Genomic DNA, 41,718 nt, shown 5'->3' with positions numbered 1-41,718 from the left:
TCAAAGACAGATTGATCATAGTCCTGATGTATAGAAACTTCAAGAACATCATATAGGGACTTTGGCTTAAGCACTGACTTTGAGAAGGATTGAAGACTAAAAAATAGATTGGATTATGGAATACACCTCTATTAATTGGAGGTGTATTTTTGTTATTAAAAGATTTATTAGAAGAATTTGTTTTGGAATTAGAAATACAAAATTATAGTTCTAAAACTATTCAGACTTACAGAAGTAAAAACTTAAACTTTATAAAATATGCAAAAGATAAATTTGACGTGATTGAAGTAAAAGATGTTAATACAATTCATGTGAAAAATTATATTGTAGGATTAAGAAAGGCTAAAAGAAAACCAAGTTATATTAACTCTGTTATTAAAACATTACAAGCATTTTATAAATATTCTAAAGAACAAGGATTTATTAAAGTTAGTCCAATTACAGATGTAAAATTACTTAAAGAGAATAAACCAATAATTAATGTTTTCACAGAAGATGAAATAAAAAGAATGTTAGATACATGCAAAGGTAATAGATTTTTAGCAATTAGAGATAAAGCAATATTGTGTACATTAATAGATTGTGGTGTGAGATGTACAGAATTATTAAATTTACAATTAAATGATATGAATGAAAATTATATAACTATAAGAGAGCCGAAAAATAGAAAAGACAGAATAGTATCTATTAGTCCTTACACAAAAAAAGCGATTATAAGGTATTTAAGATGCAGAGAAAGTTATTTTATAAATAAAAATTTGGATAAAAACGATTATATATTCTTATCTTATAGAGGGAGACAATTAACTGTTGAAGCGATAGAAAGAATTGTAAAAACTGCTGGTAAAAAAGCAAATGTAAATGAGCAAGTACGCTGTAGTCCACACACACTACGTCATTTCTATGCGGTTTACTCTTTAAAACATGATTTAGATTTATATTCTTTATCTATAAATTTAGGACACTCCAATGTATCTATAACATCAAAATATCTGAGAGGATTAAAAGATAAAGAAATAGTTCAGATGAGTGCAGATAAAAGCCCTCTAAAAAATATATATGGTAGATATTAAAAATACCTACAAAAACTCAAAAATTAGGCTCAATTTAAAGACTTACAGCTAAAGACGATACATTTATTGTTAGAAAATATAAAGGCTTAAATAGCCTGTAAAGACGATTTAAACACATAAAAAATAGGTATCAACTTCTTGATACCATCACAACAATTAAATATTGTTTTATTAACTTAATCACTTTCACAAATAGATGAAAGCACATTCTTAAATCTCGACAACTTAAGAATAACACGCTTTTCAAAATTTGTAAAGTGGTTAGGCTTAATAAAGTCATGCTTTTTTAGCTACCGAGTCAATTTCGGTCACTATAGTATGATTCACTTGCTATGCACTGGGACAAGTATAAAATATCCAAGTCGTTTGGTTAGCGGATGCATAAAATAACCATGTCATATAAAGCTAGTATTAATTATCTTTGTTATAAATGCTAGGAAGGTGTTTATATGACTTGGGTGCGTGTCAACCTATACCCTAAAATAATAGGCATGGTGGTTACTTGGTGTCCTAAAGGACAGGTAAAGAGTAGTAATTCAACATATTGGACAAGTATGATATGGTAAAGCTACTTATACAAAAATGTAATTAATAACAAAGATTTAAAGTGATTCCTATTCAACTCAAAACATTAGCTTTAGAGTTAATTTACTTATGAGCTATCAAGAATTAATTTTTTTTGTAGCTTATAGGTAAATTAATTTTTTCGCTCAAACCTTTCAATCTAAAACATTTTTTCATTGGGATTGTTTAAAGTCAAGCTTTACCTTAAAATTATTTAGTAAAATCCAGCTTGCCAAATAAAAAAGAATGGTTTATCCCTAATAATCCATTCTCTTAAAAAATATTTTTATGAATTGTAAATACCCCTTACTAACATAAAAAAGAGTGGCAAGCTTTGAAGAGAGTAAGTCACTCTTTCTAGTAGACAGTCGTATTATTAACTATCCACTATATAAAATAATAAATCATAATTGTTATGAGAATATAAATAAAGCATAAACTTAATATAAACTGTATATTAAATAAAAGTAAAATAAAAAGGATAACCATTTAAAAGTTATCCTAAATACTGTTTGAGATATTTATTTAAGGGGTAAATAAATAATGAAAATTAAATTATTATCATGGTTTTATTATATAGGGTTATTGTTACAGTATTATGTCAAATATATAAACTTAATATAAATAATTATAAAGTAAAAAGGATAGTCTGCTAATAAGTACAGATTATCCTTTTTGTTGTGTTATAAATTAAAGGAAAAATAGCGATAAGAAAACTAAATTATTATCATATTTTTATTATACGCTACAATTGTTATGGTATTATAAGAAGTTCGTTAATTTGATATAAACTTTATATTAAATGAAAGTAAACTCAAACAGTGGATCATAGTTAATTATATTTTATTTATAAAATTAATAACATACGAACTACTAAAACACAATAATGCGACTTTACGGCATATTAAAATCAATAAAGATATAAATAAAATATAATCAATTATAAAAAAATGAATTATTACTTTCAAATAGGCATAAATACTGGTGCTATAAGATGCTTTTAATATTGTATAATTCTATAAATCAAAATGATTTTGAGATTTGTAATTTAAAGAATGGCTAAAATAGGGCATTCATAAAAATTAAATAAATTATAAACAATTACAAAATTGATATATATATGAAAAAAAGTAAAAAAATAAGAATAATTGTCGAAAAAATGAAGAAAATAATCCTATAAAATAATTTTTACAGGAGGAATAAATATATGGAGCATTTTGATGATGATTATAAATTTGAATGCGATTGTTTGGAAAAATGGAATGAAAGATGTAAACATCGAGTAACAGATTGGTTAATACAAGAAGAAGAATTGGAGATGTATCCTGCTCAGCATCGTAGATTTTATGAGGAATATAGAAATAAAGGTATAATTTCTGATACTAAAAATGATAAAGTATTATATGAATATTTAAAAAATAATAATCTGTTAGGAAAAAGGCTTTGCTATTTAGAAATATCTCATAAATTAGTGCTAGAAGATTATAAAAATGAAAGATGTTGTTTAGATTTAAATGTTGATAGTATGATGGATTATTTATATTGGTCTTATGGAAATCCAGATGATATGGATAATTTGCTAAGAAAACACTTTGTTAAAAAGGCACTGGCAGATTATAAATGCAATTGTAAAGAAAAATGGAAAAACTCTTGTATAAATTATGCTAGAGCATTAAGGTATGCAGGTGATATATGGGATAATATGCCGGCATTATACATTCCTTATATTGAAGAATATACAGATAAAATAATTATTTCACAGCAGAAAAATGATAAAGTTTTATATGACTATATATGTAAAAACGATCTGTTTCTTTTGGAAGAAGAAATATGTTATTATACTCTTGCGTGTAAATTATGTATAAAAGAAAACGATAATTTATTTTTTGATCACCAAAGTAATTTTATATTTTTAATTGATTATCTTGTGTGGTCATATGGATTACCATATGATGAGAATAACATATTAAGAAAGATTTTGAAAAAAAAAAATAATAATAATAATATTGATACAACAAACTATAAATATAAACCTAAAGATAAAAAAGAGTCTAATAATACTAATGTTAAGAGTGGATATGTTAGAGATGCTAGGGTTAGAGAACTAGCATTACAATTAGCAGATTTTCAATGTGAAATAAATAAGGAACACAATACATTTATTTCAAAAGCAACTTTGAAAAATTATGTTGAAAATCATCATCTTATTCCTATGAAGTACTATGATGAATTTAAGTATAGTATAGATAATGAAGCTGATATAGTTGCTTTATGTCCTAATTGTCATAGGCTTTTGCATTTAGGTAGATTTGAAGATAAAAAAGTATTGTTAGAAAAATTGTATTATAAACATATTGAAAGTTTAAAAAAAGCAGGAATAAAAATTACAATAAAAAGGTTATTAGAAATGTATGAGGATTAAAATTATTAAAATATTTTGATGTAAATAGCAGGAAAATATACCTTATTGTAGAATCTAAATATATAACGAGTGATAAATTGTCACTGGTTAATATATTGTGAGAGGGAATGATGTATTAATGGATATTAATATGAGTATAATGGAAGATTGTTTCAGAGAAAGTAATCAAGTGATTTTTGTTTCAAAAAAGAGTTTTCATAGTATTGAAGCTACTGAAGAAGAGCGAAAAGAATTACTAACTGTAAATAAATATATAGAATATAGTTCTAACACTTATGACCATGAGTTTAAAGCATATACAATTTATACAATTAAAGATAGAGCGGTAGACCAAAATAATAATTTGATACTGTTCTCTGAAATGGAGTATATAAATGAATGATAAAATTAAAGTGATTCTTTGTTATGATGATGAAAAAGAAGATAAAGAATTATTATTAAATCAAATGGAGTTAACGGCATTACTAAGTTGTGAAATAATAGGTTCAGAACATATGTATTATGATATAAAGAATAAGATATTTGAAGATTATGATGGTGGGTATTTACTTTATATTAAATTACAAAAATCGAAAATTATATAAAAGATATTTAGAGGACAACTCATTAGAGAAGTCCTTTTTATATGCAAAAAAATAAGAAGTACAACTCAGCACTCCTATTTTCCTTCTTTTTTAATCCACTTTATATCATAACCTATTATTTCAGCTATCTGTAAAACTTCAGAATATTTTAAGCTACCTTTTCTAATTTTATTACTTAAATTTTGAACAGAAGAATCAGTACCATTTATTTTATTTAATTCTGTATTCAAATCGGTGATACTCCACCCACTGCTTACAATATAAGCTTTAATTTCTTCTTTAAGTCCCATTTGTTTCACCTCTAAATAAATTATACTATTAGATTAAAAATTAATCAAATGAATTTATAATTAAAGCAATAAGTTTAAAAATAAATATTGACTTTTTAAATCTATAGATTTAAAATTAAATCATAAGGTAAAACAAACCAACAAAACCGTATAAAAATAATTAAAATTTTAGGAGGATGGTATTATGAAAAATGTACTAGTAAATGAAATGAATGGTATGGAAGTTGCAATGAGCTTAAGAAAGAAAATGACTTTGGAGGACAAATGGTTAGAATTTACTTGCTTTATAGTAAATACTATAGAAGAATTAGAATTTGGTTATACATTAGCTTATTCAAAATGGGAAGAGTACAAGAGCGGTGATTGTTTTGAAAAAGAAACCACATTGTACTCTGATGACGAGGATTCTTGCTGGAATAACTTGTGGAAAATTACAGGAGTAGCATTAGAAGATGATGAGTATGAGACACTACATAAAAGATTTAAAACCATTCATTATTGCGAGAATTATAATACTTTGGTGTTTGAACTAACTGATAATAGTAAATTTGTAGTATTTAGAATGTAAAGGGTGTTTTAGTTGTTTGTATATCAATTTTTGGACATCTAAATGGTGTCCAAGCGTAGGTACATAACCTATAACATTAAAAAAGGTGGACTATGTCTGCCTTATATTTGTCCACATAAAATCCTAATAAATCATAAATTTTATGTGGACAGGAATCTGTATAATGAGTAGTTCAAATGTGCCACTATAATATATAGTAGTGGCGATGTTGTATAACTAATGGTTCTACTTAATTAGGTGTTATGATTTTAACAAGGTTATGATATGACGGTGAGAAATATTTTCACAATATATCGTAAATTGATTATTAGCAATAGCAAAGAAATTTATTATAGGCATTAGGGGTTACCACCCCTAAGCCATGATATTATGGAATATCACAATGAAGAAAGGATGATTATTTATGAGACAAAGACAATTTATAATTAAAGATTATGGAGTAAAAAAAGAAGCAAAGGAAATTATGTTAACAGACAGTTTTGGAATGGAATTGTACTTACAATTCAAAGAAATAAAAGTAAAAAATAAGAAAACAAACATAGGGAATATTATTAAAATAATGTTACCAGCAGATGAAGAAAAAGCACTTGAAATATTACAAAATGGGTATATAGACGAGAGTGGAAAAAAATACATAGCACTTGCAACTACAACTGGATTTATGAAAAAAGAGGAACTAAGTGAAGGTCGTATGGCTAGAAAAGAAGGAACTTGCGAATATCTTTTTATAGATGAAGAAGACAAAGAATTTGTTGATTTATTTCATAAGGTTGTTAGCTGTGGCAAAATTCAAGAAAAGTTAAATACAACTGAAATGCAAATAAATAAAGATATTATTAGTAGAATCAGTTTAGCATTTAGCACTACTAATAAGATACCTTATTACTGGAAAGATAAAATAGCTATATTACCAGAAACAAGTTATAAATATGCTAGGGAATATGTAACCTTAGATAAAGAAGCTTTAAAAGATGGTCAAATAGAATTAAATGAACCTAAAGTTGAAAGTGTAAAACATACTGCATTTGATGGATTTGGATTAGCTTCGCCAGAATTTTGTGAAATGTTATCTGAAAAATATGGATATAAAATAGATTATTTTGGTCTAAGAATGTATCCAACAGCAACTAAGGGATTATGCGTTAGATTTCCATTTGTTCAGTATTTTGAAGATAATTTTAAGGAAAATAATGATGTATTTTGGAAAGATGAAAATGGAGATTTCATTACATTAGACAGATGGGGAAAAGAAGTTAATGTTTCTAAATGTAGTCTTATTCTTAATGAAACTCAATGTAAATGGGCTAAATGGTATTCAAGTATTGATGAAATATATAAAGCAATTGAAAAAGAAGAATACAAGACTTACAAAGATTTATTCTATAGTGTTTACATAGCTAGAGTAAATAAAGAAGAATTAGAGCAATATGCACGCATGAATTACCAGTTGCTTAACGTTACTAATATTACACCTTTAGAGATAGCTAATTTAACTGCATATGATGAACAAATGTATGCTTCTATGATTGCTGATAATAGTAAAGATAGGAATATAGATAGAATTAAAATCTTTATGGGAGATATGGCAAAAAATGATGATGAAGGATTAAGAGCATCAACAAAAGTTCAATATCTTATGCAACAAAATGACAGGTTTTATAAAACTAAATTTACTAAAGAAACTATTGCTAGAAATCTAGAAAAATATATTAATGAACTTGCAGGTGGTAAATTCTATGTCAAAGGTAATTATAAAACTTTAGCTTGTTGTCCTATTACATATTGTGAATGGATTATGACGGGAAATACTACAACAGATATAAAAGAAGGCTTACAAGAAAGACAATTCTATGTGTCAAATGAAAATGGGAAAAGAGTATTAGCTAGAAATCCACTTGCATCATTCCATGAACCACAAAAAATAGAATTAATTGAACATAGCAGCTTAAAAAAATATTTAGGTGAAAATTATAGTGGTGAAATTATATTTTTTAATATGCAAGATGATACAGCAAAAATGCTAAGTGGAGCTGATATGGATTTAGATGAAGGATTTTGTATAGAGAATGAGACTATTTATAATTCGATAATTCCTACAGTACCTTTTTTAAATGTAGATGATGGAGAACAAGGAGAAGAAAAGTTATTCACTTGGAACAATATGTATGAATCTATAATATTAAGTTCTGGAAATACTATAGGAAAAATAGCTTCATTAACTGCAAAGATCAATACTTATAATCAAGATTTAGGATTTATAAGAACTAAAGATAATAAAGTATTAACTGGTAGAGAATTATATAACAAAATGATGTATAAAAAAGAAAATCATTATGAAGAATTATTTAAAGAAGATTTTGAAAAAATAAGTAGAAATAAAGAAACTATAAAAAAGTATGGTGAAGAATTAAAGAATCCTGAGATATCCAAGGAAAGAATATCAATTTGTTATACGATGATAAAAGCTAGTAATAATACAATATCAGAGATTTATGACGATATGAATGATATTAAAATGAATGACTTTTTAGATAGACTTGATAAGTATATTGAAGATGGAAAGTTGATTGATGTTAGAAAATTATCAGAATTAGAAATAAAGGAATATTTAAATAAAAGATTTAATGAGAATTCTAAATACATTTATTATGCTTTATATCTTAACCAAAAAGCTATAGATTCAGTCAAAACATTAAATCCAGTTACTAAAGATGAAATTGAATTGTTAAAAGAATATTTTATTGAATATAAAAAAGATAAAGATGGAAATATTGTTATGATTGAGCAAAAGGACAAGGATGGCAATGTTAAAGTTGATAAAGATGGACAAGCCAAAATGAGAAAAGCTATATTGGTTAATAATCTTAAAAATTATCCATACTTTTTACAATTTACAAAGGATTATGTTAATGGATGGAAAGTTGAAAAATTAAATAGAAGTGCTTTAACAATTAATTCTAAAAATATAGAAGGTAGTTTACTTAAAAGAATACGTTACATTCAAGAAAAACTAGGTGATAATAATGAAGCAGTAATAGAAACGTTGAAGCCAAGCAAAGAAAAAGCAGATATAACTCTTAAAGCTAGAATAAGTAATATTTATAGGAGATACTGTTATGATGGTAAAGTCTCAAATAATACCAAAGATCAAAATAAATTGAATGATAGATGGAATGATTTTAATGAATATGCAGTGGAAGAACTTAAAGAATTTGAAAGTTCGAATTTTATTGAGGATAAGGCGTTGGTTTTAAAAGAATTGAATGTAAGTAGTAAATTTGCTATTAGACTATTTTTTGATGTATTAAAACATTATTTAGATTTGGAAAATAATAATGTATATTCTTTTAAGCAAGTAAATGAAAAAACTGATATTGAATTCATGCATAGATATTTTATTAAGAAACAGGATAAATGCAAAGATAATACTTTACATGAAGATTTTATACATGAAGTTAAAAATGAATTTAAAGTTAGAGTTGGATCATATACTGGTGTAACTATCACAGATGAAATGTATGTAAATAATAAGCATTTATATAGGTCTGTAGATAATACTGAAGTAGGATTCATTTTTAATGATTGCTATGAAAAGTTAAATTTAGCAGATGGACAAGTTTTAAAAGTAATTGAAAGTAATGTTGCTAAGAATGGAAAAAGTCTTACATTAATTGTTGCATAGATAGATAGGTATGGGGTCACTACCGTGCCCCTAACCTTGATATGATGGAAATACAATTATGAAAGGATGATAAATTATGGAAGAAAAATATTACAACATAGAAAAGAAATCACTTGCAACAGCTTTAAATTGGATGGGATTTAAATTTTATATATGGACAAGTAGAGAAGGCAAAACACTATATGGATTTGAGGATACAAACAAATTACATAGGGCATTAGAAGGATTGTTGGAATTAAGAAAACAAGTTAAGATTTTGTAAAATGAAAATTATCAATTTAGAAAGGATGGCAATAATAGATGGAAGAAAATGATGGTAGACTATGGCTTAATGAAGCTATGAAAGAATTTAACAAGAAATTAGATAGAAGTGTATTAAATATTATAAATGCACATGCAGGAAGTGGAAAGAGTAAATTTATTTTTGAAGAATTTCTAAGAGATTCAAAACAATATGTAAATGGATTATCTTACAATTATATTGATAATTTAGACAGGGTTTTATATGTTTGTGATACTACAATGTTAAAATCAAGTATATTGAAAGATACTGACGGAATTACAAAGGTTTTAGAAAAGAATGATCTTAAACAAGCTATGAAGGATAAATCATTAGAGGATATTGTCAATGGTGATGTAGGATATATAAAAGTAATTACATATAGTACATTGGGATTCCTGCTAAAAAATAAAGCAAGTAGAACAATAATATTGAAATATTACAATTGTATCATAATGGACGAAATACATAATTTAATTAAATATGCTTATAATTTTAAAAATGATAATTCATATAAAACAATAATTGAATGGTTGCCAACAATGTTATATGAAAGAAATTTATTAATAGTAGCTTTGACTGCTACACCGTATAATATGTATTATCCATTGCAAAAAACTAACATAATGTATAGAACTATATTTCATACTGATGAATTAAAAAAGATTAAAAAGAAAACAGATAAATGGCATGGAGTTTTTAAACATGCAATAAATTATATAAAAATATTAGGAATAAATTATAACTGGATGAAAGATAGAGATGAAAAAGTATTAATATATGTAAATACTATATCAGTTGCAAAGAAATATAAAACAATTTTAACAAATAGTGGATACAAAGTTGAATGGTTATGTAGTACAAACAATACCAAAGATGATAAGTTAATAATGAATGATAAACAATTGAGATTAAGAGAGTATTTATTAAATACTGGTCAATATCCTGACGAATTAGATGTATTAATTATCAATGGAGCATATGAAACGGGATGGAATTTATATGATAAAAAAGTCCAATGGGTATTAATTGACTCTACTAGATATGATACACAAATACAGGCACGTAATAGGGTTAGAAATAATATAGAAACATTATTAACAAAAGAATACATTGATGAAGATGGACAAATTATTGAATTTGACCAATATAAAAATACACATGAAACAGGAACATTTCTTGGATTGCCCAAACTGGTTCATATACTAAAAGAAGATGATAAGGAATATTTGGGAAAAAAATTAACAAAAGAAGATAAAGATTATTTAGTTAATAAATATTCTATAGTTCCTCATGATAAGAAAAAAGCAACTTGGCAAACATTTTTAAAAGAATTAGAAAAAAATGATTATATAGTTAAAACTAATTCACATGGTACTTATATTTATGATAAAGATAAAATAAATAATAATATAGAGGTGAAGAAAGTGAGCATGGGAGAAAAATTTATACAATGGATCGAAAACGAGTGGGACAAAAAAAGAATATCAATTCAGGACGTTAAAGACATTTTAGACATTGGAACAACTACATTTAATAAAATGGTTAAATCAGAATTTATTGTAAGTTATTTCAAATAACATAGATATAATATAGGAACTGTTAAAGGTGGAAATGTAAAATACCTTAAGAAATATTAAATTAATGATCTTTAAATACGTTTAAACCTAGTAATATCAATGGACACATGAAAATATACCTTCACTTGGTGCGGAAAAACGTTATGTCTATTATATATAGAGAAGTTAGTTTTGCTCATCAAGTGAATAGTTAAATGTGTTCTAGTTTAGTTATATCAACTGCTTGAAGGGTGTAAAGGGTTAGCTGGCTGAGAAAAGTTAAAAGTCAATCATGCCGTTTTTTCTTTTGCCCTAGTGGCTTTCTTTTTGTCGGCTAGGCTGTAAGAATATTGATTGTAGTTGGTGAACGTATGTGAACCTTACGGAAACCATATTGTTATAGGTTGGTGTTACAAAAAGAAAAGAACGTCTATAGTTTAGTAAATATATAAGTTGGATTAGATAGTAATAAATAATTATTATTTAATCCTTTTATTATTGAAATAATTAGAAAAGGAGACATCGTCATTACGCTTGCTACCGCTACGCTACCATTCCTCGCTCCTGTAATTGTGGAAGATAAAAATTAAAAATCTTCTAATTGGATAATTAAATAGGCAGTATAGCTGTCTAATTCCTTTCTTTTATATAATTTATTTTGTTTAAAGACAGATTACTTAATTGTAGTCTGTCTATTTAATTATCCAAAACCAAGTGATGATACTTGGAAAGTCTTTGTACGGTTACTCAATTAAAAAAATATTATATGGTTATGCCACCTAAAAGGCGAGAGGAGAATGTAAAATGAGTAAAAAAGTATTAACAAACAAAGAAATATTAGGAGCTATTCAAACTATATTAAATGATAGGGAAGAATGGGAACTTGAGAATGGCTGCTACATGTACAATCTGAAGAAACAAGAGGATAAGATTGTATTACAGATTTTTGAAGAAGAAATTGATGGTGTATATGATAGTTTATATGCAGAGTTTATTGCAGATGTATCAGATGATTCGGTTCAAATTATTAAAGGGTTAATTACTGATATTTATGAAAGCAACTTGAATTATAAACAACAATTTGCTAGACAGACACCAAGTTTCTATAAGAGGAAAATCAAGAGCATTGCAAACTGGACTAATAAAAATAAAATGGACAAAGTTCAGGAACTAACAAAGCAGTTAACTGAAAGATTTGTTGAAGATAGAATAGTTTTAAATGATATTACTAATCTAAAAGATATTGTTAGAGATTTATATAATTGCTTATCTCAAATCGACAGTTCATGGAAACAAAAAGAAATTAGAGATAAATTACTTAAAAGATGTAAAGAACTGAATATACAAAATGTTGGATGTTCATATATTGAAAATGAAATAATAGCTTATAGGCATGCAGATGATAGTACAATTATTTCTAAAGCTAGAATTGTTATAGATAGAGCTTATTGCAACATTAATAATTCTATAAATGAACTTATAAACCAATTAAGAAAGGTGGCTTAATAATGTTAGAAGATTTAGTAGCAGTTACAGGAACTTTAAATAGAGCACATAGAATTAGTGGAGTTGGTAAAAGAAAGATACTTAGAGAATCTTTTGGATTAAGGGACAAAGAAAAATGTTGGGAATTTTATAACAATGTACACAATATGATGGTTGGAATTAATATAAAAGATTTCCTTAATATATATCCAATTAAGAAAAAATATGATGGAGATAAATATGAAATGAAAGATTACTATAGTAGCAAACAATATATTGATACATTATTGAGTGTTACAGATACATTCAATGAAGATAATATAGCAGAATTTCTTATGGAAACACAATTAGATGAAGTGCTATTTGAACAAGCAGCAATATCTATGATGATGGGAGTTAGTTATCAATATGAAAAATTAAATGGTGTAAGTCCGTTGGATATGTTCTTTAATTATGGTGCTAGGAGCAATAATAAAGAAACTAATTATTTAAAAGTAGTAAATTAAGGTAGTCATAATTTTGGCTACCTTATATTTATATATTTTTTAAAAACGAAAGTTTATAAGTATTCACCTAATTATAACATTAGGAGCAAAACAGTGCAATATAAAAATAAATTATAAATTGAAAGCGAGGAAATTATTATGCCAAAAGCAAAGTATTTAGGAGATAACAAAAATGTAAATTTATCAAAACAGGTTGTATATTCTATATGGGTAAATGAAGGAGAACTTGATTATATCTATATTGGTAGTGGGACATATAGTCGCTGTAATGGAAATTTATCTAAACTAAGACGTAATGTACATGATACTCCATTATTACAGGATGCTTATAATAGAAATAAAAATTATAAGATAGAATTATTAGCATTTAATTTAGAATCGGATAATGAAGCTAGAGCAATAGAGGATGAATATATTAAGCATTTTGAGAGATTAGATGGGGTTACAATTTGCAATGTTAGAGGTGCTTCAAACGGATGTACTAGTGAAAATTATAATAGATATAAAAGATTAACTAAAGATAAAGTAATAGAAATAAAGGAGAGATTACAGGATTATAGTAATAAGCAATTAGCAGATATGTATAATTGTTCGAGTAAAGCAATAAGTGATATTAGACGTGGTATTAGGTGGACTAAAGTTACAGTTGAAAGTGAGGTAATAAAATAATGAATATGGTTAAAGATGTAACAGATATTATATTATTAATAATAAACGCTGGAATTATAGGATATTTAATTAATGAATGCATAGAAACTAAGAGAAAACATGACAGGGAAAAGCTTTTATGTGAATGTAAAGAATTATGTAAAAGTGCAAAACAGGATATCGCTGAAATACTCAAGATTTGTGAAGATATGAGAAATATTATTAATAATGTTGGTGATAATGATGGGAAAATACAACAATAAAAAAACATACATAGGAAACATAAAATTTGATTCTCAACTAGAAGCTGAATACTATACTTACTTACAAGAAAATAGAGATAAATTAGGTATTTGCGAAATTGAATTGCAAGTACCTTTTTTATTGATCAATACTATTAGATACAATGGACATACATATTCTAAAATACAGTACAAATCTGACTTTAAAGTTACTTATATTAATGGGGGAATTGAAGTATTAGACACTAAAGGTGTTGAGACTTCTGTGTTTAAATTAAAGAGAAGATTATTATTAGAAAGATATCCTAATATAAATTTTTATTGTGTTAAAAAAGTTAAAGGCCAATGGATTAAATATTAAGTATAATAATTTGCTAATATGCGTAAAATAATAAAAGTATATTTTTATATAAAGGAATAAAAATCATGTATGAAGGTTATAAGGAATGGATTGCAACTTATGATAAAAAAGCATTGAAAATATTAGCAGATATAAAATTAACTCAAGAAGAGAAAAATGAATTAAAAATGTGCATGAATGAAATTGGTTCATATTTAAAGGATGTATTTGAAGATATATATAAATTATATATAAGTGGAATGTCAGCAAGACAAATATCAGAATATTATAATAAAGGTTATGGTCGTATCAATTTATTACTTAGAACGTTAGGAATTCAAAGAAGTAGAAAAGATGCATTAATTATTTCTGCCAGTCAGAGAGATTATTCTAAAATTAGAAAAAAGTTTAAAAAAACTATAAAAGAACGATATATTAAAACTCAATTATTTGGAAGTGAAATAGAAAATTTAATTAGAGTTGAGATAAATGAATATTTGAATAATTTATTAAATGATGAATATGAGATTATTGTTGGAATTAATACAGTTTTAAGTGCAGGGGAATTAGATATTCCTATTATCGTAATAAAGTCAAAAAATATTTACAAATTAGGAATAGAAGTTGATAATGATTATATTCATAAAAATAGAAAGCAAAGGAATAAATTGAAAATATCAAATCTCAAAAAAATGGGATATTATGTTTATAAATTAAATACTAATGCAACTTTATGTAAGGATGGACATATAGAACATTATAATCAATTACAAGATGACATTAAAATTATATGTAATGAAATAGTAGCAGATATAAAAAAAATAAACAATCTGTAGAATATTATAAAAAATTATTTACATTTCTAGATAAATCGTGCTTTTTAAGAAATATAAGTGATATATTTAAGTAATAGGCAGGAATTTGCCATTGTTCCATAGAATATTGTATTTTATGGAAGGTGGTGAGGTAATGAAGGTTGACACTTTAAAGCTTAGAATAGAAACAATAAAAAATGCAAAAACTGCTGCAAAAGATATATGTAGAGAATATGGTCAGCATTTTAGTGATTCAGGTATTCAGTATGATGATACATATATTATTGTAACTATATTAGGAAAAGCAATACAAATACCTTATTATTATATTAACTATGGAGAGCAAGTAGATGTATTTGAGCAAATATATGAAAGCGTAGAAGTTGACTCTCTTAGTATTGAAAAAGTCAAAGAAATAATAATTGAAGAATTTACATTTGAATGCAAATTAAAAAATGAATAGTAATTTAGAACTCTATTAACTTAGGGTTCTTTTATTATTCTTAAAATGTATTGCTTTACAAAATGTTTGTCGAAAATTAAATGGATAATTAGCATTAAAATATGTAGAATATAGCAAAAAAATATGTTATTATAAAATAAAGCAAAAGATATTAAATAAAAATACATACAAGATGTCGAATAATATACAAAAGATAAAAAGATTATAATTATAATAGTGACATATAATATAAAAAGGTGAGGTACATCTTTTTTATTAATTATAGATATGTTCATATAAAATGCAGTCATTAACTTGGCTGCATTTTATTATTTGGGATATTAAGAACTCTAGGAAATAGGGTTCTTTTATTATGTTATTTTGTAAGATTTAAGAATTTTATTTAAACTTATAAAGGAATTCACCACATTTTCGTAGAATATTGTATTTTATGGAAAGGTGGAAGAAAAAATGTCAAAAAAGAAATTACAAATATTTATCTCATCAACATATACGGATTTAAAAGAAGAAAGACAAGCATCCGTAGAAGCTATTTTGGGTTCAAGACACATACCTGCCGGAATGGAGTTATTTAAAGCTGGTAATACGTCACAGTTAGAAACAATAAAGAAATGGATTAATGAATCAGATTTATATATGTTGATCTTAGGTGGTAGATATGGAAGCATAGAACCAGAAACAGAAAAAAGCTATACTCAACTTGAATATGAATATGCAATAGAACATAAGATACCAGTGTTTGCAGTTGTATTGAGTGACTCATATTTGCATAAAAAAGCCTCAGAAGGTTCTGAAATATTTGAAAAAGAAAACCAAGAAAAATATAATGAATTTAAAGAATTTGTTATGAGTAAAATAATAAAAATTGTAGATGATTGTAAGGATATACAAATAGCAATAAAGGATTCAATTTCTGAGTTGGAAGAGGAATACAATTTAGTTGGATGGGTAAGAGGTTCTGAAATAGAAGATTCAACAAAAATAATTAAAAAGAATAATAAATTATTAGTTGAAAATGAAAAATTAAGAAGTCAGATGCAAAAAATTAAAGAAGAAGACAAAATAGGAAAGTATAGTTATGTAGAATTAAAAAAGGTATTAGGTAAAAAAACTACTGAGATTCCAGGAAAATTTTACAAAGAGAACAAAGATTGGAATACTAATTACTTGGAGTTATTTATTTTATATAGAGACGATTTCATTACAGGAATCACTAATTCTCAAGGTTCTAGTGAACTGCAATGTTATATTTTTTATAATATATGCCCAGTTTTAATTTCATTTGGTCTACTAGAAATAAATAAAGTTACTGGAGCTAAATATAGAAGAATTGAGATGTCAAAAGCAGGATTAGATTTTTCTGCAAAATTAGAACTAGAAATAAATAAATAATATTCTTAGGAACTCTATTAATTTAGAGTTCTTTTTTCTAATACAATTATTGTAGAATGTCATAAAAAATGGTATTATTATATGATATTCTACAATAATTGTATTAGGGGTGAATGGTTATTGTTAAAAGATGAATTATTTTTAAAGAGAGATAATGATAAGAAGAATGATATAAAAATCTGTAAAAATTATAATTTTTTGAAATATTCTAATGATATAGCCGAATTACAGAAATTAAAGTATAAATGCATATTTAAAGCAAAAAAATTAAGAGATTGGAGCACTTTATCAGGTGCAATTGTCTTAATAAGTACTGTGTTAATTGCATTAATAACAATGATGTATTCAGTACTTAATACTATGAGTAGTGATGGACAGAAAGAAATTCAATCAATATCAGCCAATATTATTAATACGAAAATTGCAGAAATAAATAACAAAGAGGGCAATGACATAGACGAAACAAAAAAAGAAGTTTTAGAAACTATAAAATCAGAAAAAGATAATGTATTAGAAATAATTAAAAAGAATACAGATTTTATTGGCTACTTGAGTAAAATTATTTTTGTAGTAATAATTTCAATAATTATATTTTATGCAAGTTTAGTACGAGTGATAAGTCATAAAGCTTCAGATTATGAAACATTAGTTATTATGATTGAAGAAAGAATAAAAGAAATAAAACAAGAAGATCATGAAAAAATAATAATTTAATCTAATAAATAAATGAAAATAATACATTTATATTTGTTTAAGAGTACAGAAATATACTCTTTTATTATGTCAAGATAGACTTAAGATGGGTTTATTTTCGCATCCTTTATTATGAATTGTAATATTAAATTATTATCTGAGGAGTCATCGTCATTATTATCTAAAGAGCTTAAGCCTAAGAACAATGTAATAAGTGGTAGAGAAACTAACTATTATTTCTAGATAAATTATATACAGAATAAGTTATAAAATATTATATAATATGGTAATAAATACTTGAAAATATCAATTAAAAGGTGTAAAATAATTTTGAGGTGATTGAATGATAATATATTTTGGATTGGGTTTGCTTCTAGCAATGTTAGCATTAAAATTACTTAAAGGAATTGTATTTATTATTGGAATGGTAATTCTATTAGCAATAGTAGTTAGTGTAATTACTTCTATTGCATTTAAAGTTGCTATTGGAATTGGAATAATTATGGCAATAATGCATATAACAACTAAGAAGATTAAAAGAGATTAGATTAAGTTCTAGTCTCTTTTTATTTAGGAGGAGATTATGGGTTTAAAGAAGTGTTGTCCGAGATGCAATAAGAATATTATTGATTATTCTGTTAAATACTGTGACGAATGCAGTAAGAAAGTTGCGAAGGATAAGAAAGAAAATGATAAACAATATAATAAGTATGTTCGGCAAGTAAGGGACAAGCAGTATACAGATTTCTATGTGAGTAAGGAATGGAAGATTGTTTCTAATATTGTTAAGCATAAATACAAAGGGTTATGTATAATGTGCCAACTTCAAGACGATAGAGTAAATCCATATGATGTGATTCATCATGTACTTGAATTGAAAACTAATGAAGGTTGGGAACATAGATTTGATGTTGACGAAGGATTAGTTCCGTTATGTCATGCACATCACAATTTGTTACATGGCAATTATAATGATGAAAAGATTAAGATGTTAAGAGAATTAATAAAAGAATATAAGAAAATTTATGAGAGCATGTAGCTGATATTAATTATTAGTTATGTGCTTTTATTGTGTAAAAAACTATGGGGTAGGGGGTACGAAAATGTTTTGACCATGACTCAGAATGTCGTTGGCCCAATACCGAAAAATTTATTTTGTTGTTAAAAGTAAAAAGTTGGACAAAAATTACAAATTTAAAGAATAGGGGGTGAACTAAATGCCATCAACACAAGAATATAATACAAAGTACAAAAAGGAACATAGAGCATTCCAAAATGGTGATAGAGAAGATTTGCTTGAAGAAAAATTTCAAATAAAATTCAATTCTAAAAATATAAGCATATCACAATTCAAGAAGCACTATAAAGAAAAAATTGAAAACAAAGAACAAGAGTTTATTTTTAATAATTGCATAACATTAATTGATCTTATATTAAGCGATAAAAGTTGTTTGGAATCTGAGGGAGCATATGTTAAAAATGTGACTGGAACATTAAAGGTAAATCCTGCAACAAAAGAGCTAAGAGAAAATTTAAAGGCATTTAATAGCCAATTAGCTTTGTTACATACATTGTTAAATACTGATAAAGAGGAAGATTTAGATGGATGGTTAAATGGATAGTGCAGAAATAAAATCTATTATTGACAGTCAGATCATTTCCAACTTGGATTGTGCAATAGAACAACAATGTAAAAAGTGGGATTGTGAAAAATATTATTTTGATAAAGAAGAAGCATTGAGATTTTATAAGTTTACCCAGAAGCTAAAACTTGATAAAGGAAAAAAAGGTGCAAAGATTCAATTATTAAAATTTCAATTTAATATATGTACAGATATTTTGTGTGTCAAACGTAAATCAGATAATCTCAGAAAAGTAAGAGAGGCTCATATAAACATCCCTCGTAAGAACGGGAAAAGTTTTATAATCGGATTAATAATTGCTTATATGTATTTCTTTAGAACAGAGTATGGTGCTGAATATATAATTACTGCAAATACAACTAAACAAGCTGCTTTATTATTTAACACTATTAAGCATTTTATAACTAATAGCCCACTAAAAAAGAGATGTAAAATTACAGACTCCCAAAAAATAATTTATAGAAAAGATGAAAATAGTTATTTGAGAGTATTAAGTTGTGATGGCTCTAATGCAGATTCGTTCGCAGATTTGGTATTTTGTCAGGATGAAATACATGAATTAAAGAATACATTAATTTATGATAAGTTGAAAACAGGACAAGGTATATTTGATGAACCGCTTGGAATTACAATCACTACAGCTTCAAGTGGAACAGATCCTTTAAATTTGGAAATGGAACTATATAAATATTCAAAGAGTTTACAAAAAGGTGAATTTGAAGATGATAGTTTCTATAGTGCAATTTTTGAAGCCGATGAAGGCTGTGACATAATGGATATAAGCCAATGGTTTAAAAGTAATCCTGCACTTGGACATTTTAGAAAATTAGAGGATTTGGAAAATCTAGCTAAAAGGGCAACACAATTAAAAACAAGAGAAGCGAGTTTTAGAAGATTCTTTTTAAATCAGCATGTTAGCATGATACAAGAAAATGCAATAAACATGATTTTATGGAATAAATGTTTAAAAAAAATAAATATTGAAGATTTACAAGGATTACTTTGTGTTGGTGCATTAGATGTAGGTGGAACTAATGACTTATCTGCTTATGTTAAAGTATTTTATAATGATGAAATTGATAAATATATTGTTTATCCATATCTGTTTACACCGAAAGATACAATCACAGATAGAGAAGAAAGAGATAAAGTACCTTATCAACGCTGGGTAAATGATAAACATATTATTGCACTTGAAGGAACTTCAATTAATACAAAGCATTTAACAGATTTTATTAATTTAGATGCGGGTAAATATAAAGAAATATGTTTTGATGACTGGGGGGCATACGAAATTAAACATGCTTTAGCAGAAAATTTTGATATGATCGATACTAGACAAGGATTTAGGACATTTACCCCAGCAATAAGAGGTTTTGAAAATTTACTTATTGCTGAAAAATTGATAATACATGATAATCCATGCTTTAATTGGATGGCACAAAATGTAACAGCCGTAACTGATGATGCTGATAATATTAAATATAGTAAAAAACGTAGCAAAAATAAAATTGATGGAATTGTGGCTATGATAATGGCTTTTAGTAGGATAATTCCATTAGTGAATGAACCTAAACCAGTGGAATTAACCGCAGATTACATAAAATCATTCTATGCAAGGTAAAGAGGGTGGTGAAGATGAGCAAAATTAATAAGAAAATAAGCAGTTTTAAAACTAAAATAAAACAATTTATAAGTAATAATGATGTTGAATTAAGTATCTTTGGTGGATGCTTTTTTATTTTATACGGAACTTTTTTAATAAATTACATAGCATTTCTATATGTTTTAGGACTTATGTTGTTTAGTTTGGGAGTATTTTTATTGAAATTTCCTAATAAAAAGTAGTTATTTTATCTTGGAAGGGGGTGAATTTTAATAAATGTTTCTAAAAAATAGATATAAAGCACAAAATTCTAGTCCTATAAGTGGAATTAGTTTAAATAATCCAGATATATTAAGTATATTTGGTATAAATGCAGATGATGATAATACCAATAGAAATGAATTTGGAGAGGTGATATATTTCATTTGTCTTAATCATATGATACAAACAATGGCTAAAATGACGAGGGTACTATATCAAGAATCCGACAAAGGCAAAGAAGTTATTAGGGATACACCTTGGAAAAATGTACTTAATAGAGAGCCTAATCCAATTTATACTGCATCAACTTTATGGTCAAGTGTGGAATTAAACAGATTACATCATGGAAACGCATATGTATACATAGAAAATAAGGGTAGGAATAATTACTTATGGGTGTTGCCAAGTTCCGAGGTACAGATATATATAGATGATGCTGGGATTTTTGATTATGGGGTAGGCAGTAAATGCACATCTAAGCTGAATCCTATTTGGTATGTGTGGAATGATCATAGGTCAGGTAAGATGTATAGTTTTAATGCAAATGAAATTCTACATTATAAGACTCATGTGTCACTTGATGGTTTGAGTGGGTTAAGTGTAAAAGATATTTTATACCAGCAATTGAAAAGTTTAAAGTATAGCGAGAGTTATCAGTACAGTTTATTTAAAAATAATTTATTTGGTGGAAAAATAATTTTGCAATATACAGGAGATTTGAATAAGGCGAACAAAGATACTCTTATTAGTGAAGTTGAGCGTTATGCGAATAGTGTTGGTTCAGGAAAATTTTTACCTTTACCATTGAATATTGAAGCTAAAAGCATGGACATGAAGCTCACAGATGCAGACTTCGTTGAACTAAATAAGTTATCAGCTTTACAAATAGCAGCTTGTTTTGGAATTAAACCTAATGTTTTGAATAACTATGATAAATCAAGTTATACAAATTCTGAAACTCAGCAATTGGATTTCTATGTAAATAGTTTGCAACCAATATTCAAGATGTATTCTGATGAAGATACTAGAAAGTTATTAAGTTCTAAGCAAAAACAATCTCAGTATTTTGAGATAGATAAAAATATTTTATTTGAGTTAAATAAGCAAACCCAAATGGATATTTTAGCTAAAGGAATAAATAACTTTATGATGACTGCAAATGAAGCGAGAGAACAACTTGGATTGCCTTATATTGATGATCCTAATGCGGATAAATTATTCGGTAATGGTAATTTGATTGCAATTGATGTGGCTGGTCAAGGTGCTAATTATAAAGATGTTAGTAAAGATAATACTGATACATTAGAAGGGGGTGCAGATAATGGAGAACAACAAAGTTAAATTCTATGAGTTTAAAAATAAAACAAATGATTCCGTAGATTTATATGTATATGGTGATATTGTAAGTGGAAGCTTAAAATGGGATGATACAGATGTAACTATTAGTGATTTTAGAGAACAATTAAACAGTTTAGATAATGCTAAAACATTAAATATGTATGTGTCTAGTTGTGGAGGAGATGTTTTCACAACTCAAGCTATGGTTAGTAATCTTAAAAGATGTAAAGATAATGGAGTTACTATTAATGCATATTTAGACGGAATTTCTGCTAGTTGTGCAAGTTGGTTAAGTTTAGTGGCTAATAATGTTTATGCTTATCAAAACTCAATATTAATGATTCATAAGCCAATGACATCATGCTGCTGTTGTAACGCTGATGATATGAAAAAACAAATTGATACATTGGATACAATTGAAGATAATGTTATAATTCCAATTTATATGGATAAAGCTAAAGATACATTAACTGAGGATAAGCTTAAAGATATGCTTAGTCAGGAAACTTGGTTAGGTTCTGAGGATATGGTTAATTACTTTGATATTACTTTGTTAGATGGAGAAAAAACAATTTCTAATAATGTTAATATGGATTTAGTTAATAAGTATAAGAATGCTCCAAAGGATATTTTAAATAAACTAAGTAAACAAATAGGTGAAGAAACACCACCTATTACTAAAGAACAAAATATTGAAGATAAAATAGGAGACTCTATTGATAATATTGATATAGAACTCTTAAATATTCAACTTGACTTACTGAAAAAGTAGGTCTTTTTTAATGCACAAAAATAATAAATAAAAATTTTTATTAAGGAAAGAGGTAATAAATTATGTTAAAAAGTACAGAAATTTTAAATACAATAAACACAAAAATGGAGACTATTAAGAACTTACAAGGTGAAGAAAAGAAAGCAGTATTTGAGGAAATTAAGAACTTAAAGGTTGACTATGAAATGGAATTAGAATTAGAAAACATAGAAAAAGAAACTTTTGAAAATAAAGTTAATAAAGGTGAAGCACAACAAATTGAAAATAAAGAACAAAAGAAACCTGAAAAGGTAAATATTAAAAATGCTTTTGCTAAAGTAGTAGCTGGTAAGGAAACAACATCAGAAGAAAGAGCAGTAATTAAAAATATTGTAATCGAAGGAGACCCAACAAAAGGTGGAGTAGCAATTCCAGCAGATGTATCAACAGATATAAAAACATATCAAGATACTACTAGAAATTTTGATATTAGACCGTACATAACAGTAGAGCCAGTAACAACATTAACTGGTAGCAGACCATATTCAACAAATCAACCAGAGGCTTCAGGATTCGCTCCAGTAGATGAATCAAAAGCTATTCAGGAAATGTACGAACCAACATTTGATAAACTAGCGTATACAATTCAAAAATATGCTGGATATATTCCAGTTTCAAATGAATTATTAAGTGATTCTACTTATGGAATATACAATTATTTAGTTAAATGGCTTGGAGAAGGTGAACTTAATACTTATGCATATCAAGTTTTCAATGGCGTTGGAACTAAATCTGCACAAGGACTATTAACAGAAGTTGCTAAGGGCGCTACAGGAATATTAAAAGATAGAATAACAAAAATGACTACAGCACCAGGAGTTGATGATTTTAAGTCTATATTTAATGTAGATTTAGAAACAGTAAGTGGAGATAATATTGTAATTTTCACTAATGCTGATGGATACCAATATCTTGATACTTTAAAAGATGCTACAAAGCGATACTATATGCAACCAGATCCAACAAAAGCTAGTGGATATGCTTTCTTAGGAAAAGAAATAGTAAAAGTTCCAAAGAAATTCTTACCAACTGATGCTACAGACGGTATTCCTTATATTATCGGAGATTTAAAACAGCTTTATACTCTTTATGATAGGCAAGCTATGTCTGTACAATCTACTAATGTTGGTGGAGATGCATGGAGAACAGATACTTCTGAATTAAAGGGTATCTTCAGATTTGATGGTAAGATTATGCCTGCTAATATTGAAGCTGTAAAAGTTCTTTATGCTAAATTTTAGTTAATTGAGGGTGGAGTTTATCTCCATCTTTAATTTTGCAGAAAGTTGGTGAATTTATGATAATAACAACAGAAGAAGCAAAACAATATTTAAAAATAGATAATGATGATGAAGATTCAGATATACAAAGTTTAATAGATGGGGCTGAGTTATATCTATATAATGCTACTGGAAAGACGTTTGATAATACTAATCCATTAGCAAAGCTTTATTGTAGAATTTTAGTTACAGAGTGGTATGAAAACCGCAGTCTTATGGAAGAGTATAAAACAAGTGGAAAAGTAAGATTTACATTACAAAGTATAATGTTGCAATTACAATATTGTTAAGGTGGTGTAATGTGAAAAGTGGAGATTTAAAAGAAAGAATAATAATAAGTAAATATCTTGGAGAAATACAAAATGATAATGGTTTTGATGAACCTCAATGGGATGATACTTATTATTCTTGTTGGTGTAAATTTATACAAGTTAGTGGTAAAGAGTTTATATCAGCAAAAGCCAACAATTCTGAGAATATAGTTACTTTTACAGTTAGATATTGTAATAAGACAAAAGTGTTACTAGAAGTAGGGGAAACCAAAAAATATAAAGTAATCTATAAAGGTAATGATTATAGTATTGAATTCTGTTCTGATTATAAAGATATGCACCAATGGATTGATATAAAAGCAGAGGTGATTAAGTAATGAGTAGCATTGAATTAACTGGATTTGATGAATTAGAGGAGCTTATGCAAGGTATGACTTTAACTGAAGCTGAAGAAAAAAAGGCAATGAAATCGGCTATAGATGTAATTTATAACGAAATTAAAAGTAACACACCTGTTGGAGAAACTGGAGATATGAAAAAGCAAATTAAAGAAAAAGTTAGTAAAGATGATTTTTCGATAACTGGACAAGTTATTATGGGTGCTTTTTATACTGGATTTGAGGAATTCGGAACATCTCAGCAGAAGCATCATGTTGGATTTTTTGAACGTTCTGTAAATAGTTCACAAGATGAAGCTCTAGATGTATTGGCAAAAGGATTGTTAAAGTAGAGGTGATGTGATGGTTAATATTAAAAAATTAGTAAAGGATACATTATCTAATACTGAAATATTAAGTTTAACAGCGGATAAGAAAGTATATTTCTTACATGCAAATAGCCCTAATACACCATATATTGAGTATGAAATTTACGATGAAAATGGTGAGGAATGGGCAGAAAATAAAGAAATTGCAACAAATTATTATGTTCAAGTAGATATATTTAGTAAAACAGATTATACAGATTTAGAAAACCAAATTAAAGAAATACTGACAAACGCTGGTTTTAATAGGAGTATGAGTGCCGATTTATATGAAAATGACACACAACTTTCTCATAAAGCCATGCGTTTTTTAGTTACACTAGAAAATTAAAAAGAAAGAGAGTGATAAATAATATGAGTATTATAGGTTTAGAAAAATTGTACTATGCAAAAATTACAAAGGATGATTCTACAGGTTTAACATTTGATACACCAAAATATTTAGCAGGTGTTAAAGAAATTAAGATTTCTCCAAAATCAAATACCGAAAAATTATATGCAGAAAATAAATTATGGGATCAAGCAACAACACTAGAAGATGTTGAGGTAACTGTTGACTTAGTAGATTTAACAAATGCAGAATTAGCAGATTTATTAGGACAAACAGTAGCAGCAGAGGGCGGAGTTTTTGCAACTAGTAATGATGTTGCTCCATATGTAGCGCTTTTATACAAGGCGAGTAAATCTAATGGAAAGGCAAGGTTTGGAATTCTTTATAAAGGGAAAATGGAATTACCAGATGATTCGGCTAAAGGCCAAGAAGGAAAGGTAGATTTCCAAACACCTGAAATGAAAGCTACATTCCAATCAACAATTTTTAATTCTATGTGGAAATATAATGTCGATGAAGATGACCCAGATTGTCCAACAGATATTAATACTTCTTTCTTTGCAGGAGTTATTATGCCTACTAAGAAAGTTACAACAACAGAAGCATAATTATAGTTATAGGCTCTTGATTAACTTAATAAATTGAGAGCCTATAAATTTAATAGAATAGGAGTGGATTTATAAATGATTTTACAAGATAAAACTAGAAAATTAATAATTAAAGAATCAATCGATGGAAAAGAAATTGAAAAAGAGTATAGCTTTAAAATGGTAAATAGAACTGTATTAAAGATAGATAAGAAGTATGGTAATTATGGAACTATTCTAAATGGTATTATGCAAGGTGTAGAGTTTATGACAAATGCTTTGAAATTACTAAGTTGTAGTTGTTTAGAAAAAGATTTTGAAGTGGAAGAATTAGCAGATTTATTAACACCGAAACAACTTAATAATGAAATACCAAACTTTGTAACAAATCTGTATTTTGATTATATGGGAATAAATGATACCCAAAATGATAAAGAGACTAAAAAAAATAAAAGTAAAACTGAAAAAAACTAGATGACCAGTCAGATTTTTTGAATTTTGACTGGCTTTTTTATATTAGTAAAGTGCATTTAAATTACACTAGAGAAGAATTTTTATGCTTAACTCATGAGGAAATAGCTAGATTATGGAAACAACATGCTAAGTTTAATGGATGGGAAATCAAAGAAGATAATGATGAAAATAATTCTAACAGAGCAGAAAAAAGAGTTTATATAGATGAAATACCATTCTTATAGGAAGGGGGTAAATATAATTGAGTGATTTAGAGAAACGAATAACCGCTAAAATGGTTTTAGATGATACTGGTTATAATACTAGCATTAAAGGCATTAATAGTAGTTTAAAAGAAGTACAAAGTGAATTTAAGTTAGCTAGTGAAGGGTTAAAGACTTTTGGAAATACAAGCGATAAAATAAAATCAGCTCAGGATGCATTGGCGAAACAATTAGATTTACAATCTAAAAAAGTTGATACATATCGAGAAGCAATGGAAAAAGCTAGTCAAAAGATGAATGAAAATGTAACTGAAAGAGATAAGTTAAAAACTGCGTTAGATATCGAAAAGGCTAAACTTGATTCAGCGATACAATTATATGGCAAAGAAAGTCAAGTTGTAACGGAATTAAAAGGCAAAATTGACTTATTGACTCAAGAATACAACAAAGCAGATAAAGCTGTTGAAAGTAATGCAAAACAGGTTCAGAGTTATCAAACTAACATGAATAAAGCTAGCACAGAGATGGTTAAAACACAAGCTGAATTAAATAAAATAAATACTGAGCTAGATAAAAGCAATAATAAATGGATAGCATCAGGTAAATCACTTGAAAGTACTTCGAAATCTTTAAATACTGTTGGAAGTGGTTTATCTAGTGCTGGTGGTAAGGTTCTAACTTTTACTGCACCACTTATAGCAGGACTCGGAGTTGCGACAAAAGAAGCAACATCTTTTGAACATCAAATGGCGGATATTTCTAAAGAAATTGAGGCAAAAGGTGAAGATGTAGGTTCTACAATGTCAAAAATGTCTGATAAATCTATGCAATGGTCTCAAGACTTTGGACAATCTACTGATAAAATAAACGAAGGATTATTAACATTAGTTAAAGATGGATATTCTGGTGCAGAATCTATAGATATAATGGACACATCTTTATATACTGCTCGTGGTGCAAACGAAGATTTAGCAACTGTAGTAGATCAGTTAGGTTCTTCTCTCGAAGCATATGGAATGAAAACGGAGAATGCAACAACAACTACCGCTAACATGGCAAAAATGGCTGATAGTTTTGCATACATATCAAACCATACTAAAGCTAGTATAACATCACTTGGTGAGGGATTTAGTATCGTTGGAGCTACTGCTAATGCATTAAAACAACCTATGACTCAAGTTGCTGGTGCTATTGGTATATTGCAATCTAATGGTATTGAAGCTAGTACTGCTGCAACATCATTACAGGCAGGTCTTGTTAACTTAACAAAGCCAACAACAAAAATGCAAAAAGCTTTGGATCAAATGAAATTCTCAGCCTTTGATTCTAGTGGACAAATGAAAGATTTAGCTACAATCATTACTGAAATGGAAAGTAAAATGACAGGCTGGACTGATAAACAAAAAGAAGCAGCACTCGCAACTATCTTCGGTAAAGAATCTCTAGCATCTTGGGGAGTATTAATGCACAAAGGTGGAGATTATCTAAAAGATTTATCAACTAATGCAGACAATGCTACAGGAGAAGTAAAGCATTTATCAGATTCCATGAAAGATACACCTGCTAATAAATTTAAAGAATTAGAAGAAAGTGTTCATAGTCTTGGAGTAGCTTTTGGTAAAGATGTATTACCAACCATTACGCCTCTTATTAATGAAACAACTGAACTTGTTAAATGGTTTGGAAGTTTAGATGATGGGACTAAAAAAGCAATTATAAGTGTTACAGGTATATCACTTGCTTTAGGTGGAACATTAAAGGTTGTTGGTGGTGTTATAGGCGGAATAGGTAGCGTAGTTGGAGCAGTTGGTAAATTAAGTACTGCATTTGGAACAGCAACAGTAGCAACAGAAAGTGTTGCAGAAGCTGGAGCAGTTGCAGGAGGAATTGGTGGTGCAACTGGTCTTGGAGCATTAGCTACTGGATTAGGTGGTGCAGTTGTTGCGGCGGCTCCATTTATAGCAGTGGCTGGTGCTGTAGCTTTAGCTGGATATGGAATATATAAAGGAATGACACAAGAAGTTGTGCCTTCGGTTGATTTATTTGCTGATAAAGTGGAGACAACAAGTGAAACAGTTCAAACTGAATATGGAGCTATGACAACAAATGTTGTAACTGGAACTACTAAAATAAGTGATGCAACCAAACAAGCAGTGCAGGGATATTTTGATATGGATCAAGATGCTAAAAAATATTTACAAGATTTATATATTAATAATCAAACTATCACAGGTCAAATTGTAACGGATTCTAAAACTAAATTTGATAACATGACTCAGAATGTTGTACAAGGGTATGAAAAGCAAAAAAATGATAGTATAACAAAGTTACAAGAATTATTTACTAAGCAAAAAGATCTTACATCTCAAGAGCAGGCAGATATTATTCAGAAAACCACTACTTATTATACTAATCAAGAAACTCAAACTCAAACATATGAAGATAAAATAAACCAAATTATTCAAAATGCGGCTAATAATAATAGAACCTTAACAGGTCAAGAAGTAAATGATATAGGACAATTACAAAATCAAATGAGAGATAATGCGGTTAAGTCACTTTCAGATCAAGAGGTAGAAGCCGATGTAATTTTACAGAGAATGAAGGATTATGATGGCAGAGTTACAGCAGAACAGGCGAGTCAGCATATTCAGGAACTAAATAAAAGTAGGGACGGAGCGGTTCAAGCGGCTAATGATGAATATGATAAAAATATTGCTACTATTACTAAAATGAGAGATGAAACTGGTTCTATAACATCTGAACAGGCAGATAAAATGATTGAAGATGCAAAGAGACAAAGAGATGAAACAGTTCAAGCGGCTGAGGATACAAGAAGTCAGGCTATAGATAAGATAAAAGACATGGATAGCAATTTAGAAAGTGAAGTAGATACAAGCACAGGTAATATTAAAACTTATTGGGACAGATTAAAGGATTGGTGGAATAGTTGGATTCCAGCGGCAAAAACTTTTGCATATAACTTAACAGGTAATGCTTCAAATTTAGATGCATCTGATGGAGATCAATTGACATTTGGACAACATTGGACAGGCGGAGTTATGGAAAGCTCAGGTTATACGACTCTTCATGAAAAAGGTTACGAATTATATGATTTACCTTCAGGAACTCGTATTTATAATCATGATGCGAGTGAGGATTTAGTTAAGAAAACTGCTCTAACTGTAGCTAGCCAAGTCGGTAATAATTCAAGTGGACTTGATACTAAATCTCTTCTTAATAAGCTAGATGAAGTTATATATGCAGTAAATAATGGTTTGAGTATTGATGGAAAGAGCTTAGTTAAAGCAACTGCAAAAGATATGAGCGTACAATTAAATACATTAACAAAAAGAAGTAATTTGATAGGAGGTACATCATAATGCTTTATGTGAAATTTAATAATACTGATAGTAGAGATTTGAATTTAGTTATAGAAAACAGATGGAGTACTCCTATTCCATCAGAAAATATAACACATACAACTATATTTAATGATGAAGACGTAACGTATTCTACTGGATATAGTAATATAGAAATTCCAATTAATTTTGCATGTAATATTAATACTAAAGAGCAAAGAAGTAAAGTAAAGAAATGGTTACATAAAATTGAAGATAATAGATTGATATTAAGTACAGAAAGTAATAAATATTATATAGTGAAAGATATGAAAACTGATCCCATAAGTGATATATATGGTCAAGCTTTAAAATTTACTGTAACTTTTATATGTAGTCCATTTTCTTATTTAAATGATGGGACTGAGATAATAACAATAACATCACCTACAACATTAATAAATTATGGATTCATGGAAGCTAAGCCATATATGAAGATATATGGTAGTGGTACAATTGTTCTCACTATAAATAGTATGTCTACAACTTTTAATAATGTAGCTGATTATATTGAGGTAGATAGTAGATTAATGGATTGTTATAAGGATTCTACCTTAAGAAACAGTGATATGATTGGAGATTTTCCAATATTAGAAGCTGGAGAAAATAATATAAGTTGGACGGGTACAATAACCAAAATAGAAATAGAACCGAGGTGGCGCGAGTGATAACAATATATGAAACTAATGAAACAGATTTTACTCATAATGGTATTACAACTCTTAAAGATGCTACTGAATGTAAAATTGATAGAGAAATAAATCAATTATGGGAAGCTAATTTAACTTATCCAATTGGAGGAAAAAATTATAATGAAATAAAAATAAATAGAGTAATAAAAACTATAACTCCAAGCGGATATCAGTTGTTTAGAATTAGAAGTATAGAAAGAACTTTAACGGATGTGGAAGCTTATGCAACTCACATCTTTTTTGATTTAGCAACAAATTATATAAGAAGCTGTTCTATTACAGGCAAGATTAGAAAAGAAGCAATTACGTTATTGTTAGCAAATACATTAACAAGCAATAGCTTTAAGTATGTAGATAAATATAATGATAATTCTATAACTCAAGAATTATATACATTTCAAAATGATAACCATGTTAATGGGATTTTCAATAAGGATAATGCCAATAGTATATTGAGTCTTTATGGTGGAGAAATTGATATTGATAATTTTAATATTTCTAGTGCCGAAGAAATTGGTAGAAATACAAATATATTAATCCAATATAATAAAAATCTAACTGGAATAGATGAAACACTTGATATAAGTAATATTATAACTAGATGTATACCAGTGGCACGTAATAAAGATGGAAGTAATTTATATTTGCCGGAATATTGTATTGATAGTCCATATATAGGTAATTTTTATCAGCCTTTCTATGGAACTGTGGATATGCAAGATATACAAGTCTCAGATGATTTAACTGAAAGTCAAGCATACACAAAAATGAGAGCGGCAGTGGCTAAATTATATTCAGATAATGAAATAGATATACCGTATTATAATTATAAAATCACATTTGAAGACTTGGCAAATACAAAAGAATATGAACAATTTAAAGAACTTTATAGAATAAATGTAGGAGATACTATTTTAGTTAGACATAAGGATTTAGGAATAGATTTAAACACTAGAGTTATCAAGTATGAGTATGATTCAATAAAAAATAAATTAATTTCTGTTGAGTTGGGTCAAAGAACTAAAGACTTATCACTAACAATTAACAATATTGCGGCTTCAATTAAATTTACTGAGCAAGATATTTTATTAAAAGTAAGTAATTTAGATGATACTTTATCTAGCGAGATTGAATTAACTGCAACGCAAATTAGAAGTGAAGTTGATGATAAAACCAGTCAATTGTCTTCAACAATAACACAGACTGCAAGTGAAATTAGAAGTGAAGTAACTGACGGGGATAATCAATTGAATTCTAAAATAGATCAAACAGCGAGTTCTATAACTACAACTATTAATAATACAAAGGATAATCTACAAAGTCAGATAACTCAGAATGCTGATAGTATAAAATCTTGTGTAACAAAAGATAAATTCGGAAGTTACATAACTCAAAATGTTGATAGTATTGTAGAAGCTATTCAAGATACCACAGGAAGCCATACATGTACATTTAATAGCAGTGGTTTAATTGTACAAAATGGTGGTTTGATAGTGAAAGATAACAGTGGTAACACCATAATGCAATTTAAAGATGGTGTAGCAGTAGTTAAAGATTTGGATATGAGAAATGGTACAGCAAATCAAAAAGGAAGTGCTTTTTACAATACTCTATCAAACATGGAAGAAGTATCAACACCAAATTTAAAAGCATCTGAAACATTCTCATGTCATATAAGCGATGATGATGATTTCTATATAAATGGGTTTGGTGGAAATTTAAAAGAATATATAGAGCATGTAGTAAATAACATGTAAAACTAAAATAGAAAGGGTGATTAAATGCAAAAAATATTATATATTCTTATAGATACAACTATCTCGAATACGGTTGAATGTGAAAAGCTAGTTAAACGTGGAGACACCTTAATATTAACAATTAAAGTATTTATTAATGCAGTGTTAGCAGATTTAACAGGACAATCTATAGATTTGATTTTAAAGAAATCAGATAATACTTTAATAGAGAAAACAATAACAAGTGTTTCTAATGGTGTTATTACTGCAACTTTAGATATACAGGCTACTAATGTTGCTGGAATTGTACAAGGAGAAGTTCAAATATATACAGCGGATACTTTATCTAGTACAAATACATTTACTTTTAATGTTGATTCTAGCTTAGCAGATGATGTATTGGAAGCATCACAGGATGATATTGAAGTATTAGCAGATTTAAAAAACACAATTACAGCAGGGAATGCAGCCATAGATAAATATAAAAAAAATGTAGAGGCAATTGCTAGTTCTGCTGATGCAGTGGAAGCACTGGCGGATATTAAGCTTTATATAGATACTAATTTAGCAGATCTACAGCAGGCTAATGCTCAGGCTACTACAAATATTACAAATGAAACAATTCAAAACACACAAGCAATTAAAAATATATCTGATTTAGGAGCAGCTAATAATACAGCGCAAAGTAATGTATCTAGTTTAAATTCGAAGAATAGTACAGCAAGTAGTAATATAACAAATTTAACTACCCAGAATTCTAATGCAACAAGTAATATAAGCAATTTAACTACTCAGAATAATAATGCACTAAATAATATTGCTGGTCTTAATAGCAAAAATACTGATGCAACCAGCAATATTTCTAATTTAGATACAGAAAATTCAAGGGCAGAAAGCAATATAGATTCATTAAAAAGTTTCGGTAATATAAAAGTTGATGGTGGGACGTTTTTTGAAACCTATATTGATTGGGCAATTAGAGGAGATACATTCTAAATAAAATTTAAACAAAGAAAGAGAGTGATAAAATGGGACAAGAAATACAATTAAAAAGAGGTAACAATGCAAATTTAGCAAGTTTATCGTTAGTAGCAGGTGAACCTGCTTTTGTTTTAGATACAGGAAAATTATATATAGGAAATGGAACTGATAAAGTTTTAATTAATCCAGATCAAAATACTGCCACAACAGCAGATAAATTAACAAACGCTAGAACAATTGCTTTTACAGGAGATGTAACTGGTTCTGGAAGCTTTGATGGTTCTGGAAACATATCAATAGTATTAACAGAAGGAAATACTGGTGTTACAGCTGGTACCTATCCTAAGGTAACAGTTAATGCAAAAGGTGAGATTACTGCTGGTGCTACATTAGCTGCAAGTGATATTCCGACATTAACATTATCTAAAATCAGTGATGCGGGAACAGCAGCTTCAAAAAGTGTAGGTACTGCAAGCGGTAATATACCAGTATTAGATTCAAATGGGAAATTAGCAGTCTCAGTTCTACCAGCAGTTACAATAAATGAAACTTATGTAGTATCGTCTCAGTCTGCTATGTTAGCTTTATCTGCAAATGTTGGAGATATAGCAATAAGAACAGATTTAAACGAAACTTTCATTTTACAAACTGCTGGAGCAAGTACATTAAGCAATTGGCAACAAATTCTATCTCCAACTAGTGCTGTAACAAGTGTAGCTGGAAGAACAGGAGCAATTACGCTCACGTCTTCAGATGTAGGGCTTGGAAATGTTGCAAATGAAAGTAAAACAACTATGTTTACCAATTCTGCATTTACAGGAACACCAACAGCTCCAACGGCAAGTGCAGGCACAAATACAACTCAAATTGCAACAACTGCATTTGTGCAAACAGCAATATCAAATATTCCATCTATTACAGCAATTGATGGTGGAACATTTTAATGGATAGGAGGAGAGGATAAGATGGCGAATAAAATACAATTTAGACGAGGTGTAAAAGCAAATTTACCAACGCTAAGTGTTGCTGAACCAGCTTTTACTACAGATACAAATGAGTTTTTTATTGGAAATGGTTCAGCAAATGTCAAACTTGCAAAGCAATCGGATTTAGATTCAGTTAATACGTCCTTGTCAGAAAAGGCGAATATAGATAGCCCATCATTCACTGGTGTTTTTAAAACAGCGAAAAATACTTTAGATGATGGCTCTGGAAATACTAGTGTAGCAAAAGATTTAAATTTATCGGGAGGTTCTGTAATTAACACAAGTAATAATGAAATACAAGTTAGGATTGATAACTCAGCAGCTAAACAAGGGTTCTTTGCTAATAATAATGGTGCAGGTTTTTATGATTGGAAAAATTCTAGAGCTATTATGCTGTATGATACACTTAATGATTCCGTAAGTTTTAATCATGGTGGAAAATTATATCTTAACAATTATCCTATTTTGTCAGCCTTAAGTGGTGGGGGTAAAATACAAAGCGGTACAGGCAGTTTTACATATGGTACTGCAAATTCACAGATTACCACAAATATAACTTTTCCAGTTGCCTATAGTTCAACACCATTGATAATATGCGGATATTCAGGAGGATTAGCGGCTTCGCCATCAATAAATGTATTTACTGATAATTCATCAAATGTATCCGCAACAGGGGCGCAAATTAATGCAATTGCTACAGTAACAGGTACGGTTAAATTTTGGTGGATAGCAATAGGAAATTAGGAGGGATAAGCATGGAAAATTATTGGTTTTTGTATAATTTAACTGATGGAAGTATATATGGTTCACCATATAAAGGTGGAGCAACTGAATGGACTAACATTCCAGATGGTTGTGGAGTAGTAGGTTTTATAGATGATAAAGTAACAGATATAGTTAAAGAAGCATTTGAAAAACCTTTAAAATATAAAGTTGTTAACAATGAATTAACTGTAGATATCAGTTATGTCGAACCTGTTATAACACCTTCATTGACGTTGGAGGAAAGAATTGCAATGCTAGAAAATTTACAATTACAGCAAGGAGGATTGATTTAATATGGTAAATGATATTTTAGTAGCTATATTAGTAAATAAAATTCGAAGTGGTGAAATTAATCCTAATACCAATGAAGCTTTTAAGGTAGATGATATTAAAAGTGATGAATATAAAAGTGCTGTAGAAACTAAATTAAATACTACATCATAGAAATAATGGATGTAGTTCTTCAAATATTAGGAGGGATTGTATATGAACTTAGAAATAAAAATATACAACATAGAAGATGGATATAAGGTATCTGAAATTTTAAATAAATTACAAAGTGTTAGATATTTAAAAGAAATTGGTGGTACAGTCAATAGTAATAATACAATTTATAGAGATTTTGTAATAAAAGAGGAAATTGAAGAATGATGTAGAATATTACCTTTTAGAAAGAGGTGATATTTATGTCAATAATAGTAACAGCGTATATTGCAGAAGGAATTGTGATGGCAGCAGATAGTAGATTAACTGGAAATACAAGACACGGAGATAGTGGAATAATAGACAGACATACAATAAGCGATAATTCTCAAAAATTATTTCTTATAAAAGATAATTCAATAGGAATATCATGTTGCGGAGATGCTATAATAGGTGGAAAGTCTGTTGGAGATTTTATAAGAAGTTTTGAAATTGAGAAAGTACAAAAAGATGACGATATAAATATAGTATCTGAAAAATTATTAGAATATACAAAATTAAAACATGGAATTGGAGTAATATATCATGTTTGTGGATATATTAATGATATACCATGCGTATATAGAATCGGTAATGATCAAGTATTCCGTCCAGATAGAGATGAAAAAGGTACTATTCTTAGAGGTGTTACATGGAATGGAGAGACAGACATTCTGTCAAGATTATTTGGAGGAGAAAACCCATTATCGTTTGATTGGAATTTTATGCAATTAAAGGATGGGATTGATTTAGCAGAATTCATGGTGGACTTAACATGTAAAACACAAAGGTTTACTAGTGGATTAGCCACATGTGGAGGAGATATAGACGTTTTGGTTATAACTAAAGATTACACAAAATGGGTAAAACATAAAGTATTAAATCCATAAAAATATCCAAGAGATTACTAAATTAAGTCCTATTATTACTTTAAAACAAAATTTAACAATTAAATAAAAGGCAATGATTTCAGGTGTTTTATATTCACCTGTTTTTTTATTGCCTAAAATTATAGAAATAAAAAAACAAGGAAGGTGACATATGGAAAAAGATTTAATAGCAGAAAAGTTAGAAGAACATGACAAACGATTAGATCGTCATGATGATAAAATTGAAACTTTAGAAAAAAATGATGCTGTAAATAATACTCGAATAGATAATTTATGCAAATCTTTATATAGTCTAGTTTCTACATTAAAATGGCTATCTGGATTTATATTAACGGGAATTTTAACTTTAGTACTTTATATAATTCAAAAAGCAATTTTTAAGGCTTAGAGTAATTCTCTAGGTCTTTTATTATTTAAAAAATATTAATAGAAAAGGATGATGTAAAAATGGTAGAAATTTTAAAGAAAAATATAAAAAATAAATCTTGGTGGGTTGCAGTTATTTCTGCATTAGTTTTATTGGGACAATCTCATGGATTAGATTTGACAAAATATATAGGTGCTAATTGGAATGATACTTTAAATACTGTTTTTAGTTTAGCAGTATTATTTGGTATTTCAGTAGATACTACAGCAGTATCACCATCAAGTGTAACAGAAAATCAAATTCAAACAGATTCAGATAGTACAAATGATAATGTAAATGTAAGTTCAAATTCTACAGATTCAATAGAAAGTGATGTTAAGAATGCAATAGTGGTTAATTCTACAATTGTACCAAAAGCAAATACAGCAGATGATACAACAAATGCAAATGCATAGGAGATGATAATATGTTAGACATACAACAGCAAATTATTAATTATAATAAGACTGCTAGAAATTCAAAACCTATTTATATAGTAATACATGATACAGGTGATTCTGGAGCAACTGCACAAAATGAGCATGATTATTTTGCAGGTGGAGACAGACAAGCTTCAGCAGATTTCTTTGTTGATAGTAATAATATAATTCAAATTATTGATACAGATGTAAATTATTCTTGGCATTGTGGTGACGGAAGAGGAGTATATGGAATAACCAATGCAAATTCTTTAGGTATTGAAATGTGTATAGAATCTAATGGTATTCCTTCAGATGCAACAATCCAAAACACATTAGATTTAGTTAAGAGTTTAATGGATAAATATAATATAGATGTAGATCACGTTGTAAGGCATTATGATGCTTCAAGAAAAGATTGTCCTCACTCATTTGATGCCGATAATTGGGCTAAATGGACTGAATTTAAGCAAAGATTACAAAATTCTATTATTGTATTGGGATGGAATAAAAATAGTTCTGGCTGGTGGTATTGTACCGATGTAGCTAATAAATATTATTATAAAGACTCATGGCAATACATAGAAAACCAATGGTATTCTTTTGATTCCGATGGATACGCACGTTGCCAATGTTGGATTCAAGACGGTGGAAACTATTATTACCTAAAAGATAACTGTATGATGGCTAAGTCAGAATGGATTCAATATAATTCTAATTGGTATTATTTACAGGCAGACGGAAAAATGGCAACAGGCTGGCTAAATGATGGTGGTAAATATTATTTATTATATTCAGACGGTTCTATGGTTCATGATTGTGATTTATATGGCTGGAGTTTTGATAATAGTGGAGTTGGTACTAAAATAAGTTAGATTTTTAAATACAATATGATATAATACAATTTGGCTAAGTTGCGAAAATAGCAATATAAGGTAGATTAGGTAGAAATACTTGGTCTGCCTTTTTCTTTTTTACATACAGGCAATAAGCAGTAGCTAGGAGAAATCCAACTACTGCTTTATTTTTTCAGAACTCACTTAAAAATTTCACAGACAGCAAATGAAAATTAATGTTGAACATAATACGTAAAAAATGTAAAATATTATAGTAATATGAAGTTTATGGAGGGGATGTTGTGAAATTCGTTTTAAAAAAGTGTAAGTTAATTGTTTTAGGAGGTTTTTATGTCTAAGCTTAGTTATAGATTTAAGTCTTTTATTATAATTGCTTGTATTGTTTGCTTTTTACCTTTTAGTTATTTGAATATAAAGCGTGCTAGTGCTATTGATTTGCCTACAGCTCTTGAGATTGCTGGTGGAATTGCTGTTGCTCCAGAGACTTTGGGAACTGTTGCTGTTGCTGGTTTAGCTTGTTATGGATTGTACATTGCTAGTCCGTATCTTAATGATTTTAAATCTTATTTAGAGTCACAGATAGTTGGTTTGGGTGCTGATGCTTTAAAGTCTTATTTTTCCTATTATCAAGATTATAGTGGTTCTGATTATGCTGGTTTAACATCTGATGGTTTGAGTTATGTTGATTCTTTAGCTAATTCTTATAAGGGTTCTGGTAATGTTACTGTTTCTACTGGTGGTTCTACTAGTAATACTACTTCCGGTACTCCAGAGCCTTATATGGCTAATGGTTTTTATATGACTCCTTATAGTCCTGTTATGACTGTTGGTTATGTTTATACTTATTTTTCCATTAATGGCAATGATACTTTTTATGGTCAAGTTAGAGAGAGTGGTGATACTTCTTATCATTCTTTTAGTTTTACTCCTGATTCTAAGTCTGTTTTAAATGGTGGTAATGTATATATTCGCCTTGTTCAATACTCTACTGGTAATTATGCATGTGCTCTTGTTCAGTATTCTTATGATAATTCTTCTTGGGGTACTTTTGGTTATGAGCCTTATGCTAAATCTAATCAATATTTTGATTTTGGTTATTACACTACTTCTAATACTGTTGCGGTTCCTGCTAGTGATGTTATTAAGTCTGGTGATGTTGTTGACGTTGGTTCTGGAACTGTTGCTGTTCCTATTAGTGGTCAGTATGATTCTAGTAAGGGGGAAACTGTTTATGCTCCAATTGATGGCACAAATTCTGCTACTGTTGTTAATGGTTTGACTGCTAAAGATTCTACTACACCTACTAATCCAACAGAAATAGATGATAATTATGATATAAAAATAAATGTGGGTAGTATAGATCGTATATTTAATAATAAGGCTGGTCATCTAACTAGTAATACAGCAGAAAATAGAAAAATATTAGAGGATGTTGCTAATGATGAATATAATTGGATTGGTATAGACGACTATGAAAATCAATGGTATGCTAATGTTAATTTTGATGGAACTCAAACATGGGTAGAAGTATACAATAATGAAATAATAAATGGTGGAATAAATGAATTTCCAATACTGTTTGATGTTCAGACGGTTGATAGTAATGATACAAGCGAAAGTGATACAGGAACAACGACAACCACTACTGGTTCAGGGGTTAGTCCAGATAATAGTAGCAATGATAGTTCACTTAATAAGCTATCTAAGAATGATATCAAGCATGTACTAAATAGGCATTCATATAACAATGTAAAAAAAGAAATTGAGTATATGTTGAAAAAATATCCTGAACAAGATGTTGAGCAATACTTACAGAGAGGATTTTTTAATAAGAATTGGAGCAATCAAAAAATAGCTGAAAGCATTGAACAAGCATATAACAAATTGCTTACTCAAGGAGAGAAATCAGGGGAATTTATAGAAAATATTGATGGAGAAGAAATAACTGTTATACTAAGTGGAGAAGGAAAGTTTGAAACTGCTTGGGGAAAATATATTTATAAATTAAGTGATTTTGGATATTAATTTTGGAGGAACTATGAAAATTAAATTTAATATATTAGAGGATCAAATTGAGGAATTAACTCATATATCGAAAGAAGAGTTTGATGAATTTGGAAATGTTGAAGGTCAATTTGAATTAATTATTGGCAAAATTAGATTTGGGTATGTAGATAATGAAATACCATTTTCAAATGAGCTGTTAATTTCTTGGTTTAAAATTTTAAATAAGGTATTACTAGAATTAATGGAAAATAGTCGTTACATTGCATTCTATATTCCGGATGCACTTAATTGGCTGGAGATTATGGTTGAAGAAGATACTTTTTTTGTAAAGGAACTTGAGTTAGTAGAAAAGAGTGTACAGTTCTTAATTACTAATAAAAGATGTTCGAATTTATTCAAGGAAAGTGCTAATGTAGATGTAGTAAAAAAAGAAGAGTTTATAAATTGTATATTGAAAAGTACTGAGGAATTTATTAATAATATTTTAAACATTAATGAACAATTAATGCAATCTAAAACGATGCAAGAATTAATTGAATTATATAGAAAAGTAGAAGGTTTTGGAGGAATGGGAGTTGTTATATGTGAGTAAGATAATAATATGTTACTATATAGACAAACATAATAATACTAATGGATATTCCCAAGTCGATTAGAAAACATCTATATTCAAAAAAATAAGAGTAGTAGAGAGGAATCTTTATTACTCTTATTTTTTTGTTTTTTATGTCAACCATTTTTGTTTTTTATTGACATTAAAATTCAAATAGTATAATATGATTGTGATATATAACATATTGATATAGTATTTTATATCCCTTTTGATTATGTTATATGTCACAATTTTATATTAAATAGAGATGTATTTTTAAAAATTTTAAAATCCTTCCTAATTATCTTCGTCCTTAAGTTTTAATACCTTATCTAAGTTTTCAAAGACA

Annotated in this window: 48 protein-coding genes; 47 read left to right on the top strand and 1 reads right to left on the bottom strand. The window is 28.2% G+C overall.

Annotated elements, in window-relative coordinates; genetic code table 11:
* The first annotated feature begins 149 nt into the window (after nt 1-149).
* From CLOBL_RS17270 to CLOBL_RS17255, 4 genes are all read left to right on the top strand, one after another.
* The gene (locus tag CLOBL_RS17270; protein WP_077860176.1) at nt 150-1,073 is read left to right on the top strand and encodes a tyrosine-type recombinase/integrase; all 924 of its coding nucleotides are present in this window, start codon (nt 150-152) and stop codon (nt 1,071-1,073) included.
* 1,771 nt (nt 1,074-2,844) lie between these two features.
* A complete protein-coding gene (locus tag CLOBL_RS17265) occupies nt 2,845-4,059 on the top strand; it encodes a hypothetical protein (protein ID WP_077860175.1) in 1,215 nt (404 codons plus the stop codon).
* Between the two features lie 118 nt (nt 4,060-4,177).
* Nucleotides 4,178-4,441 (top strand): hypothetical protein, encoded by a 264-nt coding sequence (locus CLOBL_RS17260; protein ID WP_077860174.1) that lies wholly within the window; start codon nt 4,178-4,180, stop codon nt 4,439-4,441.
* Nucleotides 4,434-4,643 carry a hypothetical protein gene (locus CLOBL_RS17255; protein ID WP_077860173.1) on the top strand — a complete coding sequence of 70 codons (210 nt, stop codon included), beginning with the start codon at nt 4,434-4,436 and terminating at the stop codon, nt 4,641-4,643. The genes CLOBL_RS17260 and CLOBL_RS17255 overlap by 8 nt, the downstream gene beginning before the upstream one ends.
* Before the next feature lie 74 nt (nt 4,644-4,717).
* Here CLOBL_RS17255 and CLOBL_RS17250 read toward each other — a convergent pair whose 3' ends face one another.
* Nucleotides 4,718-4,933 (bottom strand): DUF6471 domain-containing protein, encoded by a 216-nt coding sequence (locus tag CLOBL_RS17250; RefSeq protein ID WP_077860172.1) that lies wholly within the window; start codon nt 4,931-4,933, stop codon nt 4,718-4,720.
* Between the two features lie 184 nt (nt 4,934-5,117).
* Here CLOBL_RS17250 and CLOBL_RS17245 point away from each other — a divergent pair, with 184 nt between their 5' ends.
* The 43 genes from CLOBL_RS17245 (at nt 5,118) to CLOBL_RS17040 (ending at nt 41,369) form a co-directional block, all read left to right on the top strand.
* On the top strand, nt 5,118-5,501 hold the full coding sequence (locus tag CLOBL_RS17245) for a hypothetical protein (protein ID WP_077860171.1): 384 nt from the start codon (nt 5,118-5,120) through the stop codon (nt 5,499-5,501).
* Nucleotides 5,502-5,904: 403 nt separating this feature from the next.
* The gene (locus CLOBL_RS17240) at nt 5,905-9,183 is read left to right on the top strand and encodes a hypothetical protein (protein WP_077860170.1); all 3,279 of its coding nucleotides are present in this window, start codon (nt 5,905-5,907) and stop codon (nt 9,181-9,183) included.
* Nucleotides 9,184-9,259: 76 nt separating this feature from the next.
* Nucleotides 9,260-9,445 carry a hypothetical protein gene (locus tag CLOBL_RS17235; RefSeq protein ID WP_077860169.1) on the top strand — a complete coding sequence of 62 codons (186 nt, stop codon included), beginning with the start codon at nt 9,260-9,262 and terminating at the stop codon, nt 9,443-9,445.
* 38 nt (nt 9,446-9,483) lie between these two features.
* Nucleotides 9,484-11,043 carry a DEAD/DEAH box helicase family protein gene (locus CLOBL_RS17230; protein WP_077860168.1) on the top strand — a complete coding sequence of 520 codons (1,560 nt, stop codon included), beginning with the start codon at nt 9,484-9,486 and terminating at the stop codon, nt 11,041-11,043.
* 783 nt (nt 11,044-11,826) lie between these two features.
* Nucleotides 11,827-12,528 carry a hypothetical protein gene (locus tag CLOBL_RS17225; RefSeq protein WP_077860167.1) on the top strand — a complete coding sequence of 234 codons (702 nt, stop codon included), beginning with the start codon at nt 11,827-11,829 and terminating at the stop codon, nt 12,526-12,528.
* Nucleotides 12,529-12,530: 2 nt separating this feature from the next.
* Nucleotides 12,531-13,013: a hypothetical protein gene (locus CLOBL_RS17220; protein ID WP_077860166.1), complete on the top strand. Its 483-nt coding sequence runs from the start codon at nt 12,531-12,533 to the stop codon at nt 13,011-13,013.
* 138 nt (nt 13,014-13,151) lie between these two features.
* Nucleotides 13,152-13,682, top strand: a complete 531-nt coding sequence (locus CLOBL_RS17215; RefSeq protein WP_077860165.1) for a hypothetical protein — start codon at nt 13,152-13,154, stop codon at nt 13,680-13,682.
* Nucleotides 13,682-13,924, top strand: coding sequence for a hypothetical protein (locus CLOBL_RS17210; protein WP_077860164.1), 243 nt, complete (start codon nt 13,682-13,684; stop codon nt 13,922-13,924). The genes CLOBL_RS17215 and CLOBL_RS17210 overlap by 1 nt, the downstream gene beginning before the upstream one ends.
* Nucleotides 13,905-14,264 carry a DUF1064 domain-containing protein gene (locus tag CLOBL_RS17205; RefSeq protein ID WP_179117787.1) on the top strand — a complete coding sequence of 120 codons (360 nt, stop codon included), beginning with the start codon at nt 13,905-13,907 and terminating at the stop codon, nt 14,262-14,264. The genes CLOBL_RS17210 and CLOBL_RS17205 overlap by 20 nt, the downstream gene beginning before the upstream one ends.
* Nucleotides 14,265-14,329: 65 nt before the next feature.
* Nucleotides 14,330-15,079: a hypothetical protein gene (locus CLOBL_RS17200; RefSeq protein ID WP_077860162.1), complete on the top strand. Its 750-nt coding sequence runs from the start codon at nt 14,330-14,332 to the stop codon at nt 15,077-15,079.
* Nucleotides 15,080-15,212: 133 nt separating this feature from the next.
* Nucleotides 15,213-15,521: a hypothetical protein gene (locus CLOBL_RS17195; RefSeq protein ID WP_077860161.1), complete on the top strand. Its 309-nt coding sequence runs from the start codon at nt 15,213-15,215 to the stop codon at nt 15,519-15,521.
* Between the two features lie 450 nt (nt 15,522-15,971).
* Nucleotides 15,972-16,913, top strand: coding sequence for a DUF4062 domain-containing protein (locus CLOBL_RS17190; protein WP_077860160.1), 942 nt, complete (start codon nt 15,972-15,974; stop codon nt 16,911-16,913).
* A 120-nt stretch (nt 16,914-17,033) separates the two neighbouring features.
* A complete protein-coding gene (locus tag CLOBL_RS17185; protein ID WP_077860159.1) occupies nt 17,034-17,627 on the top strand; it encodes a hypothetical protein in 594 nt (197 codons plus the stop codon).
* A gap of 322 nt (nt 17,628-17,949) precedes the next feature.
* The gene (locus tag CLOBL_RS17180) at nt 17,950-18,153 is read left to right on the top strand and encodes a hypothetical protein (protein ID WP_077860158.1); all 204 of its coding nucleotides are present in this window, start codon (nt 17,950-17,952) and stop codon (nt 18,151-18,153) included.
* 36 nt (nt 18,154-18,189) lie between these two features.
* On the top strand, nt 18,190-18,645 hold the full coding sequence (locus CLOBL_RS17175; RefSeq protein WP_077860157.1) for a hypothetical protein: 456 nt from the start codon (nt 18,190-18,192) through the stop codon (nt 18,643-18,645).
* 178 nt (nt 18,646-18,823) lie between these two features.
* Nucleotides 18,824-19,228: a hypothetical protein gene (locus CLOBL_RS17170; protein ID WP_077860156.1), complete on the top strand. Its 405-nt coding sequence runs from the start codon at nt 18,824-18,826 to the stop codon at nt 19,226-19,228.
* A complete protein-coding gene (locus CLOBL_RS17165) occupies nt 19,221-20,873 on the top strand; it encodes a terminase TerL endonuclease subunit (protein ID WP_077860155.1) in 1,653 nt (550 codons plus the stop codon). Before CLOBL_RS17170 ends, CLOBL_RS17165 begins: the two co-directional genes overlap by 8 nt.
* Before the next feature lie 14 nt (nt 20,874-20,887).
* Nucleotides 20,888-21,097, top strand: a complete 210-nt coding sequence (locus tag CLOBL_RS17160; RefSeq protein ID WP_077860154.1) for a hypothetical protein — start codon at nt 20,888-20,890, stop codon at nt 21,095-21,097.
* Nucleotides 21,098-21,131: 34 nt separating this feature from the next.
* Nucleotides 21,132-22,457, top strand: a complete 1,326-nt coding sequence (locus CLOBL_RS17155) for a phage portal protein (RefSeq protein WP_077860153.1) — start codon at nt 21,132-21,134, stop codon at nt 22,455-22,457.
* A complete protein-coding gene (locus CLOBL_RS17150; RefSeq protein WP_077860152.1) occupies nt 22,438-23,226 on the top strand; it encodes a head maturation protease, ClpP-related in 789 nt (262 codons plus the stop codon). Before CLOBL_RS17155 ends, CLOBL_RS17150 begins: the two co-directional genes overlap by 20 nt.
* Before the next feature lie 62 nt (nt 23,227-23,288).
* Nucleotides 23,289-24,506: a phage major capsid protein gene (locus CLOBL_RS17145; RefSeq protein WP_077860151.1), complete on the top strand. Its 1,218-nt coding sequence runs from the start codon at nt 23,289-23,291 to the stop codon at nt 24,504-24,506.
* Between the two features lie 56 nt (nt 24,507-24,562).
* Entirely contained in the window at nt 24,563-24,835 is a 273-nt protein-coding gene (locus CLOBL_RS17140; protein WP_077860179.1) for a head-tail connector protein, read from the top strand.
* Nucleotides 24,836-24,846: 11 nt separating this feature from the next.
* Nucleotides 24,847-25,194, top strand: a complete 348-nt coding sequence (locus tag CLOBL_RS17135; protein ID WP_077860150.1) for a phage head closure protein — start codon at nt 24,847-24,849, stop codon at nt 25,192-25,194.
* Nucleotides 25,194-25,547, top strand: coding sequence for an HK97-gp10 family putative phage morphogenesis protein (locus CLOBL_RS17130; protein ID WP_077860149.1), 354 nt, complete (start codon nt 25,194-25,196; stop codon nt 25,545-25,547). Before CLOBL_RS17135 ends, CLOBL_RS17130 begins: the two co-directional genes overlap by 1 nt.
* Nucleotides 25,548-25,557: 10 nt before the next feature.
* Nucleotides 25,558-25,911, top strand: a complete 354-nt coding sequence (locus tag CLOBL_RS17125; RefSeq protein ID WP_077860148.1) for a prohead protease — start codon at nt 25,558-25,560, stop codon at nt 25,909-25,911.
* 23 nt (nt 25,912-25,934) lie between these two features.
* The gene (locus CLOBL_RS17120) at nt 25,935-26,519 is read left to right on the top strand and encodes a major tail protein (RefSeq protein ID WP_077860147.1); all 585 of its coding nucleotides are present in this window, start codon (nt 25,935-25,937) and stop codon (nt 26,517-26,519) included.
* A 75-nt stretch (nt 26,520-26,594) separates the two neighbouring features.
* Complete coding sequence (locus CLOBL_RS17115) at nt 26,595-26,972, top strand: RNA polymerase subunit sigma (protein ID WP_242953867.1); 378 nt, start codon at nt 26,595-26,597, stop codon at nt 26,970-26,972.
* 17 nt (nt 26,973-26,989) lie between these two features.
* Entirely contained in the window at nt 26,990-27,196 is a 207-nt protein-coding gene (locus tag CLOBL_RS17110; protein ID WP_077860146.1) for a hypothetical protein, read from the top strand.
* Nucleotides 27,197-27,213: 17 nt separating this feature from the next.
* Nucleotides 27,214-30,558, top strand: coding sequence for a phage tail tape measure protein (locus CLOBL_RS17105; protein ID WP_077860145.1), 3,345 nt, complete (start codon nt 27,214-27,216; stop codon nt 30,556-30,558).
* Nucleotides 30,558-31,244 (top strand): distal tail protein Dit, encoded by a 687-nt coding sequence (locus tag CLOBL_RS17100; protein WP_077860144.1) that lies wholly within the window; start codon nt 30,558-30,560, stop codon nt 31,242-31,244. Before CLOBL_RS17105 ends, CLOBL_RS17100 begins: the two co-directional genes overlap by 1 nt.
* On the top strand, nt 31,241-33,025 hold the full coding sequence (locus tag CLOBL_RS17095) for a phage tail spike protein (protein WP_179117786.1): 1,785 nt from the start codon (nt 31,241-31,243) through the stop codon (nt 33,023-33,025). The genes CLOBL_RS17100 and CLOBL_RS17095 overlap by 4 nt, the downstream gene beginning before the upstream one ends.
* A 24-nt stretch (nt 33,026-33,049) precedes the next feature.
* A complete protein-coding gene (locus CLOBL_RS17090; RefSeq protein ID WP_077860142.1) occupies nt 33,050-34,000 on the top strand; it encodes a BppU family phage baseplate upper protein in 951 nt (316 codons plus the stop codon).
* 32 nt (nt 34,001-34,032) lie between these two features.
* Nucleotides 34,033-34,929, top strand: a complete 897-nt coding sequence (locus tag CLOBL_RS28135; RefSeq protein WP_077860141.1) for a hypothetical protein — start codon at nt 34,033-34,035, stop codon at nt 34,927-34,929.
* Between the two features lie 21 nt (nt 34,930-34,950).
* Nucleotides 34,951-35,715, top strand: a complete 765-nt coding sequence (locus CLOBL_RS17080; protein ID WP_077860140.1) for a hypothetical protein — start codon at nt 34,951-34,953, stop codon at nt 35,713-35,715.
* 11 nt (nt 35,716-35,726) lie between these two features.
* Complete coding sequence (locus tag CLOBL_RS17075; protein ID WP_077860139.1) at nt 35,727-36,029, top strand: hypothetical protein; 303 nt, start codon at nt 35,727-35,729, stop codon at nt 36,027-36,029.
* Between the two features lies 1 nt (nt 36,030).
* Complete coding sequence (locus tag CLOBL_RS28130) at nt 36,031-36,180, top strand: hypothetical protein (RefSeq protein WP_179117785.1); 150 nt, start codon at nt 36,031-36,033, stop codon at nt 36,178-36,180.
* A gap of 42 nt (nt 36,181-36,222) precedes the next feature.
* Nucleotides 36,223-36,387: a hypothetical protein gene (locus tag CLOBL_RS28125; protein WP_179117784.1), complete on the top strand. Its 165-nt coding sequence runs from the start codon at nt 36,223-36,225 to the stop codon at nt 36,385-36,387.
* A 35-nt stretch (nt 36,388-36,422) separates the two neighbouring features.
* Entirely contained in the window at nt 36,423-37,088 is a 666-nt protein-coding gene (locus CLOBL_RS17070) for a hypothetical protein (protein ID WP_077860138.1), read from the top strand.
* A gap of 151 nt (nt 37,089-37,239) precedes the next feature.
* Nucleotides 37,240-37,476 carry a hemolysin XhlA family protein gene (locus tag CLOBL_RS17065; protein ID WP_077860137.1) on the top strand — a complete coding sequence of 79 codons (237 nt, stop codon included), beginning with the start codon at nt 37,240-37,242 and terminating at the stop codon, nt 37,474-37,476.
* A 59-nt stretch (nt 37,477-37,535) separates the two neighbouring features.
* Entirely contained in the window at nt 37,536-37,910 is a 375-nt protein-coding gene (locus CLOBL_RS17060; protein ID WP_077860136.1) for a phage holin, read from the top strand.
* 11 nt (nt 37,911-37,921) lie between these two features.
* Nucleotides 37,922-38,788, top strand: coding sequence for an N-acetylmuramoyl-L-alanine amidase (locus CLOBL_RS28590; protein ID WP_242953866.1), 867 nt, complete (start codon nt 37,922-37,924; stop codon nt 38,786-38,788).
* Nucleotides 38,789-39,100: 312 nt separating this feature from the next.
* Nucleotides 39,101-40,795, top strand: coding sequence for a hypothetical protein (locus tag CLOBL_RS17045; RefSeq protein WP_077860135.1), 1,695 nt, complete (start codon nt 39,101-39,103; stop codon nt 40,793-40,795).
* 13 nt (nt 40,796-40,808) lie between these two features.
* Nucleotides 40,809-41,369, top strand: coding sequence for a hypothetical protein (locus tag CLOBL_RS17040; RefSeq protein ID WP_077860134.1), 561 nt, complete (start codon nt 40,809-40,811; stop codon nt 41,367-41,369).
* The last annotated feature ends 349 nt before the right edge of the window (nt 41,370-41,718 follow it).

Source organism: Clostridium sp. BL-8 (genome assembly GCF_002006495.1).
Lineage (GTDB): Bacteria > Bacillota > Clostridia > Clostridiales > Clostridiaceae > Clostridium.
This window is presented reverse-complemented; position numbering and strand designations above follow the sequence as displayed.

Coding starts and splice junctions, on each gene's coding strand:
- CLOBL_RS17265 (WP_077860175.1), top strand. CDS start 2,845: ATGGAGCATTTTGATGATGATTATAAATTTGAATGCGATTGTTTGGAA.
- CLOBL_RS17260 (WP_077860174.1), top strand. CDS start 4,178: ATGGATATTAATATGAGTATAATGGAAGATTGTTTCAGAGAAAGTAAT.
- CLOBL_RS17255 (WP_077860173.1), top strand. CDS start 4,434: ATGAATGATAAAATTAAAGTGATTCTTTGTTATGATGATGAAAAAGAA.
- CLOBL_RS17250 (WP_077860172.1), bottom strand. CDS start 4,933: ATGGGACTTAAAGAAGAAATTAAAGCTTATATTGTAAGCAGTGGGTGG.
- CLOBL_RS17245 (WP_077860171.1), top strand. CDS start 5,118: ATGAAAAATGTACTAGTAAATGAAATGAATGGTATGGAAGTTGCAATG.
- CLOBL_RS17240 (WP_077860170.1), top strand. CDS start 5,905: ATGAGACAAAGACAATTTATAATTAAAGATTATGGAGTAAAAAAAGAA.
- CLOBL_RS17235 (WP_077860169.1), top strand. CDS start 9,260: ATGGAAGAAAAATATTACAACATAGAAAAGAAATCACTTGCAACAGCT.
- CLOBL_RS17230 (WP_077860168.1), top strand. CDS start 9,484: ATGGAAGAAAATGATGGTAGACTATGGCTTAATGAAGCTATGAAAGAA.
- CLOBL_RS17225 (WP_077860167.1), top strand. CDS start 11,827: ATGAGTAAAAAAGTATTAACAAACAAAGAAATATTAGGAGCTATTCAA.
- CLOBL_RS17220 (WP_077860166.1), top strand. CDS start 12,531: ATGTTAGAAGATTTAGTAGCAGTTACAGGAACTTTAAATAGAGCACAT.
- CLOBL_RS17215 (WP_077860165.1), top strand. CDS start 13,152: ATGCCAAAAGCAAAGTATTTAGGAGATAACAAAAATGTAAATTTATCA.
- CLOBL_RS17210 (WP_077860164.1), top strand. CDS start 13,682: ATGAATATGGTTAAAGATGTAACAGATATTATATTATTAATAATAAAC.
- CLOBL_RS17205 (WP_179117787.1), top strand. CDS start 13,905: ATGGGAAAATACAACAATAAAAAAACATACATAGGAAACATAAAATTT.
- CLOBL_RS17200 (WP_077860162.1), top strand. CDS start 14,330: ATGTATGAAGGTTATAAGGAATGGATTGCAACTTATGATAAAAAAGCA.
- CLOBL_RS17195 (WP_077860161.1), top strand. CDS start 15,213: ATGAAGGTTGACACTTTAAAGCTTAGAATAGAAACAATAAAAAATGCA.
- CLOBL_RS17190 (WP_077860160.1), top strand. CDS start 15,972: ATGTCAAAAAAGAAATTACAAATATTTATCTCATCAACATATACGGAT.
- CLOBL_RS17180 (WP_077860158.1), top strand. CDS start 17,950: ATGATAATATATTTTGGATTGGGTTTGCTTCTAGCAATGTTAGCATTA.
- CLOBL_RS17175 (WP_077860157.1), top strand. CDS start 18,190: ATGGGTTTAAAGAAGTGTTGTCCGAGATGCAATAAGAATATTATTGAT.
- CLOBL_RS17170 (WP_077860156.1), top strand. CDS start 18,824: ATGCCATCAACACAAGAATATAATACAAAGTACAAAAAGGAACATAGA.
- CLOBL_RS17165 (WP_077860155.1), top strand. CDS start 19,221: ATGGATAGTGCAGAAATAAAATCTATTATTGACAGTCAGATCATTTCC.
- CLOBL_RS17160 (WP_077860154.1), top strand. CDS start 20,888: ATGAGCAAAATTAATAAGAAAATAAGCAGTTTTAAAACTAAAATAAAA.
- CLOBL_RS17155 (WP_077860153.1), top strand. CDS start 21,132: ATGTTTCTAAAAAATAGATATAAAGCACAAAATTCTAGTCCTATAAGT.
- CLOBL_RS17150 (WP_077860152.1), top strand. CDS start 22,438: ATGGAGAACAACAAAGTTAAATTCTATGAGTTTAAAAATAAAACAAAT.
- CLOBL_RS17145 (WP_077860151.1), top strand. CDS start 23,289: ATGTTAAAAAGTACAGAAATTTTAAATACAATAAACACAAAAATGGAG.
- CLOBL_RS17140 (WP_077860179.1), top strand. CDS start 24,563: ATGATAATAACAACAGAAGAAGCAAAACAATATTTAAAAATAGATAAT.
- CLOBL_RS17130 (WP_077860149.1), top strand. CDS start 25,194: ATGAGTAGCATTGAATTAACTGGATTTGATGAATTAGAGGAGCTTATG.
- CLOBL_RS17125 (WP_077860148.1), top strand. CDS start 25,558: ATGGTTAATATTAAAAAATTAGTAAAGGATACATTATCTAATACTGAA.
- CLOBL_RS17120 (WP_077860147.1), top strand. CDS start 25,935: ATGAGTATTATAGGTTTAGAAAAATTGTACTATGCAAAAATTACAAAG.
- CLOBL_RS17115 (WP_242953867.1), top strand. CDS start 26,595: ATGATTTTACAAGATAAAACTAGAAAATTAATAATTAAAGAATCAATC.
- CLOBL_RS17100 (WP_077860144.1), top strand. CDS start 30,558: ATGCTTTATGTGAAATTTAATAATACTGATAGTAGAGATTTGAATTTA.
- CLOBL_RS17090 (WP_077860142.1), top strand. CDS start 33,050: ATGCAAAAAATATTATATATTCTTATAGATACAACTATCTCGAATACG.
- CLOBL_RS28135 (WP_077860141.1), top strand. CDS start 34,033: ATGGGACAAGAAATACAATTAAAAAGAGGTAACAATGCAAATTTAGCA.
- CLOBL_RS17080 (WP_077860140.1), top strand. CDS start 34,951: ATGGCGAATAAAATACAATTTAGACGAGGTGTAAAAGCAAATTTACCA.
- CLOBL_RS17075 (WP_077860139.1), top strand. CDS start 35,727: ATGGAAAATTATTGGTTTTTGTATAATTTAACTGATGGAAGTATATAT.
- CLOBL_RS28130 (WP_179117785.1), top strand. CDS start 36,031: ATGGTAAATGATATTTTAGTAGCTATATTAGTAAATAAAATTCGAAGT.
- CLOBL_RS28125 (WP_179117784.1), top strand. CDS start 36,223: ATGAACTTAGAAATAAAAATATACAACATAGAAGATGGATATAAGGTA.
- CLOBL_RS17070 (WP_077860138.1), top strand. CDS start 36,423: ATGTCAATAATAGTAACAGCGTATATTGCAGAAGGAATTGTGATGGCA.
- CLOBL_RS17065 (WP_077860137.1), top strand. CDS start 37,240: ATGGAAAAAGATTTAATAGCAGAAAAGTTAGAAGAACATGACAAACGA.
- CLOBL_RS17060 (WP_077860136.1), top strand. CDS start 37,536: ATGGTAGAAATTTTAAAGAAAAATATAAAAAATAAATCTTGGTGGGTT.
- CLOBL_RS28590 (WP_242953866.1), top strand. CDS start 37,922: ATGTTAGACATACAACAGCAAATTATTAATTATAATAAGACTGCTAGA.
- CLOBL_RS17045 (WP_077860135.1), top strand. CDS start 39,101: ATGTCTAAGCTTAGTTATAGATTTAAGTCTTTTATTATAATTGCTTGT.
- CLOBL_RS17040 (WP_077860134.1), top strand. CDS start 40,809: ATGAAAATTAAATTTAATATATTAGAGGATCAAATTGAGGAATTAACT.